Raw genomic sequence first — 56,569 nt, 5'->3', positions numbered from 1 at the left:
ACGTTCCCCCGGTCCCGCCCCTGCCTCTCTTTGCGCCTGAACCGGATCTTGGTGCCTCACCGGTAGACGACTACCTTGTCGCCGGTCCTTACCTGGGCAAACAGCGTGGCGATGCCGGGCTTGCTCCGTACGTTCACGCAGCCGTGGGACGCGCCGCTGTAGCCGTGGGCCGCGAAGTCCGACGAGTAGTGCACCGCCTGGCCCCCGCTGAAGAACATCGCGTACGGCATCGGGGTGTCGTAGAGCGTCGAGTGATGGTGCCGGGACTTCCAGTACACGGTGAACGTGCCCTCGCGGGTCGGCGTGTACTGCGAGCCGAACCGCACGTCCACCGTCGACAGCGCTCTGCCGTCGACCATCCAGGTCAGCGTGCGGCTCTTCTTGCTGATGCACAGGACCCGGCCCGCAAGGCAGCGCGGGTCGGGCTTGGCGGGTGGCTGGTCGCCCGCCGCGTACAGCTCGAAGAAACCCGGCTCGCGGGTCATGGCGAGCAGCCGCCGCCAGGTCGTCTCATCGGTCTCGCCGGTCGCGGGCAGGCCGCGCTTGGCCTGGAAGCCCTTGACCGCGGTGACGGTGGACGGGCCGTACCGCCCGGTCGGGCCCGGACCGCCGAACCAGGCGATCTGCCGCAGCCGCGCCTGGAGGTCCCGTACGCGCTCGCCCTGATCGCCCCTGGCCAGCAGCACCTTCGGGGACGGCGCGGGGGCCTGCGAAGGGCTCGCGGACGCGCTCGGGGAAGGGCGCGGGGAAGGGCCCGCGCCCGGTGCCGCCGCCGACTCCGCGCCCGCGTGCGGCTTGCCCTCCGGTGACGGGCTCGACGGGCTCGACGGGCTCGACGGGCTTGATGGGCTCGATGGGCTCGATGGGCTCGGCACCGCGGTCAGCGGCGGCGGCCGCTTCCCGCCGAGGCCGTCGTCGCCCCGCCCGTCCACCGCCTGGGCCTCGCAGCCCGCCGCGACCGCCGCGACGGCGGCGACGGCCGCCACGACGGCCATAACCCGCCGTGTCCGCCGTGCCCGCCGCGGTCTCCGCCGCGGTCTCCATCGCGTCATGGAAGTCCTGCGCATCTGGCCCCCCACCCTGGGATGTCCTCCGTACCGAGAGAGTTCCCCCGCATCATGGAAGTGAACGCACGCCCCGAGCCACGGCGAGTCGCCGCGAGTGGCCGCGAGCCGCCCGAGCCACGGCGCGTCGCTGTGAGCAAGGTCCCAGCGTGCGGACCTCCACCCGACGCGCCCCCGCAGCTACAGTCCGTCGCGAGGGTCGTCGATTACCGGCAAGTAGCAGCAGGAGGCACAGCACATGGCGCGCGAGTCTGAGTCCGGACTGCCCATCGAGCCGGTCTACGGACCGGACACCCTCGCCGAGTCCGGCTGGGACCCGGCCGACAAGCTGGGCGAGCCCGGCGCGTACCCCTTCACACGGGGCGTCTACCCCACGATGTACACCGGACGGCCCTGGACGATGCGCCAGTACGCGGGCTTCGGCACCGCCGTCGAGTCCAACGCCCGGTACAAGCAGCTGATCGAGAACGGCACCATGGGCCTGTCGGTCGCCTTCGACCTGCCCACCCAGATGGGCCACGACAGCGACGCCCCGATCGCCTCCGGCGAGGTCGGCAAGGTCGGCGTGGCCATCGACTCGATCGACGACATGCGCGTCCTGTTCGGCGGCATCCCGCTGGACAAGGTCTCCACCTCGATGACGATCAACGCGCCCGGCGCGCTGCTCCTGCTGCTCTACCAGCTCGTCGGCGAGGAGCAGGGCGTCGCCGCCGACCAGCTCACCGGCACCATCCAGAACGACGTGCTCAAGGAGTACATCGCCCGCGGCACGTACATCTTCCCGCCCAAGCCGTCGCTGCGCCTGATCGCGGACATCTTCAAGTACTGCAAGGCCGAGATCCCGAAGTGGAACACCATCTCGATCTCCGGCTACCACATGGCGGAGGCGGGCGCGTCCCCCGCGCAGGAGATCGCGTTCACGCTCGCCGACGGCATCGAGTACGTCCGTACCGCCGTCGCCGCCGGAATGGACGTCGACGACTTCGCCCCGCGCCTGTCCTTCTTCTTCGTCTCCCGTACGACGATCCTCGAAGAGGTCGCCAAGTTCCGTGCCGCGCGCCGGATCTGGGCGAAGGTGATGAAGGAGGAGTTCGGCGCGAAGAACCCCAAGTCGCTGATGCTGCGCTTCCACACCCAGACCGCGGGCGTGCAACTGACCGCCCAGCAGCCCGAGGTGAACCTGGTCCGGGTCGCCGTGCAGGGCCTGGCGGCCGTACTCGGCGGCACCCAGTCGCTGCACACCAACTCCTTCGACGAGGCCATCGCGCTGCCGACCGACAAGTCCGCCCGGCTGGCCCTGCGCACCCAGCAGGTCCTCGCGTACGAGACCGATGTCACCGCCACCGTCGACCCGTTCGCCGGGTCGTACGTCGTCGAGCAGATGACCGACGACGTGGAGGCGGCCGCGCTGGAACTGATGCGGAAGGTCGAGGACCTGGGCGGCGCGGTGAGCGCCATCGAGCACGGCTTCCAGAAGAACGAGATCGAGCGCAGCGCCTACCGCATCGCCCAGGAGACCGACTCGGGCGAACGGGTCGTGGTCGGCGTCAACCGCTACCAGCTGGCGGAGGAGGAGCCGTACGAGCCGCTGCGCGTGGACCCGGCGATCGAGGCGGAGCAGGCCGAGCGGCTGGCCAAGCTGCGCGCCGAGCGCGACCAGAAGGCCGTGGACGCGGCGCTGGCGGCGCTCCAGGAGGCGGCGAAGGGCGACGCGAACGTGCTGTACCCGATGAAGGACGCGCTCAAGGCGCGGGCCACGGTCGGGGAGGTCTGCGACGCGCTGCGCGAGATCTGGGGCACGTACGTCCCCACTGACGCGTTCTGATCGCGGCAGCCAGTGCCTTACGCGGCGGCGGTGCTTCGCGCACCGCCGCCGCTGCCGTGTCGTTGCCGTTTCGCTGCCGTGTCGCGCGTACCGTCGTTCACCAAGTGGCCACCTCGCCGCACCTGTTGTTCATCGCCGGGCTTTCGGCGCGTGACCCGGTCCCCCTAGCTTTCTCGGACCATGTCTGTCTCTCCTTCCCCGTCCAGCGCACCCGCCCTGGGCGGCGTCGCCGTGCCCGTGTCCCGCGCGGCTGCGTCGTCCGACCGCCCCGCCCCGCGCGAACACCGGTACGACATCGACCTGATACGGCTGCTCTGCTCGTTCGGGGTGATCCTGGGCCACGCCGGGGCGCTGTTCGTCAGCGGCACGGGTCGCGGGACCGAGGCGGGGCAGAGCGCCTACTGGGCCGGGATGACGGCGGACGCGATCAGCCGCTACGCCGTCCCCATGTACTTCGCGATCGCCGGGTGGGCGGTGCTCGTCGGAGCGCCGCCGAAGAACGCCCGACGGCTGTGGCAGCGGCTCGTACGGATTCTGCTGCCGCTCGCCGTGTGGACGGCGGTCTATCTGCTCTGGGGGCGGTGGCGCGGCACCAACGAGTCGCCGATCGGGGAACTGGCGCTGGAGTCCGTGTTCGCCTCGACGCGGCCCGCGTACCACCTCTGGTACCTGTACGCCTACGTGCCGATCGTGATGCTGCTGGCGTTCGCCGCGATGGTGAGGTCGGGGAAGCGGCCCTGGGGCCTGGGCGCGGCGCTGCTGGCCGTCGCGGCGGCCCCGACGCTGTTCGGCGATCTCGCGCGGGTCACCGACTGGGACGTACCCCGCTTCGGGTGGGGCTTCGGCGTGTACCAGATCGTCTACGCGGTCCTGGGCGCGCTGCTGTTCGCCCTCCCGGCCGGGGCGTTCGGCCGCCGCCGCTGGCCCTGGCCGCTGCTCGCGTGCGCGGCCGTGCTGGCGGTGCTCTGGTACCAGCACGAGATCCACTATGTGATCCCCAACGCCAGCGTCCTCGTCGCGCTGCTCACCGGGGCCGTGCTGCTGTCCCTCAACCGGGTGCGGATTCCCGAGCGCTGGCGTCCGCGCCTGGCCTGGCTGGCCAACGGGGCGCTCGGCGCGTACATGGTCCATGTCCTGGTGCTCGACGTCCTCGGCCACCGGCTGATCTCCGCCGACCTGGGCGTGGCCGCGGCCGTCTCGCTGGTGGCCCTGCTCACCGTCGCCACCGCGCTGCTCTCCTTCGGGGCCAGCCTGCTGTGGGGGCGGCTGGGGCTGCGCCGCTTCCTCGGCTGACGCGGCGAGAAGGGGTGAGGGGCCGCACTCGGTGCGGCCCCTCACCCCTGGTCCGTGACTGCCTGATTGCTGACTGCTGCCCTTGGTCAGCTGGTCAGCTGGTCTGCCGCTGCCACGACCGCACCCGCTTGGCCACCCGCCGTACGAGCGCGTTGCGCGGGATGAAGCCGAGCTGCGCGGGCATCGCGCCGGGCAGGGCCAGCGCGGTGAGGCGGCGGCGCTTGAAGTAGCGCAGCGAGCCGGGGACCGGATGCCGCGTGAGGTAGTCCTCGGCGACCGGGCGCAGCACCGGGTAGATCTGCGGCTGCATCGCGAAGCCGACGGCCTTCACCAGGTCGGACAGCTCAGCGCGTACGCGGTCCTCGTCCGGCAGCGACCAGGACTCCACGGCGGCCCGGTCGTCCAGCTCGGGCAGCAGCGCGTCCACGATGGTCACGGGCACCCGGTTGCTGTTCTGGTACGGGGTGAGCCGGTCCAGGAGCAGCTCCGTGCCGACCCGAGCGACCGGCAGCCCGTAGCAGGAGGCCGCGGTGAGCAGCGCGGTGGAGAAGCAGCCGACGACGAGGGCGGGGCGCAGCCGGGTGTAGAGCGTCTCGGCCAGCACCGGCGTGTCGAGCGAGGTCAGCTCGGCGCCGAGCAGCGCGGCCTCCTTCTCCAGGGCGTCGGAGAACCGCGCGGGCGCCGTGGGGTGGGGCTTGAACACGATATGCCGGTGGCCGAGCCGCACGGCGCCCCGCAGCATCCGCAGATGCAGTTCCTCCTCCTCGTCGTCGGTGAGGATGCCCAGGGCGGCCAGATACTGCCCGAGCAGCAGCGCGGGGGCACGCGGCGTCGACGGCGCGCCCTGCGCATCGGACGCGTCGGCTGTGTCAGCCGTGCCGGACGCGTCGGCGAGCTCGGCGAGCACCTTGGTGAAGGTCCTGGTGGGCACGATCTCGGCGGGTACGTCGAACTCGGTGAGCAGCAGCGGCGCCAGACCGGGCACCAGGTCCAGATGCAGCAGTCGGCGCACCCGCGTCCCGACCAGCGGGTCGAGCTTCTTGCGGGTCGGCCCGTAGCTCATCAGCCCGTCCGCGTAGACGTCGATCGGGGCGTCCGTGAAGATCCGCGCCAGCGCCAGCGCCGGGTTGACCTGGATGGACTCGACGGTGACGCGCACCGGCGCGTCGCCCAGCCGCCAGGAGTTCCGCAGCTGCCGCTCCCACAGCGGCGCGTCGTCGGCGCGGGGCGACCAGCCGCTGGGGTGCAGGGGCGCGATGGTCTCGTTCCAGGAGATCACCTCGTCGAAGCGCCCGCGCAGGCTCGCGAATCCCGGCAGCTCGTCGAGCGGGGAGGCGAGTTCGGGCGTCGCGGAGTTGTTGCTGAGCAGCAGGACGCGGCGTACGGGCGGGCCGAAGCAGCCTTCGTCGATCGCGGCCGCGAGGGTGGCGACGCCGTACAGCGTGGAGGCGCAGAACAGCTGTACTTCGCCGGTCATCGTGCTCCCGTCGCCGGTCATCGTGTGCTCGTCACCGGTCATCGTGTGTCCGTCGCCCGTCATCGTGTGCCCGCCCCGGCCGCCCCGGCCGCCCCGGCCGTCTCGTCCGCATCGGCGCCGTGCTGAGCGCCGGACAGGGGTTTGCGCCGCAGTCTGCGCAAGTGCCGGGCGCGTTCGTCGTCCATGGAGTCCAGTACGTCGTCCAGGACGTCCTGCGGAAGCCGCCGCAGCGCCCCGGCGCTCAGCGAACGCAGTTTCCGCGCCACGGACGGCTCGTATCTGTCCGTCGACCGCAGATGATGGGAGATCATCGCGCAGTACGTACGAATCGCCTTGGGAAGGAACAGGTGCCCCTCCCGGTCCCGCGCGGTTTCCTCGACCACCTGGTCGAAGGCGCGAATGAAGTCGAGCTGCCGCATGTCGCCGATCTGGGTGAGCGAGGAGGTGACGCCCCGGCGGTAGAACTGGCCGAGCAGTCCCAGTACCGCGAAGGATTCCGCGCCCAGGTGCAGTTGCCAGGTCAGCAGCCGGTCCTCGGCCGTGCGCAGACCCGCCCGGAAACGCAGCAGACCCGATTCGACCAGACGGCGGTGATACACACCGGCCCAGACGAACGGGTAGTCGACGGGCGTCGAGCGGTTCACCGGGAGAATCGCCGTACGCGGCGAGACGACGGTGTTGCGCGGACCGAACGGCACGCGCTGAACCGACCGGGCGCTGCCGGTGAACCGGACATGGTCCGTCCGGACGAAGTCACAGCCCAAGCTCTCGGCGGCGGCGACCAGTTGGGCGTAGTAGCCCGGCGCCGCCCAGTCGTCGCCGTCCAGGAACGCGAGATATTCGCCCTGGGCCGCGTCGATTCCCGTATTGCGCGCGTCAGCCACGCTGCCGTTGTTCTCGTGCTTGCGGAGAACCGATCCGGGTACGTCACGCGCGGCGCGTTCCAGGAGTTCCGACGTGCCGTCGGTCGACCCGTCGTCGACGAGAATGAACTCGAAGTCCGGCCGAGCGTTGGCCCGCAGACTTCTGAGCGTATCGGGCGCGTATTGCCGGACGTTATAGAACGGCACGATGACTGAGAGCTTAACCACGTGGGTGATGCTAGGCACCCGATCGCCAGGCGTCTCGACCCTTGGAAAGACGGTGGGTGAACGAAGCGTGGCGGATTGGTTAACCCGACTGATTCCGGGGCTGGTTCGCCAACTGTCGAGGTGCTGTTAACCAGCTGTTGAGTTCTGGTTGGGCCGCGCTGCCGAATTCCTTCCTAGCGTCTTCGACGTGCCAAGTACGACGAAGAAGCAGCGAGTTGCCGTACTCGCGGATTCCGACACCCGATGGAAGTGGGGCGCGCTCACCGCACGTCGCCTCGTGCCGGAGGGCGAGGACCGGGACGGCGGCTCCGTACTGCTCGACGGGTTCCTGCTCCGCGGGCGGGCCACGCCCACCGCGCGGCAGCTCGACGAGGTGGGCGTGCGCGCCGACGCGCTGCGCGAGGTCACCGGGGTCGAGTTCCTGCGGGTCATGGAGCGCGAGCGGTACGACGTGGTCGTGCTCGCCCTGGTCGGCGGGGCGGTGCAGGCGATGCTGCACGGGCTCGCCCGCGTGTGGCGGGAGCGGGCCGAGCGGCCCGTGGTCGTCACCGGCTATGTCGGCGTCGTCTACGAGAAGCTCGCGGACGGGCTGCTGCTGCGGCACGGCGCGGACGTCGTGCTCGCCAACTCCCGGCAGGACGCGGACCGTTTCCGGGCCGTGTACGAGGGAGTCGGCGCTGAATCGAGCGGGGTCGTGGAGGCGGCCCTGCCCTTCCTCGGCGGGGCCGCGTACCAACCGCGCGAGCCGAACGGCTCGCACGCGCCGCGCGAGCCGTACACCGTCGCCTTCGCGGCCCAGCCGTCGGTCCCGGAGTCCCGCGCGGACCGGACGTATCTGCTGCGACGGGCGGCTGGGCACGCCCGGCTGCACCCCGACCGCGAGGTGCTGGTCAAGCTCCGCTCCAAGCCCGGCGAGCACACCACGCACCTGGAGGAGCTCCCGTACCAGAAGCTGGCCCAGCACCTCGCCCTTCCGGCCAACTGCCGCCTGGTCTACGGGCACATGGGCGACGTACTCGACCGCACCGACCTGCTGGTCACCGTCAGCTCCACCGCCGCGCTCGAATCCCTGCACCGCCGCATCCCCACCGCGGTCCTCACCGACCTGGGAGTACGCGAGGCGCTCGGCAACCACCACTTCATCGGCTCCGGCTGCCTGGCCTCCTGGGACCAGCTGGACGCGGGGCACACCCCGGCCCCCGACGAGCGGTGGCTGACCCGCCAGGGAGTGGCCGCGGACGGGTCGTACGAGACGGCCTTCGACGCCGCCCGCGCCCGCGTCAGCGAGCTGCGGAAGAGCGCCCTGCCGCCCCTGGACCCGTACTACACCCGCACCACCGCACCCGGATATCTGCCCGGCATCCTCGCCCGCCACCACCTCGGCCCGGACGGCGCCCCGCTGCCCGGCGCCCCGGCCGCCGACCGGCAGGCGGGCCCGGTGCGCCAGGCGGTGCGCCGCGCCGCCCGTGGCGCGTACCGCCACGGGGTGCAGCGCGTCGCGCCGGTCATCCGGCGGATGGGGGAGCTGTGAACCCCGGCGAGCGGCTCAGCGCGAAGCCCCGAGAGCGAACCCTTCTAGGAGACCTGCCCATGACTGACTCACAAGCGGGCCAGGCCGCCCCACCGGTACGCCGGGTACTCGCCGTCATCCCGGCCCGCGGCGGCTCGAAGGGCGTGCCCGGCAAGAACCTCGCGCCGGTCGCCGGAGTGCCGCTGGTCGTCCGCGCCGTCCGCGAGTGCCGCGCGACGCGCCTGGTCACCGATGTGGTGGTCTCCACGGACGACGCCGCCATCGCCGACGCCGCACGCGACGCGGGCGCCGAGACGGTGCGGCGTCCCGCCGCGATCGCCGGGGACACGGCCACCAGCGAGGCCGCGGTGCTGCACGCGATCGACGCCCACGAGACGCTGCACGGCGGCCGGGTGGACGTGGTCCTGCTGGTCCAGTGCACCAGCCCGTTCCTGGCCCGCGAGGACGTCGACGCCGTCGCGGCCGCGGTCACCGAGGGCGGCGCGGACACGGCGGTCACCGTGGCGCCGTTCCACGGCTTCGTCTGGCGGGACGGAGACGGCGACGCCGGGGCCGCCCCGGCCGATGGCGGCTACGGCGTCAACCACGACAAGTCCCACCGCCCCCGCCGTCAGGACCGCCCCCAGGACCTGCTGGAGACCGGCGCCGCGTACGCGATGACCGCCGAAGGGTTCCGCACCCACCGGCATCGCTTCTTCGGCCGTACCGAACTGGTGCGCACCGACCCGGCCCGCGTGCTGGAGATCGACGACCCGCACGACCTCGCCCGCGCCCGCGCCCTGGCCCCGCTCCTGGACCGCGCGGACGGCGAAGCGCCCCGCCGACTCCCCACCCGCGACGACGTCGACGCGGTGGTCATCGACTTCGACGGCACCCAGACCGACGACCGGGTGCTGATCGACTCCGAAGGACGCGAACTCGTCGCCGTACACCGCGGCGACGGACTCGGCATCGCCGCCCTGCGCGGGGACGGCCTGAAGATGCTGATCCTGTCCACGGAACAGAACCCGGTCGTCGCCGCCCGCGCGCGCAAGCTCCGGATCCCCGTGCTGCACGGCATCGACCGCAAGGACCTCGCACTGAAGCAGTGGTGCGAGGAGCAGGGCATCGCGCCCGAGCGCGTGCTCTACGTCGGCAACGACGTCAACGACCTCCCGTGCTTCGGCCTCGCGGGCTGGCCGGTAGCGGTCGCCAGCGCCCACGACGTCGTACGCGACGCCGCACGCGCGGTCACCGCGTCCGCGGGCGGCGACGGCGCGATCCGGGAGATCGCCTCCTGGATCCTCGGCCCCTCCCTCAACTCCCTTTAACCCCTCAGCTCCCTCGACCCCTCAACTCCCTTTAACCCCCTCAGCTCCCTCAGCTCCCTCAGCTCCCTCGACACCTAAGGAAACACCTGCCATGTCTGCCACCCCCGCCGCGGCCGCCGCCACCACGTCCCGCCTGCGCACCCTCGGCAACAAGACCGCGGGCCCCGGCCGCCCCGTCTACATCACCGGCGAGATCGGCATCAACCACAACGGCGACCTGGACAACGCCTTCAAGCTGATCGACGCGGCCGCCGAAGCGGGCTGCGACGCCGTCAAGTTCCAGAAGCGCACCCCGGAGATCTGCACCCCGCGCGACCAGTGGGACATCGAGCGCGACACCCCCTGGGGCCGGATGACGTACATCGACTACCGTCACCGCGTGGAGTTCGGCGAGGCCGAGTACACGGCCATCGCCGAGCACTGCAAGAAGCGCGGCATCGACTGGTTCGCGTCCCCGTGGGACACCGAGGCCGTCGCCTTCCTGGAGAAGTTCGACATCCCCGCCCACAAGGTCGCCTCCGCCTCGCTGACCGACGACGAGCTGCTGCGCGCCCTGCGCGCCACCGGCCGCACGATCATCCTGTCCACCGGCATGTCGACCCCGAAGCAGATCCGCCACGCGGTCGAGGTCCTGGGCAGCGACAACATCCTGCTCTGCCACGCCACGTCGACGTACCCGGCCAAGGCCGACGAGCTCAACCTCCGCGTCATCAACACCCTCCAGAGCGAGTACCCGAACGTCCCGATCGGCTACTCCGGCCACGAGACGGGCCTGCAGACCACCCTCGCCGCGGTCGCGCTCGGCGCCGCCTTCGTGGAGCGGCACATCACCCTGGACCGCGCGATGTGGGGCTCCGACCAGGCCGCGTCCGTCGAGCCGCAGGGGCTGTCCCGCCTGGTGCGCGACATCCGCGCCGTCGAGGCCTCACTCGGCGACGGCGTCAAGAAGGTGTACGAGTCCGAGCTCGGCCCGATGAAGAAGCTGCGCCGCGTCACCGGTGTCGTCGCCGAGGCCGAGGCCGAGGCGCGGCAGGCCGACCGCGAGACGGCCGCGGTCTGAGACAGCCGGACGCCGCACGGTGAAGTCCTCGCCCGGACGCGTCGGCGCCCCCGAGCAGTCGGGGGCGCCGACCCCGCCCCGCCGCCCCGCCACGGCCAGCACACCCACTGAGCACCCCGACCGCGCCGACCACACCGGCACCGTGGCGTTCGTGGAGAGCCCGGTCCAACTGCTCAACGTGCTGGAGTGGGCGCACTCCAGCACAACCCCGGCCACCACGCGCACGGCCACCCCGCCCGCGTCCGGCACGCCCGCGTCCGGTACGCCCGAGCGCGGCATGCCCGCGCCCGGTACGCCTGACCCGCGCGCCTCCGGCGCACCCGCGTCCAGCGCACCCGAGCCCGAGCCCGAGCGCGGCGCGCCCGAGCGCGGCGCGCCCGAGCCCACGCGCGGCGCGCCCGATCGTGGCGCACCCGCGCCCGCCGACCCGCCCGCGCCCGCCGCCCGTACCGCCACCGGGCTCACCGTCATCGTGCTGTCCCCGGTCGACCCCATGTCGCGCGGCCAGCTGCGCCGGATGACCGAACTGGCCTGGGACGAGGGGCACACCGTGCGCTGGGAGGAGGCGCGCGGCGGGGCCGCCGCCGCGGTGCGCACCGTCGGCGGGCTCGCACGGCTGCTGCGCGGGGCGCGCCGGGTGGTGATCGGCGACCCCTTCTCCCGCTATGTGCAACTCCTGCTCACCCTGACCCACGCCCGTGACCTCGTGGTGGTCGACGACGGGACCGCGACCATGGAGTTCCTCACCCAACTCGCCAGCGGCGAACGCCTGGTCCGCTGGCACCGGCGCGGCGGCCGCCGCGGGGCGCGGGACGTGCTGTTCGCGCCGGTCTCCGCCTCCGCGCGCCGCCGCCTCACCCCGTCGGGCGCGCGCGACGTGGAGGTGTTCTCGTCGATGCCGGTGCGCGCCCCGGCGGGCATCCGGATCACCGAGAACGACTTCTCCTGGACCCGCGCCCGCTTCGGCCCCCCGCGCGTCTGCGAGAGCGCGGACATCGTGGGCACATCCCTGGTCGAAACGGGGGTGGTGGACCGGGAACGCTATCTGGCGGCGGTCGCGCGACTGGCCCGCACCCACGGCGCGGGCCGCTACTTCGCCCACCGCAGGGAGCTGCCCGAGAAGCTGCAACGGCTGTCGGCCGAGACCGGACTCGACATCGTCCGCCCCGACCTCCCGCTGGAGCTCGTCGCCCGCCGCGGCCCGATCGGCCGTACGATCGTGAGCTTCCCCTCGACCGTGGTGCACACCCTGCCGCTGGCCCTGGCGGGCGCCGGGGTCGAGGTCGCGGTCTGTGACATCGACCCCACCTGGCTGACGGACCACGCGTCCCCGCGCGCCCAGGGCTTTCTGTCCGGCGTCACCGGAACCGCCCGTGACGTGCACCGACTGCGGTCCGTACGCACGGCGTAGCAGAGGTCGTAACGGAGGTCGTAACGGAGGGGAATCGAAGGGAAACTAACTGTCATACCCGCGGGGCAAGGGGCTCATGCCCGCCTCGACTGGGTTTCTTACGCCAATCTGGCTGAACTTTTGCTGATCGTGGGTTAGTTGGCTCATGAGCCGCTCTACCCTTCAAAGGGTGAACCAGCTGATGTCCCGCGAGTCCCGAGAGTCCCGCGCCGAGCCCGAAGCCGCAGAGGCCGCGTCCGACGCGGAGTCCGCTCCGGCGGACCCCCTGCCCGGTGCGCTGCCCGAACGGCTGCGCACCGAACTCGTCGCCTTCCGGCGCGACTTGCACATGCACCCCGAGCTAGGCCATCAGGAGTTCCGGACCACCGCCGCGCTCAAGGCCCGCCTGGAGCGGGCCGGGCTCCGGCCACGGGTACTCGACACCGGCACCGGCCTGGTGTGCGACATCGGCGCCGCCGACCGGGCGCGGCCGATGCTCGCCCTGCGCGCGGACATCGACGCCCTGCCCATCCCGGACGCCAAGGTCGACTCGCCGTACCGCTCCACCGTCGCGGACCGCGCCCACGCCTGCGGCCACGACGTGCACACCGCCGTCGTGCTCGGCGCGGGCCTGGTGCTCGCCGAACTGGACCGCGCGGGGCGGCTCCCGGCCCCCGTACGGCTGATCTTCCAGCCCGCCGAAGAGGTGCTGCCCGGCGGCGCGACGGACGCCGTCGAGTCCGGAGTCCTGGACGGCGTCGGCCGGATCCTCGCGGTGCACTGCGACCCGCGCGTGGACGCCGGACGGATCGGGCTGCGGCACGGCCCGATCACCTCCGCCTGCGACCGCCTGGAGGTCTCCCTGGACGGCCCCGGCGGCCACACCGCGCGCCCGCACCTCACCACCGACCTGGTCACCGCCGCCGCCAAGGTGGTCTCCGAGGTCCCGGCGCTGGTCGCCCGCCGGATCGACGCGCGCTCCGGGCTCGCCGTCACCTGGGGCCGGATCGAGGCGGGCCACGCCTGCAACGTCATCCCGCAACACGCCGAGCTGTCCGGGACTGTACGCTGCCTCGACCTGGCCGCCTGGCGGCAGGCGCCCGACCTGGTGCACGCCGCCGTCCAGGACATCGCCGACCTGTACCGCGCCAAGTCGCAGATCAACTACGTCCGCGGGGTCCCCCCGGTCGTCAACGACCCGGCCGCCGCCGACCTGCTGCACGCCGCCATGACGGCCCGCCGCGGGGTCCGGGCGATCGAGGACACCGAACAGAGCCTCGGCGGCGAGGACTTCTCCTGGTACCTGGAGCACGTACCGGGCGCGATGGCCCGCCTCGGCGTGCGCACGCCGGGCGACCACACCGTCCGAGATCTCCACCAGGGCGACTTCGACGCCGACGAGTCGGCCATCACGGTCGGCGTCGAACTCTTCACCGCCGCCGCCCTCATCGACGCCGCCCAGCGGTAGCCCGACCGGCGACAGCCCGGACGTGAAGCCTGAGTTCCGGGAGGGGCGTTCCAGCCACGCCCGCGCCCGTGACCCAGTCGCGCTCCCGTGGAGCGGGGGCCGTCCGGGGGCCGTCCGGGGGCGCGCGGGCGCGTCGTTCCCGTCCCTTTGTTCCTGTCCGGGACAAAAGGTGACCTGCGGATTCGCCCGCGCGACACCCTATGGGGGTTGTCCGAAACGCTTCGATTGCATAACAGGCGCTGAACCCCTCTTTACGACACATCTACGCGCGTTAAGCTCCCGGTAAGTCAGCCCCGGTCGGGGCGCTTCCTTGAGTGAAGGGGTACCCATCGTGCGCCGGGTGACCAAGATCGTCGTCAGTGGTGCGGCCACCACTGCTCTCGCCTTCTCCGCTGTCGCGTGCGGAAGCGACGACGGAGACAAGTCCAGCAGCTCGTCCGAGAAGGGCATCGGCCTCGCCTACGACGTCGGCGGCCGTGGCGACCAGTCGTTCAACGACGCGGCCGCCGCCGGTTACGACCGGGCCAAGAAGGAATTCAACATCGAGGGCGCCGAGAAGGAGCCCAAGGAGGGCGAGTCCGAGCGCGACAAGATCCAGCGCCTGACCGAGATGGCCCGCCAGGGCTACAACCCGGTCATCGGCGTCGGGTTCGTCTACGCCAAGGCCATCGACGAGGTCGCCAAGAAGTTCCCGAAGACCAGCTTCGGCATCGTCGACGACTCCTCGAAGCAGGCGGACAACGTCGCCAACCTGGTCTTCACCGAGGAGCAGGGCTCCTACCTGATGGGCGTGGTCGCCGCCAAGACCACCAAGACCGACACGGTCGGCTTCATCGGCGGTGTGGACACTCCGCTGATCAAGAAGTTCGAGGCGGGCTTCAAGCAGGGCGTCGAGGACACCAACCCGGACGTCACCGTGCTCACCGAGTACATCACGCAGCTGCCCGACACGAAGGGCTTCGCCGACCCGGCGGGCGGCAAGCGCATCGCGAACGGCATGCTCTCCAAGAAGGCCGACGTCATCTACCCGGCGGCCGGCGGCTCCGGCGGCGGCGCCTTCGAGGCGGTCAAGGCCAAGGGCGACGCCTGGGGCCTGGGCGTCGACTCGGACCAGTACAAGATCCCGGCGCTCTCGGGCGTGAAGGAGGTCATCCTGACCTCGATGCTCAAGAACGTCGAGGGCGCGGTGTACGACTTCGTCAAGTCGGTCCAGGAGGGCAAGCCGCAGTCCGGTGTCATCTCCGCCGACCTGGCCCACGACGGTGTCGGCTACTCCAAGTCCAACCCGGAGTTCGTCAAGATGACGGACACCATCGCCGCGGTCGACGAGGCGAAGAAGAAGATCGCCGCCGGTGAGATCAAGGTCGCCACGGAGCCCAAGGAGTAACCCTCCCGGCTCGCCGAGCCAGCCCTCCGGGGGACCCTTATCCCCCGGAGGGCGCTCGCACTCCTGCTTTCTCGCTGACTCTACGCGCGTAGCGTGTGCATGACAGGATACGGTCGCCACCCCGGCGGCTCACCGCCGCGGCCCCGCGTCACCTTCGGCACGTCCGTCGCATCCGTCGTATCCGTCACGTCAGCCACGTCTGGCACGTCCGTCACCTTCCGTCTTCCGTCACCCTTCCGTCACCTCCTTTACTCCGCCCCGAGGGAGTGCGCCATCACAGCCTCCACCGAGACCGCGGCCGTCGAGCTCCGCGGCATCACTAAGCGATTCCCCGGCGTCGTCGCCAACCACGACATCGACATCACCGTCCGCAGGAGCACCGTGCACGCTCTGGTCGGTGAGAACGGGGCAGGCAAGTCGACGCTGATGAAGATCCTCTACGGCATGCAGAAGCCGGACGAGGGCACCATCACGATCGACGGCGAGCAGGTCAGCTTCGCCAGCCCCGGCGACGCGATCGCCCGCGGCATCGGCATGGTGCACCAGCACTTCATGCTCGCCGACAACCTCACCGTCCTGGAGAACGTCGTACTCGGCGGCGAGAAGCTGTACGGCATCGGCTCCAAGGCCCGCAAGAAGATCCTGGAGATCTCCCAGGCCTACGGCCTCGGCGTCAACCCCGACGCCCTCGTCGAGGACCTCGGCGTCGCCGACCGCCAGCGCGTGGAGATCCTCAAGGTCCTCTACCGCGGCGCCCGCACCCTGATCCTCGACGAGCCGACCGCCGTCCTGGTCCCGCAGGAGGTCGACGCGCTCTTCGCCAACCTGCGCGAACTCAAGGCCGAGGGCCTGTCGGTCATCTTCATCTCGCACAAGCTGGGCGAGGTGCTGAGCGTCGCCGACGACATCACGGTCATCCGGCGCGGCACCACCGTCGGCACGGCCGTCCCGTCCGAGACGACCCCGCGCGCGCTCGCCGAGCTGATGGTCGGCAGCGAACTGCCGGTCCCGGAGACCACCGAGTCCACGGTCACCGACCGCGTCGTCCTCGACGTCAAGGACCTCACGCTGGGCGCCGAAGGCCGCAAGCCGGTCCTGGACCACCTCACCTTCGCCATCCACGCGGGCGAGGTTCTCGGCATCGCGGGCGTCGAGGGCAACGGCCAGACTGAGCTGATCGAGGCCCTGATCGGCCTCAAGGACCCCGACTCCGGCACCATCTCGCTGGCCGGTGAGACGATCACCCACTGGCCGACGCGCAAGCGCCGCGAACAGGGCATCGGCTACATCCCCGAGGACCGCCACCGGCACGGCCTGCTCCTGGAGGCCCCCCTCTGGGAGAACCGCATCCTCGGCCACGTCACCGAGAAGCCCAACTCCAAGGGTTTCTGGCTGGATCCCAAGGGCGCCAAGGCCGACACCGAGCGCATCGTCGACGAGTACGACGTCCGCACGCCCGGCATCGAGGTCACCGCGGCCTCGCTCTCCGGCGGCAACCAGCAGAAGCTGATCGTCGGCCGCGAGATGAGCCATACCCCGCGCTTCCTGATCGCCGCCCACCCCACCCGCGGCGTGGACGTCGGCGCGCAGGCGCAGATCTGGGACGCGATCCGCGAGGCCCGCCACGAGGGGCTCGCCGTTCTGCTGATCTCCGCCGACCTGGACGAACTGATCGGCCTGTCCGACACGCTGCGGGTCATCTTCGACGGCCGCCTGGTCGCCGACGCCGACCCCGCGACCATCACCCCGCAGGAACTGGGCTCGGCCATGACCGGCGCCGCGTCCGGCCATCTGGAGCACCCCGAGGACGCCCCGCCGGGGAACTCCGGCGCCGAGAACTCCACGCAGAGCGGGGGAGAGGACCGATGAACACCGCAGCACCCACCAAGGAGATCAAGCGCGAGCTCGCCAAGGAGCGGCTGATCCTCGCGCTCGCCGCTCCGCTGCTCGCCCTGGCCGTGGCCGTGACGCTGACCTCGGTCATCCTGCTCGCCACCGGCAAGAACCCCTTCGAGCCGTACTCGCTCATGGTGAGCTACGTCGCCGAGTGGCCCGACGTGCAGGCGCTGGTCTTCAACCAGACCGTCACGTACTACTTCGCGGCGCTCGCGGTCGCCGTCGGCTTCCGCATGAACCTGTTCAACATCGGCGTCGAGGGCCAGTACCGCCTCGGCGCGTGCGTCGGCGCGATCGTGGGCTTCAACCTTCCGGGCCCCGGCGTCGTGAAGATGATCGCGGTCATCGTCACCGCCGTGCTGGTCGGCTCGATCTGGGCGGGCATCGCGGCGCTGCTCAAGGTGTTCCGCGGCGTCAGCGAGGTGATCGCCACGATCATGCTGAACGCCATCGCCACCGCGATCATCGGCTACCTGATTCAGAAGGACGTCTTCGGCCACCAGCCCGAGGGCTCCAACGTGGTCCACACCGGCGACCTCCCCGAGTCCGCCTGGTTCCCCGGAATCCCCTACGGCGACTTCGAGATCTACGGCTTCGTGGTCATCGCGGCGCTGTGCGGCGTCGGCTACTGGGTGATGCTCAACCGCACCCGCTTCGGCTTCGACCTGCGCGCCGCGGGCGCGTCCGAGTCGGCGGCCCTCGCCTCCGGCGTCAGCGGCCGCAAGATGGTCGTCATCGCGATGGTCGCCTCCGGTGCGCTGGCCGGGTTCATCGGCATGCCCGTGCTGCTCGGCGAGACCCACACCTTCGTGTCGGACTTCCCCGCCGGATACGGCTTCACCGGCATCGCCATCGCGCTCCTCGGCCGCAACCACCCGCTGGGCATGGCCTTCGGCGCGCTCCTGTGGGCCTTCCTCGACAAGGCGTCCACCACCCTCGACGACAACGGCTACGAGTCCGAGATCTCCGTGATCATGCAGGGCATCATCGTGCTCGCCGTCGTCGTCGCCTACGAGTCCGTGCGGCGCTGGGGCCTCAGCCGCCAGCAGTCGAAGGTCGGCGCCGAGCTGGCCGCCGCCGCGAAGAAGAACGAGGAGGTGGCTGCCTGATGGCCGCCACGGCAACCGCCCCGGCCGCGCCCAAGCCCGCGGCCCCCTCCCCCCACGGCTCGGGCTTCGACTGGCGCCGCATGCTGTACTACGCACTCGGCGGCCTGGTCCTCTTCTCGCTCGTCCGCACCCTGACCGGCACCAACGACATCACCTCCGTCGGCCAGGTGGCCGCCGCGATCTCCGTCGCCGTGCCGATCCTGCTCGCCGGTCTCGGCGGTCTGTGGTCGGAGCGCGCGGGCGTGATCAACATCGGCCTCGAAGGCATGATGATCTTCGGCACCTGGTTCGGCGCCTGGGCCGGATATCAGTGGGGCCCCTGGACCGGCCTGCTGGTCGGCATGATCGGCGGCGCGCTCGGCGCACTGCTGCACGCCATCGTCACCGTCACCTTCGGCGTCAACCACATCGTCTCCGGTGTCGCCATCAACATCCTGGCGCTGGGCGCGACCCGCTTCCTGTCCAAGCTGACCTTCGGCGCGGAAGAGGGCGGCAGCTCCACCCAGTCCCCGCAGGTCGACCCGCTCGGCAGGCTGACCGTGCCCGGCCTGTCGGACTGGCTGGTCGACCTCAACGGCAAGCACTGGTTCCTGGTCTCCGACCTCGCGGGCTTCCTCGGCGCGCTGACCACCCGGCTGTCCTGGCTGTCGGTCATCGCGATCGGGCTGCTGGTCGCGACCTACTTCATCCTGTGGCGCTCCGCCTTCGGACTGCGGCTGCGGTCCTGCGGCGAGAACCCGGTCGCCGCCGAGTCCCTCGGCGTCAACGTCTACCTCTACAAGTACATCGCGGTACTGGCCTCCGGCGCGCTCGCGGGCCTCGGCGGCGTCTTCCTCTCCGAGGTGGCCGCGCCCTTCTACCGCGAGGGCCAGACCGTCGGGCTCGGCTATATCGGCCTCGCCGCGATGATCTTCGGTAACTGGCGTCCGGCGGGCGTCGCGATGGGCGCGCTGCTGTTCGGCTTCACCGGCTCGCTCAAGGAGCGCGGCGCGGAGAACGTCATGGCGATGTTCCTGCTGATCGGCATCCTGCTGGTCATCGTCGCCGTCTGGCAGGCCGCCAAGCACAAGTACCTCCAGTCCGGGCTGGCCGCGCTGGCCGGACTCGGGGCCGTGCTGACGTATCTCACCGTGGACGAGGTGCCGAGGCAGTTCATCGGCGCCGCGCCCTACATCGCGACGCTGCTGGTCCTGGCCCTGGCGGCGCAGAACCTGCGGATGCCGAAAGCGAACGGCAAGCCCTACCGCAAGGGGCAGGGCAAGTGACGGACGCCGACGCCGACGCCTCCGTCGGCATCGACTGGGAAGCCCTGCGCGAGGCGGCGCGCGACGCCATGTCCCGCGCGTACGCCCCGTACTCGGGCTTCCCGGTCGGCGCGGCGGCCCTGGTGGACGACGGCCGCACCGTCACCGGCTGCAACGTCGAGAACGCGTCGTACGGCCTCGGGCTGTGCGCGGAGTGCGGCCTGGTGTCCGCGCTCCGCCTCTCCGGGGGCGGCCGCCTCACGCACTTCACCTGTGTGGACGGCGCGGGCGCGGTCCTGATGCCCTGCGGCCGCTGCCGCCAGCTCCTGTACGAGTTCGGCGGCCCCGAACTCCTCCTCGACACCGCCTCGGGCATCCGCCCCTTGTCCGAGATCCTCCCGGACGCGTTCGGCCCGGAAAACCTGAAGTAGCCCCAGCCCCAGCCCCAGCCCCAGCCCCAGCCCCGCCCGGCACATCCAGCCCGTCCGGCGTTTGAGGACTTTCGGGAAGGGGCGGGGTGTGGGACCCCTCCCTGACCCGCACCCCAGCGCACCCGCACACGCACCCCCGGAAAGGGACCCCATGGACGTCATCTCCGTCATCCGCACCAAGCGGGACCGCGGCGAACTGACCCCCGACCAGATCGACTGGGTCATCGACGCCTACACCCGCGGCGAGGTCGCCGACGAACAGATGTCGGCCCTGGCGATGGCGATCCTCCTGAACGGCATGAACCGCGCTGAGATCGCCGCCTGGACCGCCGCGATGATCCGCTCCGGCGAGCGGATGAACTTCGACGCCCTGTCCCGCCCGACCGCCGACAAGCACTCCACCGGCGGCGTGGGCGACAAGATCACCCTTCCGCTCGCCCCGCTCGTCGCCGCCTGCGGCGCCGCCGTGCCGCAGCTGAGCGGCCGCGGCCTCGGCCACACCGGCGGCACCCTGGACAAGCTGGAGTCCATCCCCGGCTGGCGCGCGCTGCTGTCCAACGCCGAGATGATGGACGTCCTGGACTCCACCGGCGCGGTGATCTGCGCCGCGGGCGACGGCCTCGCGCCCGCCGACAAGAAGCTGTACGCGCTGCGCGACGTCACCGGCACGGTCGAGGCGATCCCGCTGATCGCCTCGTCCATCATGTCGAAGAAGATCGCCGAGGGGACCGGCTCGCTGGTCCTGGACGTGAAGGTCGGCTCCGGCGCGTTCATGAAGAACCTCGCCGACGCCCGCGAACTGGCCTCCACCATGGTCGGCCTGGGCACGGACCACGGTGTGAAGACCGTGGCGCTGCTCACCGACATGGCCACCCCGCTCGGCCTGACCGCGGGCAACGCCCTGGAGGTCCGCGAGTCCGTCGAGGTCCTGGCGGGCGGCGGCCCGGCGGACGTCGTCGAGCTGACCCTCGCGCTCGCCCGCGAGATGCTGGACGCGGCCGGGATCAAGGACGCCGACCCGGCCAAGGCCCTCGCCGACGGCTCCGCGATGGACGTCTGGCGGCGCATGATCGCGGCGCAGGGCGGCGACCCGGACGCCCCGCTGCCCACCGCGCGCGAGCAGCACGTCATCACGGCCCCGGCCTCCGGCACTCTCACCCGCCTGGACGCGTACGACGTCGGCGTCGCCGCCTGGCGGCTCGGCGCGGGCCGGGCCCGCAAGGAGGACCCGGTGCAGGCGGGCGCCGGCGTCGAGCTGCACGCCAAGCCGGGAGACCAGGTGACCGAGGGCCAGCCGCTGCTGACCCTGCACACCGACACGCCCGAGCGCTTCCCGTACGCGATCGAGTCCCTGGAGTCCGCGTACGACATCGCGGCGCCGGGCACGGCCGAGGTCACCCCGAACCCGATCGTCCTGGACCGCATCGCCTGACAGGCCCGGCAGGCCCGGTAGGCCCGGCAGGTCCGGGCATCGCGGGGCGGGCGATGAATTACGCCCGCCCCGCCGGTCACCCCTGTGTGACAACTACCGAACCGATCGTCGTCGCCCTCGGCCCCCGGATCACCCGAGCCGAGGTGCCCCGGCTGTGCGAACAGGCCAGGGCGGCACTGGACCACTCCGGCGCCGCCGAACTCGTCTGCGACGCCGCGGCGCTCGCCGCCCCCGACCTGACCGCCGTGGACGCGCTCGCCCGGCTGCGGACCACCACCCGCAGAGCCGGGGCGAGGATGCGCGTCAGGGACGCCAGCACCCGGCTCTGCGAACTCCTGCTGCTAGTCGGCCTTGTCGAGGTGCTGGGGGAGATCGAACATCGGGAACCAGCGGTCGGTGTCCAGGAAGTTGGTGATCTCGACGATCCGTCCCCCTGATATCTCGACGACCTGGAGCGCCCAGGGCTCGTACCGGCCGGGCGTCTCGGTCGGGTGGTACTGGCCGAAGGCGGGCGTGCCGTTCGCCACCGTCGGCACCAGCAGGGAGCCGCGGCAGACCGAGCCGTGGCCGAGCATCCAGCCGGTGATGTCGTCGTACCCCGTGAGCCACAGGTCGTAGGGCGGCATGGACAGCACGGCGTCCTCGTGCAGCAGCGAGGTCAGCGCGTCCATGTCGTACCCCTCGAAGGCGGCGACATAGCGGTCGAGCAGCCGCTTCTGGTCCTCGTCCAGCGGGTCGGAGAGGTCCGTCTCGCGCGGCTCGCGCTCCCCGATGGTGGCCCGCGCCCGCTGGAGCGCGCTGTTGACCGAGGCGACCGAGGTGTCGAGCAGCTCGGCGACCTCGCTGGCCTTCCACGCCAGGACCTCGCGCAGGATCAGCACGGCGCGCTGCTTGGCGGGCAGCCGCTGCAACGCCGCCATGAACGCGAGCCGCACCGACTCGCGCGCCACCGCCGTCTGAGCGGGGTCGGCGGTGGACGGCAGCACCCGGCCGTCGGGGACCGGCTCCAGCCAGGTGATCTCCGGGCGTTCGTTGAGCACCGCGGTGGCCTGCGCCTGGGGTTCGGTCAGATCCATCGGCCGGGCGCGCTTGTTGCCCGCGTTCAGCATGTCCAGGCAGACGTTGGTGGCGATGCGGTACAGCCAGGAGCGCAGCGACGAGCGCCCCTCGAAGCGGTCGTACGCGCGCCAGGCGCGTACGAAGGTGTCCTGCACCGCGTCCTCGGCCTCGAATCCGGAGCCGAGCATGCGGTAGCAGTAGCCGGTCAGCTCGGTCCGGTGCTGTTCGAGACTCCGCTCAAGACTCTGCTCAGGACTCCGCTCAGGACCTCGCTCACGGCCCTGCTCAAGGCCCGTGTCCGGTCCGGTCCGCGTCGCGCTGTCGCTCATCGAGTCCACCCCAGTCCAGCCCGTCAACATCAGTGCTTCGTCAGCACTTCGCCAGCACTTCGCCAGCACTTGGGAAGCTACCGCACCCCACTGACAATCGGCTCCCGGAGCGGTATCCGTGCGGTGTGCGCGCGCTCCACGCGTGCGGCGTGCGTGCCGTACAGCGTCACCGAGACCACGCCGAGCACCGCGACCAGGCCCAGCAGCACCGTGCCCTGCCAGCCCAGCGCGTGGAAGGCGAGCGCGCCGAGCGTGCCTCCCACGCTGCTGCCCAGGTAGTACGCCGACTGGTAGAGGGCCGAGGCCTGCGCCCGCCCGGACTCGGCCGTCCGGCTCACCGCCGACGAGGCGACGGTGTGCCCCGCGAAGAACCCCGCGGTGATCAGCACCAGACCTCCCAGCACCAGCGCCAGCACATCGGCCAGCGACAGCAGCAGCCCCGCGGCCGTCAGGCCGACCGCCGCGTACAGCGCCCCGCGCCGCCCGATCCGCGCGACGAGCCGCCCGGCCGCGGCGGACGACGCCGTACCCACCAGATAGATCAGGAAGATCGACCCGACCACGCCCTGCGGCAGCGAGAACGGCTCGTCCACCAGCCGGTATCCGACGACCGTGTACACCGCGCCGAACACCGCCATGAACAGCGCCCCGATGACGTACAGGCGGCACAGCAGCGCGTTGCCCAGGTGCCCCCGTACGGTCCGCGCCAGCGCCCGAGGCCGCAGCGACCCGGCCCGGAAGTGCCGGGGCCTGGGCAGCAGCGCGCGGAACAGCACCGCGCACACCAGCGCGAGCAGTCCCACCGCGGCGAGCCCGGCCCGCCAGCCCCAGGCCTGCGCGACCCAGCCGGTCACCACCCGACCGCTCATCCCGCCGATGCTGTTGCCCGCCACGAACAGCCCGATCGCCGCGACGAGCGCGCGCGGCCGCACCTCTTCGGCCAGATACGCCATCGCCGACGCGGGCAGCCCCGCCAGCGCCGCGCCCTGCACCGCTCGCAGCGCCACCAGCCAGCCCAGATCGGGCGCGAACGGCACCAGCAGCCCGACCGCCACGGCCACCGCCAGCGACCCGGTCATCACCGCGCGCCGCCCGAACCGCTCCGACAGCGCGCTGAGCGGCAGCACGCACAGCGCCAGCGCCCCCGTGGCCGCCGACACCGTCCAGCTCGCGGTGTCGGCCGTCACGCCGAACTCCGCGGAGATCGCGGGCAGCAGCGCCTGCGTGGAGTACAGCACCGCGAAGGCGGCGAGCCCGGCGGCGAACAGCGCGAGGTTCATACGCCAGTACCCGGACACCCCAGGAGCCAGGCGAGAATCAAGAGAAACAGAGGAATCAGAGGTGGGGGCACCCGCGTCACCAGCGGATGCCCTGCTATCAGCGGGAGGCATGCTTTAAATCTAAGGAGGCATAGTTCATGCGTCCAATGCATGAACAGGTCATAATCCATCCCATGCCGCATGACCGCAGCGCAGCCCCCACTCGGCCGCAATTTGTTACGACGAAAAACAATCCAGCGCCCCTCGACCTGGGCCCCGATTCCTGGTCCGCGCTGCTCGCCCCCCGCCTCGCCTACTTCGCCGCCGTGGCCCGCACCGAGCACGTCACCCGCGCCGCGCAGCAGCTGGGCATCCCGCAGTCCACGCTCTCGCGCGCGCTGGCCAGGCTCGAACGGGACCTGGGCGTCGACCTGTTCGCCCGCCGGGGCCGGACCCTCTCACTCACCGCCGCCGGGCGCGCCTTCCTGACCTCCGTCGAGCGCTCGCTCGACGACATCGAGCGGTCCGCCGAAGACGTACGCGCCGACGCCGACCCGGCCACCGGCAAGGTCGCCTTCGGCTTCCTGCACACCATGGGCTCCGAGGCGGTGCCCGAACTCATCAGGGCCTTCCGGGTCGACCATCCCCGCGTGCGCTTCAGCCTCGTCCAGAACTACGGCGAGTGGATGATCGAACGCCTCCGCACCGGCGAGCTCGACCTCTGTCTGACCTCGCCGGTCCCGGACGCCCCCGACCTGGAGGCGCGACGGCTCGCCGAGCAGCGGCTGCGCCTGGTCGTGCCCGAGGACCACCGCCTGGCGTCCCGCAAGCGCATCCGCCTCGCCGAGGCCGCGGACGAGGCCTTCGTCACCCTCGAACCCCCGTACGGGCTACGGCGGATCGCCGACGCGCTGTGCGCCGAAGCGGGGTTCCGCCCTCGGGTCGCGTTCGAGGGCGAGGACGCGGAGACCCTGCGCGGGCTGGTCGCGGCGGGGCTCGGGGTCGCGCTGCTGCCGCCGCCCGCGTTCGCGCGGCCCGGAGTGGTCGAGCTGGCGGTGACCGCGCCGCGGGCGGTGCGGGAGATCGGCGTCGCGTGGCTGGCGGGGCACCCTGACACGCCGCCGGTGGCGGCGTTCAAGCGGTTCCTGCTGACGCGGCGTGGGACCATCGCGCCCGCGGGCGCGTTGCTCCCCTGAACCGCGGTGCGGCTCTGCCGGGGTCGTCGCCGGGGTCGGGGGCACAACGGGGTGCACGACGGGGGAGTGTCAGTCGTAGAGGGACTTGCCGAAGCCCGCCGCCAAAGGCATGCGGAGGCCCAACGGCGGCGGGGCCGCCAAGGCGTCGGTGAGGGGGCGGGAGAAGGCGCGGCCGTACAGCGATCCGAGTACGAAGTCGGTCACCAGCGCCGCCACCTCGTCCCGGCGCTCCCGCAGCCGGTGTCCGTCCGTATGCACCTCGAACCGGCACACGTCCCGGTTGACCTTCTTCGCCCGCTCCGCCAGCCGGAACGACAGCTCCGGGTCGGTCCGGGCGTCATCCGTGCCGTGCACGATCAGCACCCGCCGCCCCCCGAGCTGCCGCACCGGCTCACCGGCCGTCGACCCCCCGTCGAGCGGCAGCCACGGCGCCAGCGCCGCCACGGAGTGCACGGCCGGATGCCCACCGGCCCGGAACGCCGCCCGCCCGCCCATGCTCATCCCGACCAGGCACACCGGCACATCCCCGTACCGCCGCACCACCTCGTCCACGGCCCACTCCGCGTCCCGCACAGGCCCCGCGGCGTCCGTACCCGTACTCGTGCCCGAGCCCGCACCCGAGCCCGTCCCGGAGTCCCACCCCCCGTACCGGTACCGCACGACATGCCCGACGAGCCCCGTCTCCCGCCCGGCCGCGGCGACCCCCCGCACCACCCGCCGGGCCACGCCCCAGGCCTGCGCCACGGCCAGCGGGGACGTCCGCCGCGCCGAGACCTCCGTACCGCCCGGCAGCAGGAGCACGACACCGCTCACGGCCGACGCGCCCAGCCTCAGAACTCGCCCAAGTCGGGCATCACGTAACGGTGTTGCTTGCTGCGCCATGACAGCAGACTCTCAGAAGCCCAGATGTACGGCGCCCGGCCGCAGGGTCACTGTTACGTATCGACGCGAAGACGCCCCGCCGCACGGGCGCGCTCTACGCGCGTAGGCGGTACAGTGCGCCAATGACGAGCGAGACCAGCCAGACCGGCCACCCCAGGAGCCCCGCCAGCCAGAGCGCTCCCACCCCGACCCAGGACCAGATCCGCCGCGCCCCGAAGGTGCTGCTGCACGATCACCTCGACGGCGGTCTCCGTCCTGGAACGATCATCGACATCGCCCGCGAGACGGGATACGACGGCCTTCCCGAGACCGAACCCGACAAGCTGGGCGTCTGGTTCAGGGACGCCGCGGACTCCGGCTCCCTGCCGCGCTACCTCGAGACGTTCTCGCACACCTGCGCCGTCATGCAGACCAAGGACGCCCTGTTCCGCGTCGCCGCCGAGTGCGCCGAGGACCTCGCCGAGGACGGCGTCGTCTACGCCGAGATCCGGTACGCGCCCGAGCAGCACCTGGAGCAGGGCCTCAGCCTCGAAGAAGTCGTCGAGGCGGTCAACGAGGGCTTCCGCGAGGGCGAGCGCCGCGCCAAGGCCAACGGCCACCGCATCCGCGTAGGCGCCCTGCTCACCGCGATGCGGCACGCCGCCCGCGCCCTGGAGATCGCCGAACTCGCCAACCGCTACCGCGACATGGGCGTCGTCGGCTTCGACATCGCGGGCGCCGAGGCGGGCTTCCCGCCCACCCGCCACCTGGACGCGTTCGAGTACCTGAAGCGCGAGAACAACCACTTCACGATCCACGCGGGCGAGGCCTTCGGCCTGCCGTCGATCTGGCAGGCGCTCCAGTGGTGCGGGGCGGACCGCCTCGGCCACGGCGTCCGCATCATCGACGACATCCAGGTCGCCGACGACGGCACCGTGAAGCTGGGCCGCCTCGCCTCGTACGTCCGCGACAAGCGCATCCCGCTGGAGATGTGCCCGACGTCCAACCTCCAGACGGGCGCGGCCGCCTCGTACGCGGACCACCCGATCGGGCTCCTGCGCGGACTGCACTTCCGGCTCACGGTCAACACGGACAACCGGCTGATGTCCGGCACGAGCATGAGCCGCGAGTTCGAGCACCTGGTCGACCACTTCGCCTACACGCTCGACGACATGCAGTGGTTCACCGTCAATGCGATGAAGTCAGCGTTCATTCCTTTCGATGAACGTCTCGCCATGATCAATGACGTGATCAAGCCGGGCTACGCCGAGCTCAAGGCTGAGTGGCTGTTCCGGCAGACCGCTTCGACCAGCACCTCCGGAGCCCTGTAGGGCTGAATCGCGCGCGCTGAGAGCGGCCGGGGAGTCCGCTTCCCGGCCGCTCCCGTGTGTTTGTATGCGTTGCGACTCTCTGCGCCGCGTGGATACGTTGCCGGACCGCTCGAAGATCCCCGGCTCAGAGTCAAGAGGACGAACCTCCATGAAGCAGTCTGCCGCCAAGTCCCTCGGTGTCGCCGCGCTCGGCGCCGCGTTCGCCGCCACCGCCGCCGGCGCCGCATCGGCCGCTCCGGCGCTCCCGGACGCCGCCGGGGCCCTCGGCCCCGTGACCGGCGCACTCCCGGTCGACGACGCGGTGAGCACGCTCCCCAGCGGCCCCGAGTCGCTGCCCGCGGGCCAGAACGCGCTGGGCCTGCTCGGCGGTCTGCCGCTGCAGGGCCTGACGCCGACCGGCCTGCCCGTCGGCTGACCCGGCGCAGCCCCACACGAGACGAGGTGCGCACCTGCCAGGTGCGCACCCCGTCTCACGTGTGCCGTCTCGCGCCGTACGCCGCGACGGCTCACCAGCTCGCGGCGGCGGTGGCCGTCTTCTCGCTCGGGATCAGGATCCACATCGCCAGGTAGAGCAGGAACTGCGGCCCAGGCAGCAGGCAGGACGCCACGAAGATCACGCGCATGGTGGCCGCGGAGGTGCCGAAGCGCTGGGCCAGCGCCGCGCACACTCCACCGATCATCCGTCCGTTCCGGGGGCGGGCAAGGGCGGTCATGGCAGCAGCTCCTTCACGGACCGTCGACGAGGCACCCCGTATGGGCCCCGATGTCCTTCGACGTCCTCAACACCCTCAAAGTTACGTTCGCGCAGCGGGCCGGGGCGTCCGGCTAAGGGGCGATCCCGACCCTGGGAATCGTCGGGGTCGACCCCTGAGAAGGCGTGCCGATCCCGCCCCCTGCCCCTGCCCCCGCCCCTGACGCCGTACGCCGACGCAGCCAGGCCCTGGCGGCGGGCACCACGGCGAGGTGCGCCACGGCGACCCCGAGGGTGTTCAGGAACAGCGAGTCCACATCGACGACCTGGCCCGGCACCCCCGTCTGGAGCAGCTCGATCGTCAGCGAGAGCAGCGCACCGGCCGCGACCGTACGGGCCAGCGACGCCAGCGGCGACACCTGGAGCCGCCCGCCCGCCATCGGCAGCAGCACCCCGAGCGGGGCGAGCAGCAGCAGCCCCTGGCCGAGCTGGCGGGCGGCCTCCACGGGGCCGAGCGCGAGGTCGGCCCTGATCCCGGCGAGCGGCCGCAGATTGGCGGCGCTCATCCAGGGCACGTCCAGGGGACGCAGGGTGATCCAGCCGACGAGCAGGAGATGGACGGCCAGGAGGGTCACTCCTGCCGTGCGGAAGCGAATGGCGGCGTTACCGCCGCGCGAGCCTTGACGCTGCACTCCTCCCAAGACGCCCCATACGGCAGGATCGGTTCCGCACACCAGCCCCCGAGAAACCGGGCCGCCGATCCGAACGAACCGGCTCAGCCGCCGACCGTCTCCGTGGGGACCGGCACCGTGCCGGGCCGGGCGCGGAGGCGGTCGGTGCAGGTGTACTTGCGCAGGTGCTCGGCGTCGCGGCCGCCGAGCACCGCCGAGTCCCCGTCGCCCGTCGCCGCGCGGTGCGCGAACGTGCAGACGACCTGGGCCAGGGCGAACGGGGACATCCGCTCGGGCGGCGTGCTCAGCCGCAGCGCGGTCTTCGGGTCGCCGTCGCGCGGCCCGCTGACGGTCATCCGGGCGCGTACGTCCGTGGTGAAACCGGCCTGCCGCTCGCGCTCGGACGTCGGCCGCCGCAGCGCGTCGAGCAGCGCCTGTGCCACCCGTACCCGGTCGTCCGCGGTCGGTTCGTCGGCGAGTTCGACCGTACGGTCCACCGCGACCAGCTGCGAGCCGCACACCAGGAAGACCCGCACCGGAACGCCACGGCCCGCCGCCCGCGCCTCGACGTCCTGTCCCGAAGTCACGCACGCGACGCGCGACGGCGCGGGCCCGAAGTCGGTCGGCACCTCCGTCGGCCTGATTCCGCACCCGGCGAGCAGCAGCGCACCACAGCCCGCGAGCACGACGCCCGCCCGGAGGCCGCCCGCCCGGAGGCCGCCCGCCCGTGCGTCGTCTGTCTGCGCGCCGTCTGCCCATGCGCCGCTCGCCCGCGCGTCGTCTGCTCGTGCGCCGCGCCACCGCCGTCTCGTCGCCCGCCTCATCGCCCGCCCCCGTCGGCCGCGGAGCCGGCGTCGTCCCGCGCGTCCGCGTCCGTGTTCGTGTCCGGGCCCCCGCGCGAACCCTCGCTCTGGCTCCCGCGCGGGCCGGAGCGGGAGCCCTCACTCCGCCCCTCGCCCTCGCCCTCGCCCTCGTCTTCGTCTTCGTCGAGCGCCCGCGAGACGTCCCGCGGCAGCCGCAGCGTGAACACCGCGCCTCCCTCGGGCGAGTTGGCGGCGGTGATCCCACCCCCGTGGATATGCGCGTTCTCGACCGCGATCGACAGCCCGAGCCCGCTGCCCTCGGACCGCGGCCGGGACGCGCTCGCCTTGTAGAAGCGGTCGAAGACGTGCGGCAGCACGTCGTCCGGGATGCCGGGGCCGTTGTCCCGCACCTCGATCGTCAGCTCCGGGCCCCGCTCCGCGGAGAACGTCTCGCGTACGGACACCCGCACCGGAGACCCGCCGTGCTTGAGGGCGTTGCCGATCAGGTTCGCCAGGATGACGTCGAGCCGTCGCGGATCGAGCCGCGCCATGATCCCGCGCTCGGCGTCCAGCTCGACGGCGTCCAGCCAGGCGCGCGCGTCGACGCACGCGGTGATCTGGTCGGCGATGTCCACGTCGTCCAGGACCAGCCGCGCGGTGCCCGCGTCGAAGCGGGTGACCTCCATCAGGTTCTCCACCAGGTCGTTCAGCCGTCTGGTCTCGCTGACCACCAGCCGCACCGCGGGAGCGATCATCGGGTCGAGGCTGTCCTCTTCCTCTTCCAGGACCTCGGTCACGGCGGTGATCGCGGTCAGCGGCGTCCGCAGCTCGTGCGACATGTCGGCGACGAACCGCCGACTCGCCTCCTCGCGCGCGCTCATGTCCGCGACCTTCTTCTCCAGCGAGGCCGCGGCGCTGTTGAACGTCCGGGACAGGTCGGCCAGCTCGTCGGTGCCCGACACCCGCAGCCGGGTGTCCAGCTCGCCCTCGCCGAGCCGCCGCGCGGCGACCCCGAGCCGGTGCACCGGCTTGAGCACCGTGGTCGCCGCGGCCTGCGCCAGCAGCGCCGCGCCGACCAGCGCCAGCGCGGTGGCGATCCCCAGCGACCAGCCCAGCGAACTGAGGTCCTTCTCCTCGGCCTCCAGGGACTTGAGCATGTACCCGGTCGGCCCGCCGTCCCCGATCACCCGCGCGCCGCCCACCAGATAGGGCGTGCCGTCGGTGACGATCCGCTGCCAGAACAGGTGGTACGCGGCGGAGTTCTCGTCGCCGACGGGCAGCCGCTTGTTCACCTGGTCCTGCAGCGACTTCGGCACGTCGTCCACGGTGAACACGTCCAGGTCGGAGTTGCCGACGACCGTCTTGCCGTCCGGGTCCCGCGCGATCAGCAGCACGCTGTAACGCTGGCTGGTGAGCGACATCTGCGCGGCGGCCCGCCGCAGTTCGTCCTGGGTCGGCTCCGGCGGCAGCGAGGCCGCGCGGTTCTGCATCTCCTCCTTGAAGTCGCTCAGCGCCGCGTCCTGCGTGCGCGTCAGCACGGCTTCCCGGTTGAGCCAGTACGCGATGCCGGACGCGGATACCGCGGCGGTCAGCGCCACCAGGCCGAACACCACGACCAGCCGCAGCCGCAGGCTCGTCAGGCGCAGCCTGGCGAGCACCGACCTGCGCGGCTCGCGCCCAGCCCCGGTCCCGGTCCCGGTGCCAGTCCCAGTCCCAGTCCCAGTCCCAGTTCTAGTCCCGGTGCCGTCGCCGTGATGGCCCTCGTCACCGCCGCCGTCGCTGTCGTACGTCCGCGTCACTGAGGGCTGTCCAGCCGGTAGCCGATTCCGCGCACCGTACGGATCAACGTCGGCGACGACGGCACGTCCTCCACCTTCGCGCGCAGCCGCTGCACACAGGCGTCCACCAGACGCGAGTCGCCGAGGTAGTCGTGCTCCCACACCAGCCGCAGCAGCTGCTGCCGGGACAGCGCCTGGCCCGGCCTGCGGCTCAGCTCCAGCAGCAGCCGCAGCTCGGTGGGCGTCAGCTGAAGGTCGTCGCCGTCCTTGGTGACGGTCATCGCGGCCCGGTCGATGACCAGGCTGCCGAACACCGCGGAGTCGTTGGCCTCGCGCTCGCCGCGCCGCAGCACCGCCCGGATACGGGCGTCGAGCACCCGCCCCTGGACCGGTTTCACCACATAGTCGTCGGCGCCGGACTCAAGACCGACCACCACGTCGATGTCGTCGTTGCGCGCGGTGAGCAGGATGATCGGCAGCTGGTCGGTGCGCCGGATCCGGCGGCACACCTCGAACCCGTCGATTCCGGGCAGCATCACATCCAGCACGATCAGGTCCGGCCGCTGCTCACGCAGCAGGTTCAGACCGTCCTCGCCGGTGGCAGCGGTGGCAACACGATGCCCCTGGCGCGTCAGCGACAGCTCCAGGGCCGTGCGGATGGCGTCGTCGTCCTCGATCAGCAACAGGGAAGGCACGGAGGTCATTCTGTCCCATGGCGCGGCGGGGTTTCGACTGTTGGGGTTCGCCCGCTCCTCAGACGAGACCTCAGACGAGACCTTGAGGCCCTGTGACAGGGCTGTGACAGTCGGCGGACACCGCCATGAAGTCCCGGCGGCAGGCTTTTCTCACATGAGCAGCCCGCAGCGGCCAACAGGCCGCGAGGGCGGCGACAGCAAGCCGCACACAGACTCCATGACAGGGGGCGCGAGATGAACACGCTGCAGCGCAACAGGAGCTCAAGCGCAGTTGTCACGCGTCTGCACGATGTCGCCCGGAGTGAGCAGAGCCAGCAGACTCAGCAGAGTGAGCGGCATGAGAAGTCCGGTGCTTCGGGCGGGCGGGGGTGCGCTCGCGGCACCGGGCGTCAGCACACCACGTACATGAAGGTGGTTGACGCACACCGCGCCGAGGGCGGCGTCGCGGAGGCCGAAGCGGCCTTCACCGCCTATGTACAGGAACGCCGCGCCTCCCTGTACGCCACCGCCTACCACCTGACCGGCGACCGGTTCGAGGCCGAGGACCTGCTGCAGAGCGCGCTGTTCTCGACGTACCGCGCCTGGGACCGGATCACCGACAAGGCGGCGCTCGGCGGCTATCTGCGGCGCACGATGACCAACCTGCACATCAGCGCCTGGCGTCGGCGCAAGCTCAACGAGTACCCGACCGAGGAGCTGCCGGAGACGGCGGGCGACACGGACGCGATGCGCGGCACCGAGCTGCGCGCGGTCCTGTGGCAGGCGCTGGCACGGCTGCCCGAGCAGCAGCGCACGATGCTGGTGCTGCGGTACTACGAGGGGCGCACCGACCCGGAGATCGCGAACATCCTGGACATCAGTGTCGGCACGGTGAAGTCCAGCATCTGGCGCTCACTGCGACGGATGCGCGACGACGAGGCGCTCAGCTTCGGCCGTGACCTTGAGGAGTCCTTCGGCGAGCTGGTCGCGTAAGACGCCGAAGGCCAGGGGGACGGGGGCGGCGTCGCTCCGGGGGGAGGCGACGCGCTACGGGGGCCACGGGGGACGTGGGGGGGGGACACGGGGGACAGGGGGATAGCGGGGGAGCACGGGGGAGCAACGGGGGGCAGGAAACGGGACAGCGGGACCGGAGGCCGGGGGGTCTTTTGGTCCCGCTGTTTCGCGCCTGAACGCAACGCGGCCTCGGCCTACGTCAGTGAGGTCCCGCGGGCCTTCACGCACCGCCCCGCGGCCGCCGCGGCGAGTCGCCCCAGGGCCTCCTCCTTGCCGCACGGGTGTGCCCCGAGCGCGGTCTGCCGGGTGACGATGGCGCGCTCGGCCCGCATCAGCCGCCAGCCGCGCCGCAGCAGGAACGGCACCGACTTGCGGCCCTCCCTGAGATCCCGCAGCAGCCGCCGCCGGAACGTGGTGCTGGGGCGGCCGCGCAGGCACAGGGCGTCGGCCAGGACGCCCAGCTCTCCGCAGCGCTCGACGATGTCGGCGGCGAAGATCCCCTCCGCGACGAACAGCGGCGTGCGCTCGATGTCGAGCGTCTCGGCGCCGACGCGGGCGCTGGTGGCGATGTCGTACACGGGCACGCGGGTACGGCCTGTGCGGCACAGCTCGACGATCGCGGTGACCGCGGCCTCCGCGTCCCAGGCCCGCGGGGAGTCCCAGTCGATGTCCGTGCTGCCGGTGACGTGGGGCAAGGTGGGGTCGTCGCCCTCCTTGTAGAAGTCGTCGAGTGCCAGCACGGGCAGCCCGGAGCGGGCCGCGAGTGACGACTTTCCAGAGCCGGACGGGCCGGTCAGCAGTACGACCCGAGTCGGTATCGGGGGATGGGAGCTCACGGGACACCAGTGTGCGGCATTGCGCCGCACGGGCGACCCCTGGGGACGGCCTTTGAAACGCGCCTCACACACCAACTACGATCCGTGCGCAGTCGGTTACTTGTAGGCAGGGTTACTTCACAGCCGGATAGGTGGCGCACCCATGGCAGGACAGGCAGCGGAACGACGCACGGCACGGCACGCGGCGTCCGGGAGGCAGGCCCGCGCCCTGCTGCGTACGGGGCTGACGCTGGCCGTGGCGGGCGCGGCACTCGGAGCGGGCGGCGCGGCCAGTGCGGCCAGCGCCGAGCCGCTGGACGGCATCGTCTCCACCAGCCCGGACCAGCCGCTGACCAAGACCGTCACGGACACGGCGGCCAGCGCCCTGGCCCCGGCCAAGAACCTCCAGCTCGACCCGCTCGCGGGCACCGGCGTCGACCCGCTGGACAACGCGGCGGGCACCCAGGTAGCCGACTTCCAGCCGGTCTCGACGGCCGACGCGACGTCCCCGCTGACCGACGGCGGGGCGCTGGGCGACCTGCCCGTGACGGGCGCGGCGTTCGGGCTGCTGCCGGGTTGACGCGCCCGGACCGCCTGCCGGGGCGCCCGGACCGCCGCCGGAGCGACCGGACCGCCGCCGGGAACGGAGAAGCCCCGCCTTCCCGGACGGAGGAAGGCGGGGCTGGCGCGTCGGCCGCGCGCTCCAGAGGCGGGGCCCAGAGAGGACGGCTCAGTAGGCCGACCCGGAGGCGCCCAGGGACCCCGTGGGGTGCCAGACCGTCTTGGTCTCCAGGAACGCCGTCAGACGCCCCGTGCCGGGATCCGCGGCGAAGTCCACAGCCTGTGGACGCAGCACGCGCTTGAGGTTGTCCGCCGCGGCGACCTCCAGCTCCTTGGCCAGGACCTCGTCGTCCACGCCCGTCAGATCGAGCGCGTTGACGTCCTGGTGCGCGGCCAGCGGGGCCGCGAGCTCCGCCGTACGGCCGGACAGGACGTTGACCACGCCGCCGGGCAGGTCGGACGTGGCCAGCACCTCGCCGAGCGACAGCGCGGGCAGCGGCGCGCGCTCGGAGGCGATGACGACCGCGGTGTTCCCGGTCGCGATCACCGGGGCGAGCACCGAGACCAGCCCCAGGAACGACGAATCCTGCGGGGCCACGACGGTCACGACGCCCGTCGGCTCCGGCGTGGAGAGGTTGAAGAACGGCCCCGCGACCGGGTTGGCGCCGCCCGCCACCTGGGCGATCTTGTCGGTCCAGCCCGCGTACCAGACCCAGCGGTCCACGGCCGCGTCCACGACCGCCGCGGCCTTGGACTTCGAGAGCCCCTCGGCGTCCGCGACCTCGCGGACGAACTGCTCCCGGCGGCCCTCCAGCATCTCCGCGATCCGGTAGAGGATCTGCCCGCGGTTGTACGCGGTCGCCCCCGACCAGCCGCCGAAGGCCTTGCGGGCGGCGACGACGGCGTCCCGCGCGTCCTTGCGCGACGACTGCGGCGCGTTGGCGAGCCACTTGCCCTTTGTGTCGGTCACTTCGTACACCCGGCCGCTTTCGGAACGGGGGAACTTGCCCCCGACGTACAGCTTGTAGGTCTTGAGAACGCCCAGTCGCGAGGAAGAGGAATCAGACATCGAGGTACGCCTCCAGGCCGTGGCGGCCGCCCTCGCGGCCGAAGCCCGACTCCTTGTAGCCGCCGAACGGCGAGGTCGGGTCGAACTTGTTGAATGTGTTGGCCCAGACGATCCCGGCGCGGAGCTTGCTGGCGACCGCGAGGATGCGCGAGCCCTTCTCCGTCCAGATGCCCGCCGACAGGCCGTACTGGCTGTTGTTGGCCTTCGCCACGGCCTCGTCGGGCGTACGGAAGGTGAGCACCGACAGCACCGGGCCGAAGATCTCGTCGCGGGCGACGGTGTGCGCCTGGGTGACGTTCGTGAACAGCGTCGGGGCGAACCAGTAACCCGCGGACGGCAGTTCGCAGGGCGCGGTCCAGCGCTCGGCGCCCTCGGCCTCGCCGGTCTCGGTCAGCGCGGTGATCCGGGCCAGCTGCTCGGCGGAGTTGATGGCGCCGATGTCGGTGTTCTTGTCCAGCGGGTCGCCGAGCCGCAGCGTGCCGAGCCTGCGCTTGAGCGCGTCCAGCAGCTCGTCCTGGACCGACTCCTGGACCAGCAGCCGGGAGCCCGCGCAGCACACCTGCCCCTGGTTGAAGAAGATGCCGTTGACGATGCCCTCGACGGCCTGGTCGATGGGCGCGTCGTCGAAGACGATGTTCGCGCCCTTGCCGCCGAGCTCCAGCGTGAGCTTCTTGTCGGTGCCCGCGACGGAGCGGGCGATCGCCTTGCCGACGGCGGTCGACCCGGTGAAGGCGACCTTGTCGACGTCCGGGTGCTCGACCAGCGCCGCGCCCGTGTCGCCGTATCCCGTGAGGATGTTGACGACGCCCTTGGGCAGCCCGGCCTGACGGCAGATGTCCGCGAAGAACAGCGCCGAGAGCGGCGTGGTCTCGGCGGGCTTCAGCACCACGGTGTTCCCGGTCGCCAGCGCCGGGGCGATCTTCCAGGCGAGCATCAGCAGCGGGAAGTTCCACGGGATGACCTGCCCGGCCACACCCAGCGGCCGCGGGTCGGATCCGTACCCGGCGTGGTCGAGCTTGTCGGCCCACCCCGCGTAGTAGAAGAAGTGCGCGGCGACCAGCGGGAGGTCCGCGTCACGCGTCTCCTTGATCGGCTTGCCGTTGTCCAGGGTCTCCAGGACGGCCAGCTCGCGCGAGCGCTCCTGGATGATCCGGGCGATCCGGAACAGGTACTTGGCGCGCTCGGCGCCCGGCAGCGCCGACCACTTCTCGAAGGCCTTACGCGCGGCCTTCACCGCGCGCTCGACGTCCTCGGCCCCGGCCTGAGCGACCTCGGAGAGAACCTCTTCAGTGGACGGGGAGACGGTCTTGAAGACCTTCCCGTCGGCGGCCTCGCTGAACTCACCGTCGATGAACAGCCCGTACGACGGAGCGATGTCGACGACAGAGCGCGACTCGGGCGCGGGCGCGTAGTCGAATACCTCAGATGCCATGGTGATCAGTCCACCGTCACGTAGTCAGGGCCGGAGTAGCGGCCGGTGCTCAGCTTCTGACGCTGCATCAGCAGGTCGTTCAGGAGCGAGGACGCCCCGAAGCGGAACCAGTGGTTGTCCAGCCAGTCCGCGCCCGCGGTCTCGTTCACCAGCACCAGGAACTTGATCGCGTCCTTGGTGCTGCGGATGCCGCCGGCGGGCTTCACGCCGATCTGGACGCCCGTCTGCGCGCGGAAGTCGCGCACGGCCTCCAGCATCAGCAGCGTGTTGGCCGGGGTCGCGTTCACCCCGACCTTTCCGGTCGAGGTCTTGATGAAGTCGGCGCCCGCCATCATCCCGAGCCAGGAGGCGCGGCGGATGTTGTCGTACGTCGACAGCTCGCCGGTCTCGAAGATGACCTTCAGCCGGGCCTGGCCGCAGGCCTCCTTCACGGCGACGATCTCCTCGTACACCTTCAGGTACCGACCGGCGAGAAAGGCGCCGCGGTCGATGACCATGTCGATCTCGTCGGCCCCGGCGGCGACGGCGTCCCGTACGTCAGCGAGCTTGACGTCCAGGGCGGCGCGGCCGGCCGGGAACGCGGTGGCGACGGAGGCCACCTTCACGCCGGACCCCGCCACGGCCTCCTTGGCGGCGGCCACCATGTCCGGATAGACGCAGACGGCGGCGGTCCTCGGGGTCGTACGGTCGGTCGGGTCGGGATTGACGGCCTTGGCGCCGAGCGCCCGGACCTTGCCCGGAGTGTCCGCGCCTTCCAGCGTGGTCAGGTCGATCATCGAGATGGCCAGGTCGATGGCGTACGCCTTCGCCGTGGTCTTGATCGAACGGGTGCCGAGCGAGGCGGCGCGGGCTTCGAGGCCGACCGTGTCGACGCCGGGCAGGCCGTGCAGAAAGCGGCGCAGCGCACGGTCGGACGCGGTGGCGTCGGCGAATGCGGGTGCAGCGGGTGCAGTGGTGGGCATGGTCACGAGGGGAGCATATCTACGCGCGTAGCGGCTTGTGAACCCCCCGGCTCTCTCCACCCGGATCCGCGGTGATGGACAATCGGTCTCATGACGACCTCTGACCGGCGGTCCGCCGATCCCGCCTACGCCGACCGCGCCTACCGTTCCGGCGCGGCCATCGTCGGCGGCGTCCTGCTGCTGGCGTTCGCCGGGTGGCTGGGCGGCGACGCCCTGATCCGCGGCGAGGGCCGCGCGCCGTGGCTGGCCCTGGCGACGCTGCTGTGCGGGGTGCCGCTGGTGGTCGCCTTCACCCTGCGCCCCGCGGTCTTCGCGGGCGAGACCCGGCTGCGGGTGCGCAACCCGTTCCGTACGATCACGCTGCCCTGGGGCGCGGTGGACGGGCTGCGGTCCGGCTACACCACCGAGGCGTACGTGAAGGGCGGCGGCGCGAAGTACCAGCTGTGGGCCGTCCCGGTGTCGATCCGCGCCCGCAAGAAGGCCCGCAAGCCGGGAGCGGACCGTGCGCCGTCCGACCAGACGGTCGACGAACTCAACGAGATCGCCCGGAGCCACGCGAAGGACCCGGCCGCCCAGGGCGAGCCCGAGGTGCGCTGGGCGTACGAGATCCTCGCCCCGGCGGCGGCGGGAGCGGCGCTGCTCTTGGCGCTCCTCGCGCTGGGGTAGAGCCTGCGGCTGCTCGGCCGTCCTGCATCCTGCTCCGCCGTCCTGCATCCTGCTCGGCGAGTCCTGCCTGCGACAGGGCGGTCGAGCGTCGGGACGGCGGTCGAGCGTCGGGACGCGAGCCCGAGCCCCCGCCCCAGGCGCGGCCCACCGCTCACCACCTGCCGTCCACCGTCGACGGACGGGCCTTCTAGGATGAGCCGATGCCGCCCTTCCCGCCCTCGCCGACGCACCAGCTACCGGCGGGAAAACCCCCGCCTGGCCGCCACTGGTATGCCACGGCGGCCGCGATCGCCGTCGTGCTGATCGGGCTGGGCGTGGCCATCGCCGTGCACCGGATCGATATCGCGGCCGACGCGGTGGACACCGAGGACTACTTCGCCAACGGCGACACCGTCACCCTGCGGCTGGAACCGGAGAGCGAGAAGGCGATCTGGGTCATGTGGCCGGGCGAGTCGTCCGGCCCGGAGTGCGACGTCACCGGGCCGGGAGACGTCGCTCTCACGGATCGGGGACACGACGCGTTTCTCACCCGTGACGAGACCTGGGACCTGCTTTACCGCGTCGACGTGTCGCGCGCGGGCGACTACGAGATCACCTGCTCGTCCCAAGCACTCTCCCGGTACGCCATCGGGGCCCGTGAAGGCCATCTCGCGCTCGTGACCTGGCTGGCCCTGGCCGCCGTTCTCGCGGTCCTCGGGATCGTCGTCTGCGCCGTCATCTGCCGCGTCACCGCCGTACGCCGCCGAGGCCACCGCCCGCCCCCGCCCCCCGAACGCCTCCCCGCCAGCGGCTACCCCACGTACCCCCCGTACCCCGTACGGCAGGAACACCTGAGGCCGCCGCTGTGACGCGTATCGCTCTCTGAACGCTTCGGACGGCATGCGCGATCACGACTGGACATGGCTGGACATGACTGGAATGGGCGACGCTCGCTTTCTCGGTATCCCTGAACTGGTCGACGCCCCGTCCGCAGCGGTCGTGGTCGACGTCATGCGGGCCTTCACCGTGGCCTCTTGGGCCTTCGCCCAGGGTGCGGAGAAGATCGTTCTCGCTGGGTCGCTGGACGAAGCCCTGGCGCTCAAGGCCCGCCACCCGGACTGGGTGACGCTCAAAGACGGTCCGCCCGCGTCCGGGTTCGACGCCGTCAACTCGCCGGGCCTGCTGCGGTCTGTCGACCTCGGCGGAAGGACCGTCGTCCAGAAGACCACGGCGGGGACGGTCGGCGCCCTCGCGGTCAAGGACGCGCCGCTCGTGCTGTGCGCCAGCTTCGTGGTGGCGGAGGCGACGGCCCGGCTCCTGCGGACACGCAAGGCCGACAGCGTCACCTTCGTGGTCACAGGCGAGGACGGGCGGGCCGACGAGGACCTGGCGTGCGCCCAGTACATCGCTCGGCGAGCTGCCGGAGCAGAGACGGACGCGGCCGGTTACCTTCGCCGCGCCGCCGCGTCACGCGCCGCCACTGAGCTGGCGGAGGGCGTGCGGGAAGGGGCCCACCTCGACGACGTCGCACTCTGTCTCGAGCTCGACCGGTTCCCCTTCGCCATGGTGGCGACCCTGGAAGACTCGCTCATGACCCTGCGCCCGCACACCGTGCCTTCCCTGAGCGACGGCACTTCAGCCTGACCTCCGTCCTGCCTTCTCCCGGCGCGCGGTTCCACTTGTACGGAGGTGGGGGCATCAGGGTTCAGTCCGTCAGCTGCCGTTCGATGACGGCGGCTTCGGCGATCAGCCGCTCCGCGTGCTCGTGCTGTCCCGCCTGCTCGAACTGCGCGGCCGCCTCCCGGCGTTCGGCGATCTCCGTACGGACGATCGCCTCGCTCTCCGTCCGCGTGAGGGCCCTGCGCTCCGCCTCCGCGGCGCCCGCGCCTACGGGAATCTGCCCGATGGCCAGATTCCGGTCGGCGTCCGCCGACCGCTGGACCGCCTCGGCGTTGGCGAGCGCGGCGAGCGTGGAGCGCAGCGCGGCGACGGCGACCTGGTCGCGGTCCTTCATCGCGGCCTTGAGGGCGACACGAAGTCGTTCGGTCGGCATGACCATGACTCTAGACGATCATTCAGGGGTTTCGTCCTGTTCACCGGAACTGGGGCATGGAGGGTAGGCGTCCCGTAGTGGGGGTGATGCTCATGGCGGGGCGTGGTGGGCAGGTGGGGCGGTGGCTGGCCGGGGCGTTGCCGCCGGGGGTGCCCGCGGTCGCGGGGGCGGTGGTGTACGGCTGGGCGCACTGGTGTTTCGCGGGGCCCGCGTCGCCGCCCAGCGCGGTGGCGCTGCTGGGCGGGGGTGCGCTGATCGGTGCCGCCGGGCTGGCGTATCTGCGGCTCGTCGGCGGCAGCGGCGGTGTCTTCGGGGCGATCTTTCTGGCCGTGGGGCTGTTCCTGGCCGTGGCGGTCGCGGACCGGGTGGCGGTGCGCGGGGAGGTCGCCACCTGCGTCGTGCGCGAGGTGCGCACCCAGGTGCAGAAGTCTTTCGGCGAGGGCGGTCCCTCGCCGAAGACGGTGTACCGCCTGGCCCTGGACTGCCCTGGCGGCTACCCGGCCGAGTTGAAGGACGACCGGGCCGCCGCGCCGGTGGGGGAGCGGGTCCGGGTCGCGTACGACCCGGAGCGCCGGGTCGCCCCCACGGTCCACGGCGAGACGTCCCCCTGGACGCCCGCGCTGTGGACGGCGGCCCTCCTCGCCCTCAGCACGCTGCTGGCGGCGAAGGCCGGGCCTTCGGACTCTGACGCGGGCCCGCGTCGTTCTCGCTCCTGATGTGGGTGACGGGTGGTCTGCGGTCCCGTCCCTCAGAGCAGGTGGTCGGCTTTGCCTGCCTTGATGTCGCGGATCATGGTGCGCAGGGCTTCGTGGCTGTCGGTGAGGTAGTGGTCTTCCTGTCCGGCGACGGCGATGTAGGCGTTGCCGTCGGTGTCCGTGCCGAGCCGGAAGCAGTTGTTGCCTTCCCCGCAGTACGGCTGTTCCCAGTTGACGTGCGGCAAGGTGACCTTCCCTAGAGAGTGCGTGCGGCCTTGAGAATGAAGTCCCGCGAGGCCGTGGACGGCAGCGAGGCCTTCTCCATCCAGTCCAGTTGGGCCTGGTACTTGGTGAGCTGTGCTTCCGCGTGTGTGAACTCCGGGCCGTGGGCGGAGTCCAACTGCACGGTGTCGAGCTGAGGGACGGGCCCGTCGGCGTAGAGAAGCGCGTGCCCGGCCCCTGGGAAGTTGTCGGCGTCAACGGGGACGACCCGCACATCGACGGTTTCGCGCTCGGATGCCTCGCATAGGTGCTGCAACTGTTTGCGGGTGACGTCAGGGCCGCCGAACCGCATGCGCAAGACGGCTTCGTGAACATACGCGACGTACGTTAGCGGGTCTGGGCGCTCGAAGATCCGTTGCCGGTCCATGCGGTGGTCCACTCGGAGTTCGACTTCAAGTCGTGTGAGGGGCGGGAGTACGGCGCTGAAGATGCCGCGAGCGTACTCCTCGGTCTGAAGCAGGCCGGGCGCGTGCATGACCTGGACGGTGCGCACGCGCTTGGCGTGCCACTCCAGCTCGGCGATGTCGAGCAGCCCGGCCGACAGGGTTCCCCGGTGCTTTTCCCACCAGCCGCGTTCCTTGCTAGTGGCCATCTCGACCAGGGCGTCTACGTAACGTTCGTCAGTACAGGCGTAGTTAGCGGCCAGGGTGCGCACTCGCTCTGCTGAGAAGGGGCGGATGCCGGACTCCATGTTGGAGAGCCTTGTGCGGTCGATTCCGAGGAGCCCGGCGGCGTATTCCGTCGTGGCTCCGGCGGCGAGGCGTATTTTGCGCAGCTCGGCACCGATCCTCTTCTGACGCTCTGTTGGCATGGTCCTGGTTGCCATGACGCCCCTTCGTCTGCGATGGGGCTCAGTCTGCATCGGCGGCTACCGCTAGGTCCAACTTTGATAGGGGTAATTATCTCCAACTAGCTGGACACTATGACTCTCATCTCCCTACGGTGGGTGAAGTGAAAGTCACGCACTGGCGCGACGGAAGCGCATCGCACGGGTGTGCCCTGCTTCCCCTTGCCCTGGGGGTGGGCGTCCCGTGTCCAGGGAGACAGGCCACCGACCGCTGACGCGTGGGACCTCAAGTACCGCTCACCGCACGGGAGTCCGTCATGCCCGAGTTTCACGTCAACGCGCCTGCCGCGTCCGGCGCGGCCAATCCGTCCGCCGTACCCGGAGGTGGGGTGACTCTCTGTCCGCCGCCTGTGCAGGATCCTGTCGCGCCGACGCCCGAGACTCTGGCCTACAGCCTCACGCTGCCCGCGGCGCTGGTGACTCCGTCGATCGCCAGGGTGACGGCCCGTACCCTGCTCCAGACGCACGGCCTGCACGAACTGGCCGACCCGGCCGTCCAGGCGATCGGCGAACTGACCGCCACCGCCTGCAAGTTCAGCGGAAGCACCCCCGGCCCCGCCGCACCCGAGGTCTACCTCTCCCTGCGCTACCGCGGCGAGGCCCTGCGGATCACCCTGTACGACGACCACCCGCACCACACGAACGCCCGCCTGGCCGCGCACTGCGAGGCGCGCCGCCGGGCCAGTCTGCGGCTGCTGGCCTGCCTGGTGCGCACCTGCGCGGGAGAGTGGGGCTACGGCCCCGCCCCGGCCCCCACCGCCGGCACCCGCATGTGGGCCGCCTTCCCCCACACCACCACCGCCACCTACGCCACCCTCACCGCCTGACGGCTCTCGTGGGCGGGGTGGCGCTCCCGCTCAGCGCAGGTGTAAACGCGTGTACCCCCGGCGCGGGGGATGCCCTGTGCCGGGGGCCATTCGCCACAGCGATCCGGATCTCACCGGCCCAGCTTGCCCAGACCAGTGGTCTGTCCCGTTGCACGATGCTCGAGTTGTTCGACGAGAAGCAGGAGACAGGCCATGGCTGACGACAGCGAGTCAGCGCCAGCGTCTGGGCCAGTGCCGGGGCCGGGAGAGGAGCTGCCGCTGCGGAGTTGCGGATGGATGGGACGATGCTGCGGCTGCTGGGGACGCCGACGCAGCACTACGGCCGGGTGGCATCCAGGTCGCAGGACACTGTGGGAGCCCTAGTTGCGGGGGAGCTGTCATTATCTGGGAGTCTGCGAGTGAACTGGTAGCACTGGTCAACATGCCCTGTCCGACTGAAGAACTGTACGGAGATAGTTACCTCTTCTCCCTTCCGGGCCACGCTTTTGACCTCATGGTCGTATCTGCCATCCAAGGCATTGCGTACCCCGTCGAGTGTCAGATCTTCGGTATGCATATTCGAGATGCGCTTCTCGACTGAGCGAGCCATAGAGTCGATGATTCCTACTGGGTGGCATACAGAGAAATCTCGTTCTGATGTGCGCGGCTTCCAGAGGTTCTCATTTCTGGTGTAGGTGTAGGTGAAGGTGAAGCACCGTTTAACTGTGCCCTCCCTTCCTGCAAGGATTAGACCCTCCTGGTCGTAGTAGGTGGTTATGGCGACCGTAGCGGTAAGCTGTTCCCGGCCTCCGTTATAGCTGATTACTGGTGCCTTAGTGTATTCCCATACGGCTTTGGTGAGAGTGTCCGAGTTTCCTGTGGTGTTGCTTTCGTTCAGTGCGCTGGCTGTGTCATCAGCTGTAGTTCTAGCTTGCTCTAGAGCTTGCGAGATGGCCTTTTTCTCGCGCTTGTCGTTGGTGTTTCCGATGTCCCATACCGTGTACCAGAACCAGGAAATGGCAAGAGTGATGACGGCGAGGAGAGCCACCAGGGTCGTCATACAGCCGGTGGCTGCGAGATGGGGGGACCGTCCCGCAGCCACCGAACCGCCTGTCCTGCGGTGTACCACTAGCTACCCTTGTATCCGATGCTGACCAGCACCTTGTCCATGACCTTGGCATAGGCCGTGGTGCCTGACTTCTTCGGATGGAATGACTCCATGCTGGCGCAGATGTTTTCCCCCGGCCAGGGGAGACACCAGGTTGGGTTAGCCGGGTCCCCGTCGTGGAAGTCGCCGTCTCCGTTCGGCCCCGTAACGATACCGTTGATCCACTCGTCGCTATCGCAGATTCCATGACCCTTGAAAGCGGGGATTGGATCGGCGAAGGCTACCTTGATCCCGTCGTTCTTCAACTCCGCGACCTTGGCTTTCTGCCTGTCCCGTAGATAGTCCGCTAGATAGTTCAGGTCATCGAATGCCGCTGGGGTGCAGGGGTCTTCACTGACCATGCGCGGGTAGCCCATGAGGACGATCTGTGCATTTGATGCTTCCCAGGCGGTCTCCCTGATGGCGCTGCCGGTATCCTCAACCGCCTGGTTGATGTCGTCGATGTAGTCACTCCTCTTGCATGCGCCGATGATGTAGCAGTTGGTTACGGCCCTAGTGAAGGTGTCGGAATCGTTCCCGCCGATAGTCAGCATGACGAGTGTGGTGTCATCGCTGAGCACGCCAGAGTCGATCTGTGTCTTCTCGTGGTAGTTGCCGATCCTCCCCCATGAATTGGGGTCCCCTGTAGTGACTTGGGATGTCTTAGCGCCGGAGCAGGAGACGTTCTGAAAGTCGACGGAGGAGCTGTATCCGTCATCGAGTTCACCGATACTTGAGCTTCTGCCGGGAAGAACGACCTTGCGGGGCCAAGAGTTTTCGCTGCGGCGGCAGGCGTTCCAGCTTGGTTCGCCGTGGTCGCGGTCGCTGACCTTGGCATAGTCGCCCGCGCCTTCACCCGATGTGTAGGAGTCGCCCATGACAACGATCATGTCCTTGGGCTTACCAGAGAGCGGTTGGAAGGCGACGGCGTCCCAGGCGATGTTGTCGTCTGCGGTTCCGTCGCCGTCGGCGGTGGTGTTGGTCAGCTCGACCCGTGGTGTGCCGGTGAACTGGTAGACGCCGAGGTCGACCCAGGTGTTCTTGCTGTAGTGGGTGTTGAGGTAGCGGTCGCGGTCGCCTCCCTTGACGCCCTTGATCTTGTAGTGGGCCTGTTGGGTGTGGGCTCCAGTGTCGGGGAGGTGAACGAACACGCGGGACCACTTGAGGCTTTGGCCGAGAGACCAGGTGCCCTTGACCGTCATCCGGCCAGCGTAGCCGCCGAGGCGTTCGGTATCGCGGGTGTGGGCATACCAGAAGTGGCCGTCGTAGCCGCCGCCGATCTGGTGGAGGTCGCCCTTGGCCTCATACTCGCCGTTGGTGCCCGGATAGAACTGGAAGCCGAAGGTTCCGTTCGATTGGACGGTTCCGCATGTGGACCAGGTCTGTGTCCCTGCTGGAACGGATTCGACGATGAGCGCTCCGGGTGGGAGGCCGCCGGGCTTGCTGGTGTTGGGCGTACAGGTGGGGGTGCCGTAGCGCAGCCGGTAGCCGCGTCCGGGCTCGGAGCGGACCGTGACGTACTTGATGTTCTCGTTCCCGCACGTGCGGTCGCAGTCGTCCTTCCACACCGTGTTGGGCTCGTTGTACCAGTACTTGGTGTAGCAGGCCTCATCCGGGCAGGTTTCCGGGTTGCTGGCGTCGCAGTTGTTGGAGGGGTTGCAGAACACGTCGAGGTCCGGCTTGATGAACGACCGCTGAAGGTCGCTGACCCACCAGGCGGGCCGGAACCCCGCCGAGGCGAACCCGGACTCGCCGGGCCAGTCCTGACGCCCGGAGGTGGAGTAGGAGAAGCCGGCGTCGATGGACCAGGCGGTGAAGCCCATCGCCTTCTCCTCATAGGGCCAGTCCTGCGGGTGAGCCGCGTCGTGGTTGGCGTCGGGGTTGACGCTGGTGTCCAGGAACGGGGTCCGGTGCGGCGGGTACAGGGGGTTGGCCGGGTTGTTGTACCAGCCGAGGCCCCATGGTGCGCGGGGGTCGTCATGCGGGTTGAAGCCGAGGTTGTAGTTCCACAGGGCGGTGAACCAGTTCTCCGGCTTGGAGGGGTCGTCGTTGTTGACCGTGACCTTCTGGTCCGATTCGTGGATCTCGTTCCACTTGTCCGCGAGGATGTACATGGAGGCGGCGATGTTCACCGTGTAGTCCAGGGCGATGGCCCGCTGTGTCTTGGGCGGGAGTCCGGTCTCACCGGGCTTCTCGTACCCTGCCTTGCGCATGCCGTCGGTGACCTGTCCGACGCCGTAGCCGCAGTCTGCCTCATCCCAGCGGATCTTCCAGTACTCGTCCGACGTCTCGCCCTTGTGGCCGTAGAACCCGGCGACCGCGGCGAGGGGGTTGCCCATCTGTCCGGGGACGACACCTGATTCGGCCTGCCACAGGTTCGACTCTTGCGCGAGGACACCGAGGAGGACGTTGGCGGGGATACGTCCGCCTCCCACGAGCTTGGGGGCGGGGAACATTCCCTGCGGGTCGATCGTGCCCAGGCCCGTTTGTGAGCGCCAGCCGCCCTGGTCGATGAGCCCGGCGCGGAGCTTGCCGCGTACGGCCATGTCGACGGCCCACTCGACCTGGTTCGGGGTCGGCTGCAGGGCCAGAGTGCTCCGGTCGTTGCGGGGAACGGAGCAGCGACGGTCGAGGTCGACGGGGCTGTTGGCGTCACCCGGAAGCGAGCGTGTCCGGGCTCCGTCCGGGGCGGCGTCGGTAAGGGTGGGAGATGGCTTCCCTGCGCCCTTACCGTCGAGCTGGCCCTTGACCGGCTGAGTGAGCTTCTTTCCCGTTTTCACGGCCGTTGAGGTGACCGTCAGCGGCTCCGAGCCCGTCTGCGGGTCCGGGGCGCCCTTACGCCGTGGCGCGGGCTCGGGCATGCGCGCCTTGCCCGGCCCAGTGCCCTTGAGGCGCTCCAGACCCGCCCGGACACCGGGTGAGAGGACCGGGTCTACGGCAAGGCGGCCATGACTGGACACATCAGCATCAGCCGGTACGTCGTCGAGGGCCGTGATGCCGGTGCCCTTGGTCTTCGGGCTGCTGGTGGGCTTGCCGGTGAGGAAGACCCGGCCGGTACCGCCCTGCTTCAGGGACAGCTCACCCAGCTTGCCCGTAGCGATGTCCTTCGGGCTTCCCTTGCCCTTCTGCCACAGCTTGGCGTGGGCGGTCTTGCTGCCCTTGCGGTCGAGGAAAGCGACCTTCCCCCCGCCTACCGCATGGATCTGGAACGGTGCCTTCTCCGTGTCAGCGAGGTTCTTGACCTTCCCCGACTTCCGCTTGATGTGCACCAGTCGCGATCCGCGTGCAGCTACCACGCCATCTGAGACCGGGACGGCAGAGGTGACCTGCCCCTTCGCGGTCGTGTCGTCCACGACCTTCCCGGAGGTGTCCACGGTGATGAGACGGCTCTTACCCTCACGGAAGGCCGTGAAGGCGGCTGTGCGGGTGTCTGGGTTGCAGGACGGGTCGAAGTAGGCGAGGGAGGCGGTGAACGGCAGCTTCACCACCGCCCCGGTCTTCACGTTCACGATCGCCGTGAACGCCCCGCCCTGCATGAGGTCGGGCTTGTTGGTGAACGTCCGCGGTGCGTATACGGCAGCGGTGTGGTCGGCGTCGATGGAGCATTCGTTGCCGATCCACATGCCTGCGCCCATGCCGGGCTCGGACAAGGTAGCGGCGGTCTTCCAGCCGTAGGCTTTACTGGAGTCCGCGGTGAGGATGCGCAGGCCCTTGCTGTCGGCAGCTGAGGTGACAGCTCGATCCTTGGAGGATTTCCAGCCCTTCCCGAGCTTCTTCCCCGGCTCCGGGGGCGGGGACACGGACGGCTCGGGCTTGGGCGGTGTGGCCTGGGGTGGGGTTCCGGCTGCTGTCGCGTAGGCGGGTGGCAGCAGCGAGGCGGTCACAGCCACTGTCGCTACGGCCGCCCAACTCCTTCCGCCTATTCGGTGTCTCACGTACATCTCCAAGAACTCATGCGGCCCTGTCGTTCCCCGCATGTGCCGAGTACGGCAGGGCTGTGTGGTCAGACGGGCGTGCGGGTGATGCTGAGGACCTCGACTTTGGGGTGCACCGGGGTGTCGATGCCCTCGCGGAGTACCTCGTGGTATCGCTCTTCGTCCTGGTACCGGCCGCCGGGTTCGACGCGTACCTCTGGCCAGATCCCGCCCTCTGTGTGGAACGGCCCGCCGTCGGCATCGGTGACCCGCAGTTCCAGCTCGTAGGTGGCCGGTTCGCCGCCGTGGTTGGTGATGACCGTGGTGACCATGACGCCGAGCCTCCTCGGAGCGACCAGCAGCTTCACATCACGCTCCATGAGGGCGCGGTACTTTTCGGGGACCACCGCGTCCGGCTCGGTAGGCGGGAGGCTGTCCATAGCGGCCGGGTCGATGGTCTCTACGGTGCTCGGCTCCGGTTCGGGCGATGGTGAACCCCTGCCCAGCTCTGCGGCGTCGGGCGCGGCCAGCCCTGTCTCCACAGGGCTGGCCCCGGCCTCCGAACCGCCGCTGTCGCCCGTGAGAGCGGCTATGCCGATGACGGTGGCGACCAGGAGCACGACGACTGTGCCGTAGGCCCACACCAGGCGGGCGGTACCTGTTCGGCGACGGTGACTAGCCATGATCGGGCGGTCAGTTGCAGAAGCCGACGCGGTTGTAGCGGTTGACGACGAGCTTGCCGCCGATCTTCATCTGCGAGAGCGTCTGCCCGCAGTAGCCCCGCTTCTGATACACGGGACCGGCGTAGCTGGAGAACGTTCCCTTGTCCTCGTCGCACGGGTCGGCGGTGTAGTTACTGCACAGCTTGAGCCTCAAGTAGTGGGCTTTGCCCGTGTCGTTCCACAGGGTCGAGCAGATGGCCTTGTCGTAGTAGCCCGACCCGGTCTTACTGCCCTGCCAGATGTAGAGGGTGGCTTTGCGGGTGTTGGGTTCCGGAAGGCGCTCCGCACGCACGAGCTTGGGGTAGCTGCTGCCACACACGACCCCCGACAGCTGGGCCCGCTGCGGGTTGGCCTCTACCGTCTTCTTTGTCTCCTGGGACGCCAGTCCGGACACCGGCACCTTCAGCGCGGATATCTCGACGTCAGCGGGAACGTCCGGCGTCTCGGCGGAGACGGCAGGGGCGGCGGACACGGCCACCATGGCGAGCGCGGACGCGGCGAGCGCGGCATGTTTCATGGGCTTACGTGTGACGATCACGATCGGTTTACCCTCCTGTGGTGGTCAAGCACGGTGCGGGCACGAGGAGGAGGGTCCGGTGGCCCCAGGCCGTCAGGCAAAGGTCAGTGCCTGGGCCTCGGGGGCGGGCGCAGACCAGGCCCGTGCCGGCGGCCGTGGCCGCCGGTCCCTCCCCTTGCATGCGGCGTCCGCCGGGCCAGGCAGGAGGTCCCCGTCTCCGAACCCGGCATGCTCCGTTGGACTGGACCAGCAGATGCGGCAGTCATGGTGGCATACGTGGCCGTGGTTCTAGCCCGGCCCGGTCTGGGGGCGGCTGGAACTGTGCGGTCGAGCGGGGCCGGTGGCGGGGCCGGTGGTTCGTGTTTGACCTGTGGGGCTGGTGGGAGGTGGGAGGTGGCAGGGCTCGTTCATCCGATGGCGGAACGGGGCCGGATCTGGTCGAGTGCGTGGTAAATGCGCGCCCCCGGCGCGGGGGGTTGTCCCGTGCCGGGGGCGCGCGGAGGGCGGAGAGCGGTGTGGTGGGTTAGATGCCCGCCGCGGTCGCCAGGTCGTGCTTCAGGGACGTCAGGCGGTCCGCGGCTGTCGTGCGGGCCGTTTCGAGGGCCGCGGGGTCCGGGCCGGTGACCGGGACCACGACTTCCAGGTAGCACTTGAGCTTGGGCTCGGTGCCGCTGGGGCGGACGATGACGCGCGCGCCGTCGAGCGTGTAGCGCAGGCCGTCCGTGGGCGGGAGGGTGTCCGTGCCCTGGGTGAGGTCCTCGGCGCGGGTCACGGGCAGGCCCGCGAGGGCGACCGGCGGCTGCTCGCGCAGGCGGCGCATGGCGTTCGCGATGACCGACAGGTCCTCGACCCGGACCGAGAGCTGGTCCGTGGCGTGCAGGCCGTGTTCGACGGCGAGCTCGTCGAGGAGGTCGAGGAGGGTGCGGCCCTGCTCCTTGAGCTCCGAGGCCAGCTCGGCGATGACCAGCGCCGCCGTGATGCCGTCCTTGTCGCGTACGCCCTCGGGGTCGACGCAGTAGCCGAGCGCCTCCTCGTAGCCGTAGCGCAGGCCCTCGACGCGGGCGATCCACTTGAAGCCGGTGAGGGTCTCCTCGTAGCCGAGACCGGCCGCATCGGCGATACGGCCGAGGAGGGAGGAGGAGACGATCGACTCGGCGAACGTGCCGGTGACGCCCCGGCGCACCAGGTGCGCGGCGAGCAGCGCGCCGACCTCGTCGCCGCGCAGCATGCGCCAGCCGCCGCTGCCGTCACCGCTGCCGCCATCGCCGCCGCTGCCGCCGTCGGACACGCGCGGGTCCTGGACGGCCACCGCGCAGCGGTCGGCGTCCGGGTCGTTGGCGATGATCAGGTCGGGCGCGGGGGTCGTACGGCGGGCCGTGGCGAAGGCCAGGTCCATCGCGCCCGGCTCCTCCGGGTTGGGGAAGGCCACGGTGGGGAAGGCCGGGTCGGGCTCGGCCTGCTCGGCGACCAGCACCGGCTCCGGGAACCCGGCGCGGGCGAACGCGGCGAGCACGGTGTCCTTGCCGACGCCGTGCATGGCCGTGTAGACGGCGCGGGCGGTGCGCGGGGAGCCGGGGGCCAGGACGGCGTCCGTGCGCTCCAGGTACGCGGTCAGGACCTCGTCGCCGAGGGTCTGCCAGCCGTCCTCCGGGCGGGGCACGTCGGCGAGCGCGCCGACCGCCGCGATCTCGGCGGCGATCTCGGCGTCCGCGGGCGGCACGATCTGCGAGCCGTCGCCGAGGTAGACCTTGTAGCCGTTGTCACGCGGCGGGTTGTGGCTCGCGGTGACCTCGACCCCGGCGACCGCGCCCAGGTGCCTTATGGCGAAGGCGAGCACGGGGGTGGGCAGAGGGCGGGGGAGTACGGCGGCGCGCAGCCCCGCGCCGGTCATCACGGCGGCGGTGTCGCGCGCGAAGTCGGCGGACTTGTAGCGGGCGTCGTAGCCGATGACGACCAGACCGCCGTCGGTGTCGCCGCCCTGCTTCCGCAGATACGCGGCGAGTCCGGCCGCGGCGCGGATGACCACGGAACGGTTCATCCGCATGGGGCCCGCGCCGAGTTCGCCGCGCAGGCCCGCGGTGCCGAACTGGAGGGTGCCGCTGAACCGGTCGGCGAGTTCGTCGACGGCCTCGGCGTCGATGAGCTTGGCGAGTTCCTCGCGGGTCTCCGCGTCGGGGTCTTCGGCCAGCCACGTCCTGGCTCGCGCGATCAGTTCGTCGTGCAGCACGGTTGCTCCGCCTTTCGGTGCGTACGGTGTGTGTCCCCGCCAGGGCCTGCCCGGCCCGTCCGGCCGCCCGTCCGGCCCGCCCGGTCCTGCCCCGGCCCGCGCGTCGGGCGGGAGGGCGAGCGGGCGGGCACACGGGCGGCGTACGGCGTACGGCGGCGGGGCGGGGTGCCTAGATACGGCCCAGGACCTGGGTGAGGAGTTCGCCCATACGGGTGGCCGAGTCGCGGCCCGCCTGGAGGACCTCCTCGTGGTTGAGGGGCTCGCCGGTCATGCCCGCGGCCAGGTTGGTGACCAGCGAGATGCCGAGCACCTCCGCGCCCGCCTCGCGCGCCGCGATGGCCTCAAGGACGGTCGACATGCCGACCAGGTCCGCGCCGATGGTCCGGGCCATCCGGATCTCGGCCGGGGTCTCGTAGTGCGGGCCGGGGAACTGGGCGTACACGCCGTCCTCCAGCGTGGGGTCGACCTCCTTGCACAGCGCGCGCAGCCGCGACGAGTACAGGTCGGTGAGGTCGACGAAGTTCGCGCCCACGATCGGCGACGCGGCGGTCAGGTTGAGGTGGTCGCTGATCAGCACCGGCTGGCCGGGGCGCATGCCGTCGCGCAGACCGCCGCAGCCGTTGGTCAGGACGACGGTCTTGGCGCCGGCCGCGACGGCGGTACGCACGCCGTGCACGACGGCGGCGACACCGCGGCCCTCGTAGTAGTGGGTGCGGCCGAGGAAGACCAGGGCGCGCTTGTCACCGATCCGGTACGAGCGGACCTTGCCGCCGTGTCCCGCCACCGCGGGCGGCGGGAAGCCGGGCAGCTCGGTGACGGCGAACTCGGCCTCGGCCTCGCCGAGCGCGTCCACGGCGGGGGCCCAGCCGGACCCCATCACCAGGGCGACGTCGTGGGTGTCCGCGCCGGTCAGTTCGCGCAGGCGGGCGGCTGCGGCGTCGGCGGCGGAGTACGGGTCGGCGAATCCGCCGTCGGTGCCCGGAGTAAGAGTTGCGTTCACGCGGACGAGGGTAGCCGCTCAGGTCCTACGCGCGTAGACATCAGGGATACAGTGCCCGGATCGTTGTGTTGTGTCTTCCGCCAAACGGGGGTCGGAAGCGCCGGGCCCGGCCCTCAGCAGGGCCGCTTCCGCAGTTCCATCACATAGTCGTGCGGCGCGCCCGCCGACTCCGCCGCGTCGGCGATCTCGCCCAGGTAGCGGGCGGACGGCAGCCCGCCCTCGTAGCCGTTCAGGACGTACGTCCAGGCGGGCATCTCGCCCTCCAGGGTCTGCACCCGCATCCGCATCCGGCGGTAGATGTCCAGGCCGACGCCTTCCCAGCGGTCCATGGAGTCCTCGTCCATCGGCGCGATGTCGTACAGCGCCACGAAGACCTGGGAGCGCGGGGCCTCCACGACGGTGGCGAGCGCGCCTTCCCAGCCCATGTGCTCGCCGCCGAATGTCAGCCGCCACCCGTTCAGCCATCCGGTGGCACGCAACGGCGAGTAGGGAGCGCGGCGGGACATCAGCCGCGGGTCGAGATTGCCGGCGTACGCGGCGTAGAGCGACATGGGATCGAGGGTACGGCAGGGACCCGTGAGGGCTCGGTTGTACAAACCTGTATGAAGCGGCCTGCCGGGGAACAGACGGGCGGCTGACGCGGCCGGACGGAGCCCCGGAGGCGAATCGCGTAGAGGGGTGCGGGACAATGGAGTACGTGACTCGGATCGTGATCATTGGTGGCGGACCCGGCGGATACGAAGCGGCCCTGGTGGCGGCTCAACTCGGCGCGGAGGTGACCGTCGTCGACTGCGACGGTCTGGGCGGGGCGTCGGTGCTGACCGACTGCGTGCCGTCGAAGACTCTGATCGCCACGGCCGAGGTGATGACGACCTTCGACTCCTCGTACGAGGAGCTGGGCATCATCGTCGCCGACGACACACCCCCGGACAAGGAGGCCGCCCGTGTGGTCGGGGTCGACCTGGGCAAGGTCAACCGGCGTGTGAAGCGGCTCGCCCTCGCGCAGTCCCACGACATCACCGCGTCCGTCACCCGCGCCGGCGCCCGAGTCATGCGCGGCCGCGGCAGGCTGGACGACGGCCAGGCCCTGGACGGCTCCCGCAAGGTCGTGGTCCGCGCCGCCGACGGCAGCGAGGAGACCCTCACCGCGGACGCCGTGCTGATCGCCACCGGCGGCCACCCGCGCGAGATCCCGGACGCGCTCCCGGACGGCGAGCGCATCCTCAACTGGACCCAGGTCTACGACCTCGACGAGCTCCCCGAGGAACTGATCGTGGTCGGCTCCGGCGTGACCGGCGCCGAGTTCGCGGGCGCGTACCAGGCGCTGGGCTCCAAGGTCACCCTGGTCTCGTCGCGCGATCGGGTGCTGCCCGGCGAGGACCCGGACGCCGCCGCGGTCCTGGAGGACGTGTTCCGGCGGCGCGGGATGAACGTCATGGCCCGCTCGCGCGCCCAGTCCGCCAAGCGCGTCGGCGACGGCGTCGAGGTCACCCTCTCGGACGGCCGGGTGATCACCGGCTCGCACTGCCTGATGGCGGTCGGCGCGATCCCGAACAGCCAGGGCATGGGCCTGGAGGAGGCCGGGGTCAGGCTGAAGGACTCCGGCCACATCTGGACCGACAAGGTCTCCAGGACCTCCGCACCGGGCGTGTACGCGGCCGGAGACGTCACCGGGGTCTTCGCGCTCGCCTCGGTCGCGGCCATGCAGGGCCGGATCGCGATGTACCACTTCCTCGGCGAGACGGTCACACCGCTGAACCTCAAGACCGTCTCGGGGAACATCTTCACCGACCCGGAGATCGCCACCGTCGGCTACAGCCAGGCCGACATCGACGCGGGCAAGATCGACGCGCGCGCGGTGAAGCTGCCGCTGCTGCGCAATCCGCGCGCCAAGATGCAGGGCATCAGGGACGGCTTCGTGAAGATCTTCTGCCGCCCCGGCACCGGCATCGTGGTCGGCGGTGTGGTCGTCTCGCCGCGCGCGTCGGAACTGATCCACCCCATCTCGCTCGCCGTCGACAACAATCTGACGGTGGAACAGATCGCGAACGCGTTCACCGTGTACCCGTCCCTGTCGGGTTCGATCGCCGAAGTGGCGCGGCAGTTGCACACCCGTAAGACCGCCGCCGAGCTGTAGGTTTCCCGGCGCGCGGTGACGCGTGCGGTGATGTGAGCGACGCCTGTGACCCAGCCCTCCGGGAGTGCCCGGAGGGCTGGGTCGCGCTTATACCACTTCCGGTCGCCCGGTGCGAACAACTTCTGTTATTCGGCGCAAACTGCTGAAAGCAGACGGTCGTTGGGGTTACTGTCAGTTTCGTGTTCGCTGCAGAACGTCGCCAATTGATCCTCGAAATGGTGCGTGCCAACGGGGCCGTGTCGCTCCGTGAGCTCGCCCGCGTCGTCCAGACCTCCGAAGTGACCGTACGGCGCGACGTGCGGGCGCTGGAGGCAGAAGGACTCCTCGACCGTCGGCACGGCGGTGCGGTACTGCCGGGCGGCTTCACGCGAGAGTCGGGACTCCCGCAGAAGTCGCACCTCGCGACCGCCGAGAAGACCGCCATCGCCGACCTCGCCGCGAGTCTCGTCCAGGAGGGCGAGGCCATCGTGGTCGGGGCGGGTACCACCACCCAGGAGCTGGCCCGTCGGCTCGCTCGGGTACCCGGTCTCACGGTCGTCACCAATTCCCTGCTGGTCGCCCAGGCCCTGGCCCACGCCAACCGCGTCGAGGTCGTGATGACCGGGGGCACCCTGCGCGGGTCCAACTACGCGCTGGTGGGCAGCGGCGCCGAGCAGTCCCTGCAAGGGCTGCGGGTGTCCCGTGCGTTCCTCTCCGGCAGTGGTCTCACCGCCGAGCGCGGCCTGTCCACGTCCAACATGCTGTCGGCCAGCGTGGACCGCGCGCTGGTGCAGGCCGCAGCGGAGGTCGTGGTGCTCGCCGACCACTCCAAGCTCGGCACCGACACCATGTTCCAGACGGTGCCCACGGACGTGATCACCCGGCTGGTCACCGACGAGCCGCCCGCGCACGACGAGCGCGCCGGTACGGAACTCCAGGCCCTGGCCGACCAGGGCGTGCAGATCGCGGTCGCGGGGTGTTCCGGCGAGGGGGCGGGCGGTGATCCCGTCCCGGCGGGCCGCCAGCCGCGCCGGGACGTCCCCCTGCCGGGCCAACGCCGCGTCACGGCCCCGCAGTTGCGCAGCGCGGGCCCGCTGGCGGACCAGCCCCCGCCGGGGGCGGAACGGGCGGCGGCGCGGGTGGCGGACCTCCGCCGCCGCTGACCACGGGCGCCGCGGCCGACCACGGGCACCGCGGCCGACCACGGGCGTCGCGGTCGGTCGACCACGGGCGTCGCGGCCGGCTACAGGCGCCGCGGCTGACTACGGGTTTCTCGGCGCGAGCCCCTGAAGCGTCAGCGTCAGCAGACGGTCCGCGAGACCCGGATCCGACGGGGTCTCCTCCGCCGCCAGCGCGATCGCGTTGGTCAGCTGGAGAAGGTCACCGATAGTGACATCCGGGCGCACGGATCCGGCCTCCCGCGCCCGCGCGAGCAGCGCCCCGCCCGCGTCCCGCATCGGCTCGCGGCACCGCGACAACGCCGAGGCGTCGTCGTACGACACCGACATCAGGGCACGGGACAGCCCCCGGTACGCGCCCGCGTGCGTGATGACCTCCCGCAGCCACCCGACCAGCGCCTCGCACGGCCGCGGATCGTCGAGCAACTCGCGCGAGCGGGCGAGCAGTTCGTCCACCGCGTCCTGGAAGACCGCGCTCATCAGGGCGTGCCGATGAGGGAAGTGCCGGTACAGCGTGCCGATCCCGACCCCGGCACGCCGCGCGATGTCCTCCAGCGAGGCATCCGTGCCGTGCTCCGCGAAGGCGGCACGGGCTACGGCGAGCAGCCGCTCGTGGTTGCGCCGGGCGTCGGCGCGCATGGGGCGCGCCGCACCCCGCGCCGAAGCTGAACCGGTGGTCATCGCCGCGTCCTCCCTGGGCTTGCGCATGCCCGCAGCATCCCACCCCCGCCAACGGCCGGAGCCCCCCAACGGCCGGAGCCCCGCCAAGGAGTCACAGGAATCTCGGCGGGGCCCCGAAGCCGTACGGGCGACGGCGTGGTGGTGGTGCGTCAGTCCTTGATGTCGCAGATCGTGGCGCCGGAGGTGAGGGAGGCGCCGATCTCGGCGGTCAGGCCCTTGACGGTGC

Annotated in this window: 52 protein-coding genes; 26 read left to right on the top strand and 26 right to left on the bottom strand. The window is 70.9% G+C overall.

All coding sequences use genetic code 11. The features are described 5' to 3' along the window. Positions 1-56: 56 nt before the first annotated feature. On the bottom strand, positions 57-995 hold the full coding sequence (locus ACX6XY_RS13410) for a L,D-transpeptidase family protein (protein ID WP_460329708.1): 939 nt from the start codon (positions 993-995) through the stop codon (positions 57-59). A 307-nt stretch (positions 996-1,302) separates the two neighbouring features. Here ACX6XY_RS13410 and ACX6XY_RS13405 point away from each other — a divergent pair, with 307 nt between their 5' ends. Continuing rightward, positions 1,303-2,889: an acyl-CoA mutase large subunit family protein gene (locus ACX6XY_RS13405; RefSeq protein WP_460329706.1), complete on the top strand. Its 1,587-nt coding sequence runs from the start codon at positions 1,303-1,305 to the stop codon at positions 2,887-2,889. A 180-nt stretch (positions 2,890-3,069) separates the two neighbouring features. Continuing rightward, positions 3,070-4,182 (top strand): acyltransferase, encoded by a 1,113-nt coding sequence (locus ACX6XY_RS13400; protein WP_460329704.1) that lies wholly within the window; start codon positions 3,070-3,072, stop codon positions 4,180-4,182. Positions 4,183-4,276: 94 nt separating this feature from the next. On the opposite strand, the gene ACX6XY_RS13395 is transcribed toward ACX6XY_RS13400, so the two are convergent. Beyond that, positions 4,277-5,701, bottom strand: coding sequence for a polysialyltransferase family glycosyltransferase (locus ACX6XY_RS13395; RefSeq protein WP_460329702.1), 1,425 nt, complete (start codon positions 5,699-5,701; stop codon positions 4,277-4,279). A 17-nt stretch (positions 5,702-5,718) separates the two neighbouring features. After that, positions 5,719-6,750, bottom strand: a complete 1,032-nt coding sequence (locus tag ACX6XY_RS13390; protein WP_460329700.1) for a glycosyltransferase family 2 protein — start codon at positions 6,748-6,750, stop codon at positions 5,719-5,721. A 187-nt stretch (positions 6,751-6,937) separates the two neighbouring features. Here ACX6XY_RS13390 and ACX6XY_RS13385 point away from each other — a divergent pair, with 187 nt between their 5' ends. The 12 genes from ACX6XY_RS13385 to ACX6XY_RS13330 all read left to right on the top strand — a co-directional run bounded on the left by ACX6XY_RS13385 (position 6,938) and on the right by ACX6XY_RS13330 (position 21,445). Next, positions 6,938-8,281: a DUF6716 putative glycosyltransferase gene (locus ACX6XY_RS13385; RefSeq protein WP_460329698.1), complete on the top strand. Its 1,344-nt coding sequence runs from the start codon at positions 6,938-6,940 to the stop codon at positions 8,279-8,281. Positions 8,282-8,340: 59 nt separating this feature from the next. Then, the gene (locus ACX6XY_RS13380; RefSeq protein WP_460329696.1) at positions 8,341-9,591 is read left to right on the top strand and encodes a cytidylyltransferase domain-containing protein; all 1,251 of its coding nucleotides are present in this window, start codon (positions 8,341-8,343) and stop codon (positions 9,589-9,591) included. A gap of 91 nt (positions 9,592-9,682) precedes the next feature. Beyond that, on the top strand, positions 9,683-10,651 hold the full coding sequence (locus tag ACX6XY_RS13375) for an N-acetylneuraminate synthase family protein (protein ID WP_460329694.1): 969 nt from the start codon (positions 9,683-9,685) through the stop codon (positions 10,649-10,651). Between the two features lie 142 nt (positions 10,652-10,793). Then, the gene (locus tag ACX6XY_RS13370; protein WP_460329796.1) at positions 10,794-12,062 is read left to right on the top strand and encodes a hypothetical protein; all 1,269 of its coding nucleotides are present in this window, start codon (positions 10,794-10,796) and stop codon (positions 12,060-12,062) included. A gap of 181 nt (positions 12,063-12,243) precedes the next feature. Continuing rightward, the gene (locus ACX6XY_RS13365; RefSeq protein WP_460329794.1) at positions 12,244-13,509 is read left to right on the top strand and encodes an amidohydrolase; all 1,266 of its coding nucleotides are present in this window, start codon (positions 12,244-12,246) and stop codon (positions 13,507-13,509) included. Positions 13,510-13,840: 331 nt separating this feature from the next. After that, positions 13,841-14,896, top strand: coding sequence for a BMP family lipoprotein (locus ACX6XY_RS13360; protein WP_460329692.1), 1,056 nt, complete (start codon positions 13,841-13,843; stop codon positions 14,894-14,896). 99 nt (positions 14,897-14,995) lie between these two features. After that, positions 14,996-16,765 (top strand): ABC transporter ATP-binding protein, encoded by a 1,770-nt coding sequence (locus ACX6XY_RS13355; RefSeq protein ID WP_460329690.1) that lies wholly within the window; start codon positions 14,996-14,998, stop codon positions 16,763-16,765. Further along, positions 16,762-17,901 carry an ABC transporter permease gene (locus ACX6XY_RS13350; protein ID WP_460329688.1) on the top strand — a complete coding sequence of 380 codons (1,140 nt, stop codon included), beginning with the start codon at positions 16,762-16,764 and terminating at the stop codon, positions 17,899-17,901. Before ACX6XY_RS13355 ends, ACX6XY_RS13350 begins: the two co-directional genes overlap by 4 nt. Beyond that, entirely contained in the window at positions 17,901-19,166 is a 1,266-nt protein-coding gene (locus ACX6XY_RS13345) for an ABC transporter permease (RefSeq protein ID WP_460329686.1), read from the top strand. The genes ACX6XY_RS13350 and ACX6XY_RS13345 overlap by 1 nt, the downstream gene beginning before the upstream one ends. Continuing rightward, on the top strand, positions 19,163-19,576 hold the full coding sequence (locus ACX6XY_RS13340) for a cytidine deaminase (RefSeq protein WP_460329684.1): 414 nt from the start codon (positions 19,163-19,165) through the stop codon (positions 19,574-19,576). Before ACX6XY_RS13345 ends, ACX6XY_RS13340 begins: the two co-directional genes overlap by 4 nt. A gap of 151 nt (positions 19,577-19,727) precedes the next feature. Beyond that, positions 19,728-21,008, top strand: coding sequence for a thymidine phosphorylase (locus tag ACX6XY_RS13335; RefSeq protein ID WP_460329682.1), 1,281 nt, complete (start codon positions 19,728-19,730; stop codon positions 21,006-21,008). An 86-nt stretch (positions 21,009-21,094) separates the two neighbouring features. Next, on the top strand, positions 21,095-21,445 hold the full coding sequence (locus tag ACX6XY_RS13330) for an STAS domain-containing protein (protein WP_460329680.1): 351 nt from the start codon (positions 21,095-21,097) through the stop codon (positions 21,443-21,445). Here ACX6XY_RS13330 and ACX6XY_RS13325 read toward each other — a convergent pair. After that, positions 21,350-22,396: a sigma-70 family RNA polymerase sigma factor gene (locus tag ACX6XY_RS13325; RefSeq protein ID WP_460329678.1), complete on the bottom strand. Its 1,047-nt coding sequence runs from the start codon at positions 22,394-22,396 to the stop codon at positions 21,350-21,352. The genes ACX6XY_RS13330 and ACX6XY_RS13325 overlap by 96 nt on opposite strands. A 77-nt stretch (positions 22,397-22,473) precedes the next feature. Then, positions 22,474-23,787 carry an MFS transporter gene (locus ACX6XY_RS13320; protein WP_460329675.1) on the bottom strand — a complete coding sequence of 438 codons (1,314 nt, stop codon included), beginning with the start codon at positions 23,785-23,787 and terminating at the stop codon, positions 22,474-22,476. A gap of 62 nt (positions 23,788-23,849) precedes the next feature. Between ACX6XY_RS13320 and ACX6XY_RS13315 the strand changes: the two genes are divergently transcribed. Continuing rightward, on the top strand, positions 23,850-24,851 hold the full coding sequence (locus tag ACX6XY_RS13315; RefSeq protein ID WP_460329673.1) for a LysR family transcriptional regulator: 1,002 nt from the start codon (positions 23,850-23,852) through the stop codon (positions 24,849-24,851). Between the two features lie 69 nt (positions 24,852-24,920). Here ACX6XY_RS13315 and ACX6XY_RS13310 read toward each other — a convergent pair whose 3' ends face one another. Continuing rightward, positions 24,921-25,733 carry an alpha/beta hydrolase gene (locus ACX6XY_RS13310; protein WP_460329671.1) on the bottom strand — a complete coding sequence of 271 codons (813 nt, stop codon included), beginning with the start codon at positions 25,731-25,733 and terminating at the stop codon, positions 24,921-24,923. Between the two features lie 122 nt (positions 25,734-25,855). On the opposite strand from ACX6XY_RS13310, the gene ACX6XY_RS13305 reads away from it, so the two are divergent. Next, positions 25,856-27,043, top strand: a complete 1,188-nt coding sequence (locus tag ACX6XY_RS13305) for an adenosine deaminase (RefSeq protein ID WP_460329669.1) — start codon at positions 25,856-25,858, stop codon at positions 27,041-27,043. A 148-nt stretch (positions 27,044-27,191) separates the two neighbouring features. After that, complete coding sequence (locus tag ACX6XY_RS13300; RefSeq protein WP_460329667.1) at positions 27,192-27,458, top strand: ATP-binding protein; 267 nt, start codon at positions 27,192-27,194, stop codon at positions 27,456-27,458. Between the two features lie 91 nt (positions 27,459-27,549). Here ACX6XY_RS13300 and ACX6XY_RS13295 read toward each other — a convergent pair whose 3' ends face one another. From ACX6XY_RS13295 to afsQ1, 5 genes are all read right to left on the bottom strand, one after another. Further along, the gene (locus ACX6XY_RS13295; RefSeq protein WP_460329666.1) at positions 27,550-27,756 is read right to left on the bottom strand and encodes a PspC domain-containing protein; all 207 of its coding nucleotides are present in this window, start codon (positions 27,754-27,756) and stop codon (positions 27,550-27,552) included. Between the two features lie 112 nt (positions 27,757-27,868). Then, complete coding sequence (locus ACX6XY_RS13290; protein WP_460329664.1) at positions 27,869-28,426, bottom strand: VanZ family protein; 558 nt, start codon at positions 28,424-28,426, stop codon at positions 27,869-27,871. Between the two features lie 83 nt (positions 28,427-28,509). Continuing rightward, positions 28,510-29,229, bottom strand: coding sequence for a hypothetical protein (locus ACX6XY_RS13285; RefSeq protein WP_460329662.1), 720 nt, complete (start codon positions 29,227-29,229; stop codon positions 28,510-28,512). Beyond that, positions 29,226-31,106: a sensor histidine kinase gene (locus tag ACX6XY_RS13280; protein ID WP_460329792.1), complete on the bottom strand. Its 1,881-nt coding sequence runs from the start codon at positions 31,104-31,106 to the stop codon at positions 29,226-29,228. The genes ACX6XY_RS13285 and ACX6XY_RS13280 overlap by 4 nt, the downstream gene beginning before the upstream one ends. Further along, positions 31,004-31,681 (bottom strand): two-component system response regulator AfsQ1, encoded by a 678-nt coding sequence (gene afsQ1 / locus ACX6XY_RS13275; RefSeq protein WP_460329660.1) that lies wholly within the window; start codon positions 31,679-31,681, stop codon positions 31,004-31,006. Before afsQ1 ends, ACX6XY_RS13280 begins: the two co-directional genes overlap by 103 nt. Positions 31,682-31,915: 234 nt before the next feature. Here afsQ1 and ACX6XY_RS13270 point away from each other — a divergent pair, with 234 nt between their 5' ends. Further along, on the top strand, positions 31,916-32,653 hold the full coding sequence (locus tag ACX6XY_RS13270) for a SigE family RNA polymerase sigma factor (RefSeq protein WP_460329658.1): 738 nt from the start codon (positions 31,916-31,918) through the stop codon (positions 32,651-32,653). 215 nt (positions 32,654-32,868) lie between these two features. Here ACX6XY_RS13270 and ACX6XY_RS13265 read toward each other — a convergent pair whose 3' ends face one another. Beyond that, positions 32,869-33,510: a uridine kinase family protein gene (locus tag ACX6XY_RS13265; RefSeq protein WP_460329656.1), complete on the bottom strand. Its 642-nt coding sequence runs from the start codon at positions 33,508-33,510 to the stop codon at positions 32,869-32,871. A 142-nt stretch (positions 33,511-33,652) separates the two neighbouring features. On the opposite strand from ACX6XY_RS13265, the gene ACX6XY_RS13260 reads away from it, so the two are divergent. After that, the gene (locus ACX6XY_RS13260) at positions 33,653-34,069 is read left to right on the top strand and encodes a hypothetical protein (protein ID WP_460329654.1); all 417 of its coding nucleotides are present in this window, start codon (positions 33,653-33,655) and stop codon (positions 34,067-34,069) included. A gap of 150 nt (positions 34,070-34,219) precedes the next feature. Here the strand turns inward: ACX6XY_RS13260 and ACX6XY_RS13255 are convergent, their stop codons facing one another. From ACX6XY_RS13255 to deoC, 3 genes are read right to left on the bottom strand one after another with little or no spacing between them, the layout of a single operon-like run. After that, positions 34,220-35,119, bottom strand: coding sequence for an aldehyde dehydrogenase family protein (locus tag ACX6XY_RS13255; protein ID WP_460329652.1), 900 nt, complete (start codon positions 35,117-35,119; stop codon positions 34,220-34,222). After that, positions 35,112-36,551 (bottom strand): aldehyde dehydrogenase family protein, encoded by a 1,440-nt coding sequence (locus tag ACX6XY_RS13250; RefSeq protein ID WP_460329650.1) that lies wholly within the window; start codon positions 36,549-36,551, stop codon positions 35,112-35,114. The genes ACX6XY_RS13255 and ACX6XY_RS13250 overlap by 8 nt, the downstream gene beginning before the upstream one ends. A gap of 5 nt (positions 36,552-36,556) precedes the next feature. Further along, positions 36,557-37,513: a deoxyribose-phosphate aldolase gene (deoC, locus tag ACX6XY_RS13245; protein ID WP_460329649.1), complete on the bottom strand. Its 957-nt coding sequence runs from the start codon at positions 37,511-37,513 to the stop codon at positions 36,557-36,559. 90 nt (positions 37,514-37,603) lie between these two features. On the opposite strand from deoC, the gene ACX6XY_RS13240 reads away from it, so the two are divergent. The 3 genes from ACX6XY_RS13240 to ACX6XY_RS13230 all read left to right on the top strand — a co-directional run bounded on the left by ACX6XY_RS13240 (position 37,604) and on the right by ACX6XY_RS13230 (position 39,802). After that, positions 37,604-38,179: a PH domain-containing protein gene (locus tag ACX6XY_RS13240; RefSeq protein ID WP_460329647.1), complete on the top strand. Its 576-nt coding sequence runs from the start codon at positions 37,604-37,606 to the stop codon at positions 38,177-38,179. A 200-nt stretch (positions 38,180-38,379) separates the two neighbouring features. Further along, complete coding sequence (locus tag ACX6XY_RS13235; protein ID WP_460329645.1) at positions 38,380-39,027, top strand: hypothetical protein; 648 nt, start codon at positions 38,380-38,382, stop codon at positions 39,025-39,027. Positions 39,028-39,058: 31 nt separating this feature from the next. Further along, the gene (locus ACX6XY_RS13230) at positions 39,059-39,802 is read left to right on the top strand and encodes a 2-phosphosulfolactate phosphatase (RefSeq protein WP_460329644.1); all 744 of its coding nucleotides are present in this window, start codon (positions 39,059-39,061) and stop codon (positions 39,800-39,802) included. Positions 39,803-39,863: 61 nt separating this feature from the next. On the opposite strand, the gene ACX6XY_RS13225 is transcribed toward ACX6XY_RS13230, so the two are convergent. Then, positions 39,864-40,211, bottom strand: coding sequence for a GatB/YqeY domain-containing protein (locus tag ACX6XY_RS13225; protein WP_460329642.1), 348 nt, complete (start codon positions 40,209-40,211; stop codon positions 39,864-39,866). A 92-nt stretch (positions 40,212-40,303) separates the two neighbouring features. On the opposite strand from ACX6XY_RS13225, the gene ACX6XY_RS13220 reads away from it, so the two are divergent. Continuing rightward, entirely contained in the window at positions 40,304-40,927 is a 624-nt protein-coding gene (locus ACX6XY_RS13220) for a hypothetical protein (protein ID WP_460329640.1), read from the top strand. A 32-nt stretch (positions 40,928-40,959) separates the two neighbouring features. Here the strand turns inward: ACX6XY_RS13220 and ACX6XY_RS13215 are convergent, their stop codons facing one another. Both ACX6XY_RS13215 and ACX6XY_RS13210 read right to left on the bottom strand, forming a co-directional pair. After that, entirely contained in the window at positions 40,960-41,151 is a 192-nt protein-coding gene (locus ACX6XY_RS13215; RefSeq protein WP_460329638.1) for a hypothetical protein, read from the bottom strand. Between the two features lie 11 nt (positions 41,152-41,162). Continuing rightward, positions 41,163-42,014, bottom strand: a complete 852-nt coding sequence (locus ACX6XY_RS13210; protein WP_460329636.1) for a helix-turn-helix domain-containing protein — start codon at positions 42,012-42,014, stop codon at positions 41,163-41,165. Between the two features lie 371 nt (positions 42,015-42,385). Here ACX6XY_RS13210 and ACX6XY_RS13205 point away from each other — a divergent pair, with 371 nt between their 5' ends. Next, on the top strand, positions 42,386-42,862 hold the full coding sequence (locus tag ACX6XY_RS13205; protein ID WP_460329634.1) for an ATP-binding protein: 477 nt from the start codon (positions 42,386-42,388) through the stop codon (positions 42,860-42,862). 316 nt (positions 42,863-43,178) lie between these two features. Here the strand turns inward: ACX6XY_RS13205 and ACX6XY_RS13200 are convergent, their stop codons facing one another. The 7 genes from ACX6XY_RS13200 to ACX6XY_RS13170 all read right to left on the bottom strand — a co-directional run bounded on the left by ACX6XY_RS13200 (position 43,179) and on the right by ACX6XY_RS13170 (position 52,919). Continuing rightward, on the bottom strand, positions 43,179-43,889 hold the full coding sequence (locus ACX6XY_RS13200) for a hypothetical protein (protein ID WP_460329633.1): 711 nt from the start codon (positions 43,887-43,889) through the stop codon (positions 43,179-43,181). A gap of 80 nt (positions 43,890-43,969) precedes the next feature. Next, positions 43,970-47,872: an SGNH/GDSL hydrolase family protein gene (locus ACX6XY_RS13195; protein ID WP_460329631.1), complete on the bottom strand. Its 3,903-nt coding sequence runs from the start codon at positions 47,870-47,872 to the stop codon at positions 43,970-43,972. Positions 47,873-47,991: 119 nt separating this feature from the next. Next, complete coding sequence (locus tag ACX6XY_RS13190; RefSeq protein WP_460329629.1) at positions 47,992-48,585, bottom strand: hypothetical protein; 594 nt, start codon at positions 48,583-48,585, stop codon at positions 47,992-47,994. A 10-nt stretch (positions 48,586-48,595) separates the two neighbouring features. Further along, positions 48,596-49,141: a hypothetical protein gene (locus ACX6XY_RS13185; protein ID WP_460329627.1), complete on the bottom strand. Its 546-nt coding sequence runs from the start codon at positions 49,139-49,141 to the stop codon at positions 48,596-48,598. 523 nt (positions 49,142-49,664) lie between these two features. Continuing rightward, positions 49,665-51,365, bottom strand: coding sequence for a phospho-sugar mutase (locus ACX6XY_RS13180; RefSeq protein ID WP_460329790.1), 1,701 nt, complete (start codon positions 51,363-51,365; stop codon positions 49,665-49,667). A gap of 172 nt (positions 51,366-51,537) precedes the next feature. Next, positions 51,538-52,368: a purine-nucleoside phosphorylase gene (locus ACX6XY_RS13175; RefSeq protein ID WP_460329625.1), complete on the bottom strand. Its 831-nt coding sequence runs from the start codon at positions 52,366-52,368 to the stop codon at positions 51,538-51,540. A gap of 113 nt (positions 52,369-52,481) precedes the next feature. Continuing rightward, complete coding sequence (locus ACX6XY_RS13170) at positions 52,482-52,919, bottom strand: gamma-glutamylcyclotransferase (RefSeq protein WP_460329623.1); 438 nt, start codon at positions 52,917-52,919, stop codon at positions 52,482-52,484. Positions 52,920-53,056: 137 nt separating this feature from the next. Here ACX6XY_RS13170 and ACX6XY_RS13165 point away from each other — a divergent pair, with 137 nt between their 5' ends. Both ACX6XY_RS13165 and ACX6XY_RS13160 read left to right on the top strand, forming a co-directional pair. Then, positions 53,057-54,505, top strand: a complete 1,449-nt coding sequence (locus tag ACX6XY_RS13165) for an NAD(P)H-quinone dehydrogenase (RefSeq protein WP_460329621.1) — start codon at positions 53,057-53,059, stop codon at positions 54,503-54,505. A gap of 179 nt (positions 54,506-54,684) precedes the next feature. After that, on the top strand, positions 54,685-55,647 hold the full coding sequence (locus tag ACX6XY_RS13160) for a DeoR/GlpR family DNA-binding transcription regulator (RefSeq protein WP_460329619.1): 963 nt from the start codon (positions 54,685-54,687) through the stop codon (positions 55,645-55,647). A 99-nt stretch (positions 55,648-55,746) separates the two neighbouring features. On the opposite strand, the gene ACX6XY_RS13155 is transcribed toward ACX6XY_RS13160, so the two are convergent. Further along, the gene (locus ACX6XY_RS13155; RefSeq protein ID WP_460329788.1) at positions 55,747-56,301 is read right to left on the bottom strand and encodes a TetR/AcrR family transcriptional regulator; all 555 of its coding nucleotides are present in this window, start codon (positions 56,299-56,301) and stop codon (positions 55,747-55,749) included. Positions 56,302-56,569 lie beyond the last annotated feature (268 nt).

It is taken from the genome of Streptomyces sp. O3, from assembly GCF_054788135.1.
Note: the sequence above shows the minus strand (reverse complement) of the source record. Positions and strands in the feature narration are given on the sequence as shown.

Bases quoted from the DNA above. Each gene is read 5' to 3' on its own strand.
- ACX6XY_RS13410 (WP_460329708.1), bottom strand. From the start codon at position 995: ATGGCCGTCGTGGCGGCCGTCGCCGCCGTCGCGGCGGTCGCGGCGGGC.
- ACX6XY_RS13405 (WP_460329706.1), top strand. From the start codon at position 1,303: ATGGCGCGCGAGTCTGAGTCCGGACTGCCCATCGAGCCGGTCTACGGA.
- ACX6XY_RS13400 (WP_460329704.1), top strand. From the start codon at position 3,070: ATGTCTGTCTCTCCTTCCCCGTCCAGCGCACCCGCCCTGGGCGGCGTC.
- ACX6XY_RS13395 (WP_460329702.1), bottom strand. From the start codon at position 5,701: ATGACCGGTGACGAGCACACGATGACCGGCGACGGGAGCACGATGACC.
- ACX6XY_RS13380 (WP_460329696.1), top strand. From the start codon at position 8,341: ATGACTGACTCACAAGCGGGCCAGGCCGCCCCACCGGTACGCCGGGTA.
- ACX6XY_RS13375 (WP_460329694.1), top strand. From the start codon at position 9,683: ATGTCTGCCACCCCCGCCGCGGCCGCCGCCACCACGTCCCGCCTGCGC.
- ACX6XY_RS13365 (WP_460329794.1), top strand. From the start codon at position 12,244: ATGTCCCGCGAGTCCCGAGAGTCCCGCGCCGAGCCCGAAGCCGCAGAG.
- ACX6XY_RS13355 (WP_460329690.1), top strand. From the start codon at position 14,996: ATGACAGGATACGGTCGCCACCCCGGCGGCTCACCGCCGCGGCCCCGC.
- ACX6XY_RS13350 (WP_460329688.1), top strand. From the start codon at position 16,762: ATGAACACCGCAGCACCCACCAAGGAGATCAAGCGCGAGCTCGCCAAG.
- ACX6XY_RS13345 (WP_460329686.1), top strand. From the start codon at position 17,901: ATGGCCGCCACGGCAACCGCCCCGGCCGCGCCCAAGCCCGCGGCCCCC.
- ACX6XY_RS13335 (WP_460329682.1), top strand. From the start codon at position 19,728: ATGGACGTCATCTCCGTCATCCGCACCAAGCGGGACCGCGGCGAACTG.
- ACX6XY_RS13325 (WP_460329678.1), bottom strand. From the start codon at position 22,396: ATGAGCGACAGCGCGACGCGGACCGGACCGGACACGGGCCTTGAGCAG.
- ACX6XY_RS13320 (WP_460329675.1), bottom strand. From the start codon at position 23,787: ATGCCTCCCGCTGATAGCAGGGCATCCGCTGGTGACGCGGGTGCCCCC.
- ACX6XY_RS13315 (WP_460329673.1), top strand. From the start codon at position 23,850: ATGCCGCATGACCGCAGCGCAGCCCCCACTCGGCCGCAATTTGTTACG.
- ACX6XY_RS13310 (WP_460329671.1), bottom strand. From the start codon at position 25,733: ATGGCGCAGCAAGCAACACCGTTACGTGATGCCCGACTTGGGCGAGTT.
- ACX6XY_RS13305 (WP_460329669.1), top strand. From the start codon at position 25,856: ATGACGAGCGAGACCAGCCAGACCGGCCACCCCAGGAGCCCCGCCAGC.
- ACX6XY_RS13300 (WP_460329667.1), top strand. From the start codon at position 27,192: ATGAAGCAGTCTGCCGCCAAGTCCCTCGGTGTCGCCGCGCTCGGCGCC.
- ACX6XY_RS13295 (WP_460329666.1), bottom strand. From the start codon at position 27,756: ATGACCGCCCTTGCCCGCCCCCGGAACGGACGGATGATCGGTGGAGTG.
- ACX6XY_RS13285 (WP_460329662.1), bottom strand. From the start codon at position 29,229: ATGAGGCGGGCGACGAGACGGCGGTGGCGCGGCGCACGAGCAGACGAC.
- ACX6XY_RS13270 (WP_460329658.1), top strand. From the start codon at position 31,916: ATGAACACGCTGCAGCGCAACAGGAGCTCAAGCGCAGTTGTCACGCGT.
- ACX6XY_RS13260 (WP_460329654.1), top strand. From the start codon at position 33,653: ATGGCAGGACAGGCAGCGGAACGACGCACGGCACGGCACGCGGCGTCC.
- ACX6XY_RS13255 (WP_460329652.1), bottom strand. From the start codon at position 35,119: ATGTCTGATTCCTCTTCCTCGCGACTGGGCGTTCTCAAGACCTACAAG.
- ACX6XY_RS13250 (WP_460329650.1), bottom strand. From the start codon at position 36,551: ATGGCATCTGAGGTATTCGACTACGCGCCCGCGCCCGAGTCGCGCTCT.
- deoC (WP_460329649.1), bottom strand. From the start codon at position 37,513: ATGCCCACCACTGCACCCGCTGCACCCGCATTCGCCGACGCCACCGCG.
- ACX6XY_RS13240 (WP_460329647.1), top strand. From the start codon at position 37,604: ATGACGACCTCTGACCGGCGGTCCGCCGATCCCGCCTACGCCGACCGC.
- ACX6XY_RS13235 (WP_460329645.1), top strand. From the start codon at position 38,380: ATGCCGCCCTTCCCGCCCTCGCCGACGCACCAGCTACCGGCGGGAAAA.
- ACX6XY_RS13230 (WP_460329644.1), top strand. From the start codon at position 39,059: ATGCGCGATCACGACTGGACATGGCTGGACATGACTGGAATGGGCGAC.
- ACX6XY_RS13225 (WP_460329642.1), bottom strand. From the start codon at position 40,211: ATGCCGACCGAACGACTTCGTGTCGCCCTCAAGGCCGCGATGAAGGAC.
- ACX6XY_RS13220 (WP_460329640.1), top strand. From the start codon at position 40,304: ATGGCGGGGCGTGGTGGGCAGGTGGGGCGGTGGCTGGCCGGGGCGTTG.
- ACX6XY_RS13210 (WP_460329636.1), bottom strand. From the start codon at position 42,014: ATGGCAACCAGGACCATGCCAACAGAGCGTCAGAAGAGGATCGGTGCC.
- ACX6XY_RS13190 (WP_460329629.1), bottom strand. From the start codon at position 48,585: ATGGCTAGTCACCGTCGCCGAACAGGTACCGCCCGCCTGGTGTGGGCC.
- ACX6XY_RS13185 (WP_460329627.1), bottom strand. From the start codon at position 49,141: ATGAAACATGCCGCGCTCGCCGCGTCCGCGCTCGCCATGGTGGCCGTG.
- ACX6XY_RS13170 (WP_460329623.1), bottom strand. From the start codon at position 52,919: ATGTCGCTCTACGCCGCGTACGCCGGCAATCTCGACCCGCGGCTGATG.
- ACX6XY_RS13165 (WP_460329621.1), top strand. From the start codon at position 53,057: ATGGAGTACGTGACTCGGATCGTGATCATTGGTGGCGGACCCGGCGGA.
- ACX6XY_RS13155 (WP_460329788.1), bottom strand. From the start codon at position 56,301: ATGCGCGCCGACGCCCGGCGCAACCACGAGCGGCTGCTCGCCGTAGCC.